At 36.0% G+C, this 57257-nt stretch carries 68 protein-coding genes and 2 riboswitches (2 of these 70 cut by a window edge); of the genes, 10 read left to right on the top strand and 58 right to left on the bottom strand.

Annotation, left to right across the window (positions count from 1 at the left end):
• From ACZLO7_RS07985 to ACZLO7_RS07890, 20 genes are all read right to left on the bottom strand, one after another.
• On the bottom strand, positions 1–597 hold the 5' portion of the coding sequence (locus tag ACZLO7_RS07985; RefSeq protein ID WP_464940290.1) for a TlyA family RNA methyltransferase. It extends 225 nt beyond the left edge of the window; only the first 597 of its 822 coding nucleotides appear in the window; the start codon lies at positions 595–597; its stop codon lies off the left edge, out of view.
• The gene (dxs, locus tag ACZLO7_RS07980; RefSeq protein ID WP_464940289.1) at positions 597–2504 is read right to left on the bottom strand and encodes a 1-deoxy-D-xylulose-5-phosphate synthase; all 1908 of its coding nucleotides are present in this window, start codon (positions 2502–2504) and stop codon (positions 597–599) included. Before dxs ends, ACZLO7_RS07985 begins: the two co-directional genes overlap by 1 nt.
• Before the next feature lie 91 nt (positions 2505–2595).
• Positions 2596–3480, bottom strand: a complete 885-nt coding sequence (locus ACZLO7_RS07975) for a polyprenyl synthetase family protein (protein WP_464940288.1) — start codon at positions 3478–3480, stop codon at positions 2596–2598.
• Positions 3477–3719 carry an exodeoxyribonuclease VII small subunit gene (locus ACZLO7_RS07970; protein WP_464940287.1) on the bottom strand — a complete coding sequence of 81 codons (243 nt, stop codon included), beginning with the start codon at positions 3717–3719 and terminating at the stop codon, positions 3477–3479. The genes ACZLO7_RS07975 and ACZLO7_RS07970 overlap by 4 nt, the downstream gene beginning before the upstream one ends.
• The gene (xseA, locus tag ACZLO7_RS07965; protein ID WP_464940286.1) at positions 3719–5077 is read right to left on the bottom strand and encodes an exodeoxyribonuclease VII large subunit; all 1359 of its coding nucleotides are present in this window, start codon (positions 5075–5077) and stop codon (positions 3719–3721) included. The genes ACZLO7_RS07970 and xseA overlap by 1 nt, the downstream gene beginning before the upstream one ends.
• A gap of 109 nt (positions 5078–5186) precedes the next feature.
• Positions 5187–6047 (bottom strand): bifunctional methylenetetrahydrofolate dehydrogenase/methenyltetrahydrofolate cyclohydrolase FolD, encoded by an 861-nt coding sequence (gene folD / locus ACZLO7_RS07960; RefSeq protein WP_464940285.1) that lies wholly within the window; start codon positions 6045–6047, stop codon positions 5187–5189.
• 35 nt (positions 6048–6082) lie between these two features.
• On the bottom strand, positions 6083–6460 hold the full coding sequence (gene nusB, locus ACZLO7_RS07955; RefSeq protein ID WP_464940284.1) for a transcription antitermination factor NusB: 378 nt from the start codon (positions 6458–6460) through the stop codon (positions 6083–6085).
• Between the two features lie 219 nt (positions 6461–6679).
• Positions 6680–7087, bottom strand: a complete 408-nt coding sequence (locus tag ACZLO7_RS07950) for an Asp23/Gls24 family envelope stress response protein (RefSeq protein ID WP_464940283.1) — start codon at positions 7085–7087, stop codon at positions 6680–6682.
• A gap of 16 nt (positions 7088–7103) precedes the next feature.
• Positions 7104–8459, bottom strand: coding sequence for an acetyl-CoA carboxylase biotin carboxylase subunit (gene accC / locus ACZLO7_RS07945; RefSeq protein WP_464940282.1), 1356 nt, complete (start codon positions 8457–8459; stop codon positions 7104–7106).
• Between the two features lie 15 nt (positions 8460–8474).
• A complete protein-coding gene (accB, locus tag ACZLO7_RS07940) occupies positions 8475–8966 on the bottom strand; it encodes an acetyl-CoA carboxylase biotin carboxyl carrier protein (RefSeq protein WP_464940281.1) in 492 nt (163 codons plus the stop codon).
• Positions 8967–9085: 119 nt separating this feature from the next.
• Positions 9086–9634: a SpoIIIAH-like family protein gene (locus ACZLO7_RS07935; RefSeq protein ID WP_464940280.1), complete on the bottom strand. Its 549-nt coding sequence runs from the start codon at positions 9632–9634 to the stop codon at positions 9086–9088.
• The gene (locus ACZLO7_RS07930; RefSeq protein ID WP_464940279.1) at positions 9631–10068 is read right to left on the bottom strand and encodes a SpoIIIAG-related protein; all 438 of its coding nucleotides are present in this window, start codon (positions 10066–10068) and stop codon (positions 9631–9633) included. Before ACZLO7_RS07930 ends, ACZLO7_RS07935 begins: the two co-directional genes overlap by 4 nt.
• A gap of 91 nt (positions 10069–10159) precedes the next feature.
• Entirely contained in the window at positions 10160–10309 is a 150-nt protein-coding gene (locus ACZLO7_RS07925) for a hypothetical protein (RefSeq protein WP_464940278.1), read from the bottom strand.
• A 10-nt stretch (positions 10310–10319) separates the two neighbouring features.
• Complete coding sequence (locus ACZLO7_RS07920) at positions 10320–11228, bottom strand: stage III sporulation protein AE (RefSeq protein ID WP_464940277.1); 909 nt, start codon at positions 11226–11228, stop codon at positions 10320–10322.
• An 88-nt stretch (positions 11229–11316) separates the two neighbouring features.
• Positions 11317–11691 carry a hypothetical protein gene (locus tag ACZLO7_RS07915; RefSeq protein WP_464940276.1) on the bottom strand — a complete coding sequence of 125 codons (375 nt, stop codon included), beginning with the start codon at positions 11689–11691 and terminating at the stop codon, positions 11317–11319.
• Positions 11692–11695: 4 nt separating this feature from the next.
• Entirely contained in the window at positions 11696–11938 is a 243-nt protein-coding gene (locus ACZLO7_RS07910; RefSeq protein ID WP_464940275.1) for a SpoIIIAC/SpoIIIAD family protein, read from the bottom strand.
• A gap of 100 nt (positions 11939–12038) precedes the next feature.
• A complete protein-coding gene (efp, locus tag ACZLO7_RS07905) occupies positions 12039–12596 on the bottom strand; it encodes an elongation factor P (RefSeq protein WP_464940274.1) in 558 nt (185 codons plus the stop codon).
• A gap of 21 nt (positions 12597–12617) precedes the next feature.
• Complete coding sequence (locus ACZLO7_RS07900) at positions 12618–13679, bottom strand: M24 family metallopeptidase (RefSeq protein WP_464940273.1); 1062 nt, start codon at positions 13677–13679, stop codon at positions 12618–12620.
• 18 nt (positions 13680–13697) lie between these two features.
• The gene (gene aroQ, locus ACZLO7_RS07895) at positions 13698–14126 is read right to left on the bottom strand and encodes a type II 3-dehydroquinate dehydratase (protein ID WP_464940272.1); all 429 of its coding nucleotides are present in this window, start codon (positions 14124–14126) and stop codon (positions 13698–13700) included.
• A gap of 28 nt (positions 14127–14154) precedes the next feature.
• Positions 14155–14604, bottom strand: coding sequence for a hypothetical protein (locus ACZLO7_RS07890; RefSeq protein ID WP_464940271.1), 450 nt, complete (start codon positions 14602–14604; stop codon positions 14155–14157).
• A gap of 181 nt (positions 14605–14785) precedes the next feature.
• Here ACZLO7_RS07890 and ACZLO7_RS07885 point away from each other — a divergent pair, with 181 nt between their 5' ends.
• Both ACZLO7_RS07885 and ACZLO7_RS07880 read left to right on the top strand, forming a co-directional pair.
• A complete protein-coding gene (locus ACZLO7_RS07885) occupies positions 14786–15664 on the top strand; it encodes a DUF1385 domain-containing protein (protein WP_464940337.1) in 879 nt (292 codons plus the stop codon).
• A 112-nt stretch (positions 15665–15776) separates the two neighbouring features.
• Positions 15777–16172: a DUF3139 domain-containing protein gene (locus ACZLO7_RS07880; protein ID WP_464940270.1), complete on the top strand. Its 396-nt coding sequence runs from the start codon at positions 15777–15779 to the stop codon at positions 16170–16172.
• A gap of 28 nt (positions 16173–16200) precedes the next feature.
• On the opposite strand, the gene ACZLO7_RS07875 is transcribed toward ACZLO7_RS07880, so the two are convergent.
• From ACZLO7_RS07875 to ACZLO7_RS07840, 8 genes are all read right to left on the bottom strand, one after another.
• Positions 16201–16551, bottom strand: coding sequence for a hypothetical protein (locus tag ACZLO7_RS07875; protein ID WP_464940268.1), 351 nt, complete (start codon positions 16549–16551; stop codon positions 16201–16203).
• 250 nt (positions 16552–16801) lie between these two features.
• Positions 16802–17518, bottom strand: a complete 717-nt coding sequence (locus ACZLO7_RS07870; protein WP_464940267.1) for a DUF2812 domain-containing protein — start codon at positions 17516–17518, stop codon at positions 16802–16804.
• Positions 17515–17832 (bottom strand): PadR family transcriptional regulator, encoded by a 318-nt coding sequence (locus tag ACZLO7_RS07865; protein ID WP_464940266.1) that lies wholly within the window; start codon positions 17830–17832, stop codon positions 17515–17517. The genes ACZLO7_RS07870 and ACZLO7_RS07865 overlap by 4 nt, the downstream gene beginning before the upstream one ends.
• A 291-nt stretch (positions 17833–18123) precedes the next feature.
• On the bottom strand, positions 18124–18336 hold the full coding sequence (locus tag ACZLO7_RS07860) for a hypothetical protein (RefSeq protein WP_464940265.1): 213 nt from the start codon (positions 18334–18336) through the stop codon (positions 18124–18126).
• A gap of 122 nt (positions 18337–18458) precedes the next feature.
• A complete protein-coding gene (locus ACZLO7_RS07855; protein WP_464940264.1) occupies positions 18459–18896 on the bottom strand; it encodes a cytidine deaminase in 438 nt (145 codons plus the stop codon).
• Positions 18897–18984: 88 nt separating this feature from the next.
• Positions 18985–19605 (bottom strand): hypothetical protein, encoded by a 621-nt coding sequence (locus ACZLO7_RS07850; protein ID WP_464940263.1) that lies wholly within the window; start codon positions 19603–19605, stop codon positions 18985–18987.
• A gap of 230 nt (positions 19606–19835) precedes the next feature.
• Complete coding sequence (locus ACZLO7_RS07845; protein WP_464940262.1) at positions 19836–20114, bottom strand: colicin immunity domain-containing protein; 279 nt, start codon at positions 20112–20114, stop codon at positions 19836–19838.
• Between the two features lie 337 nt (positions 20115–20451).
• Positions 20452–21378 (bottom strand): helix-turn-helix domain-containing protein, encoded by a 927-nt coding sequence (locus ACZLO7_RS07840; RefSeq protein WP_464940261.1) that lies wholly within the window; start codon positions 21376–21378, stop codon positions 20452–20454.
• A gap of 473 nt (positions 21379–21851) precedes the next feature.
• On the opposite strand from ACZLO7_RS07840, the gene ACZLO7_RS07835 reads away from it, so the two are divergent.
• Positions 21852–23087: an IS110 family RNA-guided transposase gene (locus tag ACZLO7_RS07835; protein ID WP_511261372.1), complete on the top strand. Its 1236-nt coding sequence runs from the start codon at positions 21852–21854 to the stop codon at positions 23085–23087.
• 281 nt (positions 23088–23368) lie between these two features.
• Here ACZLO7_RS07835 and ACZLO7_RS07830 read toward each other — a convergent pair whose 3' ends face one another.
• From ACZLO7_RS07830 to lipM, 3 genes are all read right to left on the bottom strand, one after another.
• Positions 23369–23926 (bottom strand): type II toxin-antitoxin system HicB family antitoxin, encoded by a 558-nt coding sequence (locus ACZLO7_RS07830; protein ID WP_464938590.1) that lies wholly within the window; start codon positions 23924–23926, stop codon positions 23369–23371.
• Positions 23927–24191: 265 nt separating this feature from the next.
• Positions 24192–26765 (bottom strand): vitamin B12-dependent ribonucleotide reductase, encoded by a 2574-nt coding sequence (locus ACZLO7_RS07825; protein WP_464938591.1) that lies wholly within the window; start codon positions 26763–26765, stop codon positions 24192–24194.
• 175 nt (positions 26766–26940) lie between these two features.
• Complete coding sequence (lipM, locus tag ACZLO7_RS07820) at positions 26941–27774, bottom strand: octanoyltransferase LipM (RefSeq protein ID WP_464938592.1); 834 nt, start codon at positions 27772–27774, stop codon at positions 26941–26943.
• A gap of 104 nt (positions 27775–27878) precedes the next feature.
• Between lipM and ACZLO7_RS07815 the strand changes: the two genes are divergently transcribed.
• Together ACZLO7_RS07815 and ACZLO7_RS07810 are read left to right on the top strand one after the other, a co-directional pair.
• The gene (locus tag ACZLO7_RS07815) at positions 27879–28259 is read left to right on the top strand and encodes a rhodanese-like domain-containing protein (RefSeq protein WP_427752205.1); all 381 of its coding nucleotides are present in this window, start codon (positions 27879–27881) and stop codon (positions 28257–28259) included.
• Positions 28260–28375: 116 nt separating this feature from the next.
• Positions 28376–29641 (top strand): AAA family ATPase, encoded by a 1266-nt coding sequence (locus tag ACZLO7_RS07810; protein ID WP_464938593.1) that lies wholly within the window; start codon positions 28376–28378, stop codon positions 29639–29641.
• Positions 29642–29737: 96 nt separating this feature from the next.
• Here ACZLO7_RS07810 and ACZLO7_RS07805 read toward each other — a convergent pair whose 3' ends face one another.
• The 11 genes from ACZLO7_RS07805 to comGA all read right to left on the bottom strand — a co-directional run bounded on the left by ACZLO7_RS07805 (position 29738) and on the right by comGA (position 38843).
• Complete coding sequence (locus ACZLO7_RS07805) at positions 29738–30022, bottom strand: hypothetical protein (RefSeq protein WP_427752201.1); 285 nt, start codon at positions 30020–30022, stop codon at positions 29738–29740.
• A 186-nt stretch (positions 30023–30208) separates the two neighbouring features.
• Positions 30209–31681: an aminomethyl-transferring glycine dehydrogenase subunit GcvPB gene (gcvPB, locus tag ACZLO7_RS07800; protein ID WP_464938594.1), complete on the bottom strand. Its 1473-nt coding sequence runs from the start codon at positions 31679–31681 to the stop codon at positions 30209–30211.
• Entirely contained in the window at positions 31674–33020 is a 1347-nt protein-coding gene (gcvPA, locus tag ACZLO7_RS07795; RefSeq protein WP_464938595.1) for an aminomethyl-transferring glycine dehydrogenase subunit GcvPA, read from the bottom strand. Before gcvPA ends, gcvPB begins: the two co-directional genes overlap by 8 nt.
• Before the next feature lie 26 nt (positions 33021–33046).
• Positions 33047–34150: a glycine cleavage system aminomethyltransferase GcvT gene (gcvT, locus tag ACZLO7_RS07790; protein WP_464938596.1), complete on the bottom strand. Its 1104-nt coding sequence runs from the start codon at positions 34148–34150 to the stop codon at positions 33047–33049.
• A gap of 64 nt (positions 34151–34214) precedes the next feature.
• A riboswitch (glycine riboswitch) is annotated at positions 34215–34292 on the bottom strand.
• Positions 34293–34295: 3 nt separating this feature from the next.
• Positions 34296–34389: riboswitch (glycine riboswitch) on the bottom strand.
• 148 nt (positions 34390–34537) lie between these two features.
• A complete protein-coding gene (locus ACZLO7_RS07785) occupies positions 34538–35050 on the bottom strand; it encodes a shikimate kinase (RefSeq protein WP_464938597.1) in 513 nt (170 codons plus the stop codon).
• Positions 35051–35250: 200 nt separating this feature from the next.
• The gene (gene comGF, locus ACZLO7_RS07780; RefSeq protein ID WP_464938598.1) at positions 35251–35709 is read right to left on the bottom strand and encodes a competence type IV pilus minor pilin ComGF; all 459 of its coding nucleotides are present in this window, start codon (positions 35707–35709) and stop codon (positions 35251–35253) included.
• The gene (locus ACZLO7_RS07775; RefSeq protein WP_464938599.1) at positions 35694–35996 is read right to left on the bottom strand and encodes a hypothetical protein; all 303 of its coding nucleotides are present in this window, start codon (positions 35994–35996) and stop codon (positions 35694–35696) included. Before ACZLO7_RS07775 ends, comGF begins: the two co-directional genes overlap by 16 nt.
• A complete protein-coding gene (locus tag ACZLO7_RS07770) occupies positions 35986–36456 on the bottom strand; it encodes a prepilin-type N-terminal cleavage/methylation domain-containing protein (RefSeq protein ID WP_464938600.1) in 471 nt (156 codons plus the stop codon). The genes ACZLO7_RS07775 and ACZLO7_RS07770 overlap by 11 nt, the downstream gene beginning before the upstream one ends.
• Complete coding sequence (gene comGC, locus ACZLO7_RS07765) at positions 36449–36760, bottom strand: competence type IV pilus major pilin ComGC (RefSeq protein WP_464938601.1); 312 nt, start codon at positions 36758–36760, stop codon at positions 36449–36451. Before comGC ends, ACZLO7_RS07770 begins: the two co-directional genes overlap by 8 nt.
• 15 nt (positions 36761–36775) lie before the next feature.
• Positions 36776–37843, bottom strand: a complete 1068-nt coding sequence (gene comGB / locus ACZLO7_RS07760) for a competence type IV pilus assembly protein ComGB (RefSeq protein WP_464938602.1) — start codon at positions 37841–37843, stop codon at positions 36776–36778.
• Positions 37812–38843, bottom strand: a complete 1032-nt coding sequence (gene comGA / locus ACZLO7_RS07755; protein ID WP_464938603.1) for a competence type IV pilus ATPase ComGA — start codon at positions 38841–38843, stop codon at positions 37812–37814. The genes comGB and comGA overlap by 32 nt, the downstream gene beginning before the upstream one ends.
• Positions 38844–39147: 304 nt before the next feature.
• Between comGA and ACZLO7_RS07750 the strand changes: the two genes are divergently transcribed.
• Entirely contained in the window at positions 39148–39843 is a 696-nt protein-coding gene (locus ACZLO7_RS07750; RefSeq protein WP_464938604.1) for a helix-turn-helix transcriptional regulator, read from the top strand.
• 114 nt (positions 39844–39957) lie between these two features.
• Positions 39958–40200 carry a DUF2626 domain-containing protein gene (locus ACZLO7_RS07745; protein WP_464938605.1) on the top strand — a complete coding sequence of 81 codons (243 nt, stop codon included), beginning with the start codon at positions 39958–39960 and terminating at the stop codon, positions 40198–40200.
• A gap of 630 nt (positions 40201–40830) precedes the next feature.
• On the opposite strand, the gene ACZLO7_RS07740 is transcribed toward ACZLO7_RS07745, so the two are convergent.
• Together ACZLO7_RS07740 and ACZLO7_RS07735 are read right to left on the bottom strand one after the other, a co-directional pair.
• On the bottom strand, positions 40831–40962 hold the full coding sequence (locus ACZLO7_RS07740) for a hypothetical protein (RefSeq protein ID WP_464938606.1): 132 nt from the start codon (positions 40960–40962) through the stop codon (positions 40831–40833).
• A 209-nt stretch (positions 40963–41171) separates the two neighbouring features.
• Positions 41172–41813, bottom strand: a complete 642-nt coding sequence (locus ACZLO7_RS07735) for an MBL fold metallo-hydrolase (RefSeq protein ID WP_464938607.1) — start codon at positions 41811–41813, stop codon at positions 41172–41174.
• Positions 41814–41990: 177 nt separating this feature from the next.
• Between ACZLO7_RS07735 and ACZLO7_RS07730 the strand changes: the two genes are divergently transcribed.
• Complete coding sequence (locus ACZLO7_RS07730) at positions 41991–42170, top strand: DUF2759 family protein (protein ID WP_464938608.1); 180 nt, start codon at positions 41991–41993, stop codon at positions 42168–42170.
• A gap of 55 nt (positions 42171–42225) precedes the next feature.
• On the opposite strand, the gene ACZLO7_RS07725 is transcribed toward ACZLO7_RS07730, so the two are convergent.
• The 5 genes from ACZLO7_RS07725 to rpmG all read right to left on the bottom strand — a co-directional run bounded on the left by ACZLO7_RS07725 (position 42226) and on the right by rpmG (position 46602).
• Positions 42226–43323 (bottom strand): YqgU-like beta propeller domain-containing protein, encoded by a 1098-nt coding sequence (locus ACZLO7_RS07725; protein WP_464938609.1) that lies wholly within the window; start codon positions 43321–43323, stop codon positions 42226–42228.
• 128 nt (positions 43324–43451) lie between these two features.
• The gene (locus ACZLO7_RS07720; RefSeq protein ID WP_464938610.1) at positions 43452–45350 is read right to left on the bottom strand and encodes an LTA synthase family protein; all 1899 of its coding nucleotides are present in this window, start codon (positions 45348–45350) and stop codon (positions 43452–43454) included.
• 241 nt (positions 45351–45591) lie between these two features.
• Positions 45592–45795: a YqgQ family protein gene (locus tag ACZLO7_RS07715; protein WP_427752169.1), complete on the bottom strand. Its 204-nt coding sequence runs from the start codon at positions 45793–45795 to the stop codon at positions 45592–45594.
• Positions 45779–46384 carry a 5-formyltetrahydrofolate cyclo-ligase gene (locus ACZLO7_RS07710; protein ID WP_464938611.1) on the bottom strand — a complete coding sequence of 202 codons (606 nt, stop codon included), beginning with the start codon at positions 46382–46384 and terminating at the stop codon, positions 45779–45781. Before ACZLO7_RS07710 ends, ACZLO7_RS07715 begins: the two co-directional genes overlap by 17 nt.
• 68 nt (positions 46385–46452) lie before the next feature.
• Positions 46453–46602: a 50S ribosomal protein L33 gene (rpmG, locus tag ACZLO7_RS07705; RefSeq protein ID WP_038186828.1), complete on the bottom strand. Its 150-nt coding sequence runs from the start codon at positions 46600–46602 to the stop codon at positions 46453–46455.
• Between the two features lie 227 nt (positions 46603–46829).
• On the opposite strand from rpmG, the gene ACZLO7_RS07700 reads away from it, so the two are divergent.
• Positions 46830–47204 (top strand): hypothetical protein, encoded by a 375-nt coding sequence (locus tag ACZLO7_RS07700; protein WP_464938612.1) that lies wholly within the window; start codon positions 46830–46832, stop codon positions 47202–47204.
• Complete coding sequence (locus tag ACZLO7_RS07695; protein ID WP_464938613.1) at positions 47201–47680, top strand: endolytic transglycosylase MltG; 480 nt, start codon at positions 47201–47203, stop codon at positions 47678–47680. Before ACZLO7_RS07700 ends, ACZLO7_RS07695 begins: the two co-directional genes overlap by 4 nt.
• Positions 47681–48088: 408 nt before the next feature.
• Here ACZLO7_RS07695 and phoU read toward each other — a convergent pair whose 3' ends face one another.
• The 9 genes from phoU to ACZLO7_RS07650 all read right to left on the bottom strand — a co-directional run.
• Positions 48089–48748, bottom strand: coding sequence for a phosphate signaling complex protein PhoU (phoU, locus tag ACZLO7_RS07690; RefSeq protein WP_464938614.1), 660 nt, complete (start codon positions 48746–48748; stop codon positions 48089–48091).
• A gap of 15 nt (positions 48749–48763) precedes the next feature.
• Complete coding sequence (gene pstB / locus ACZLO7_RS07685) at positions 48764–49591, bottom strand: phosphate ABC transporter ATP-binding protein PstB (protein WP_464938712.1); 828 nt, start codon at positions 49589–49591, stop codon at positions 48764–48766.
• Between the two features lie 19 nt (positions 49592–49610).
• The gene (gene pstA / locus ACZLO7_RS07680; RefSeq protein WP_464938615.1) at positions 49611–50492 is read right to left on the bottom strand and encodes a phosphate ABC transporter permease PstA; all 882 of its coding nucleotides are present in this window, start codon (positions 50490–50492) and stop codon (positions 49611–49613) included.
• Positions 50492–51439 (bottom strand): phosphate ABC transporter permease subunit PstC, encoded by a 948-nt coding sequence (gene pstC, locus ACZLO7_RS07675; RefSeq protein WP_464938616.1) that lies wholly within the window; start codon positions 51437–51439, stop codon positions 50492–50494. The genes pstA and pstC overlap by 1 nt, the downstream gene beginning before the upstream one ends.
• A gap of 69 nt (positions 51440–51508) precedes the next feature.
• Positions 51509–52483, bottom strand: a complete 975-nt coding sequence (locus ACZLO7_RS07670) for a PstS family phosphate ABC transporter substrate-binding protein (protein WP_464938617.1) — start codon at positions 52481–52483, stop codon at positions 51509–51511.
• Between the two features lie 219 nt (positions 52484–52702).
• The gene (locus ACZLO7_RS07665) at positions 52703–54910 is read right to left on the bottom strand and encodes a peptidoglycan D,D-transpeptidase FtsI family protein (protein WP_464938618.1); all 2208 of its coding nucleotides are present in this window, start codon (positions 54908–54910) and stop codon (positions 52703–52705) included.
• Positions 54911–55168: 258 nt separating this feature from the next.
• Positions 55169–55777, bottom strand: a complete 609-nt coding sequence (locus tag ACZLO7_RS07660; protein ID WP_464938619.1) for a superoxide dismutase — start codon at positions 55775–55777, stop codon at positions 55169–55171.
• 139 nt (positions 55778–55916) lie between these two features.
• The gene (locus ACZLO7_RS07655) at positions 55917–56396 is read right to left on the bottom strand and encodes a DUF456 domain-containing protein (RefSeq protein ID WP_464938620.1); all 480 of its coding nucleotides are present in this window, start codon (positions 56394–56396) and stop codon (positions 55917–55919) included.
• Between the two features lie 11 nt (positions 56397–56407).
• Positions 56408–57257: the 3' portion of a Na/Pi cotransporter family protein gene (locus ACZLO7_RS07650; protein ID WP_464938713.1), read on the bottom strand. The gene runs 758 nt beyond the window's last position; the window shows 850 of its 1608 coding nt (coding positions 759–1608); its start codon lies off the right edge, out of view; it ends in the stop codon at positions 56408–56410.

The raw sequence follows: 57257 nt of genomic DNA, 5'->3' as shown, positions 1-57257 counted from the left end.
ACCTTTTTTTCCAACTTTGTCTTTCCCAGCTTCAAACTGTGGCTTCACTAGTGCAATAACATCTCCACCAGGTACTAACAACGTTTTCAACACAGGTAAGATTAGTTTTAGAGAGATGAAGGATACATCAATTGTTGCAAATTCAGGTAAACCTTCTTCCAAGTCAGGTGCTGTGACATAACGGAAATTTGTACGTTCCATTACAGTTACTCGCTCATCTTGACGGATTTTCCACGCCAGTTGATTGTAGCCTACATCAAGTGCGTAGCAATGCTTCGCACCATTTTGTAGGGCGCAATCAGTAAATCCGCCAGTAGATGAACCGATATCTAACATTAATTTATCTTGTACAGCAACATCAAAAATATCTAATGCTTTTTCTAGTTTTAAGCCTCCACGACTTACATAGCGTAACTGTGCCCCTTTAATAGTGAGCTCAGAATCGACCGGTATTTTCTCACCAGGCTTATCTAGGCGCACTTCATTTGAATACACTTGCCCTGCCATGATGGTACGTTTTGCTTTTTCACGTGTTTCGCATAGTCCTCTTTCAACAAGAAGAATATCGACACGCTCTTTTTGTATTTTTGTTGTCATTATGCTTTTAAACCTGCTTGCTCTTTATTGTCTTCATTAACTAATTGTTGAATGCGTAATACGGTTTCTTCAGCAGTTAAATTAATTTCTTGAAGTAACATATCGACGCTACCATGTTCAATGAACATATCAGGAATACCGATACGATCAATTTGTGTGGTTGAATAATGATTGTCATTCGCAAATTCTAATACTGCACTACCGAAGCCGCCTTGCAATACGCTTTCTTCAATAGTTAAGATTGGTTTTTTACTTTGCATTATGCGATGTAACATTACTTCATCCATTGGTTTGATAAAGCGTGCATTAACAATTTCAACTTGTATACCTTGTTCAGCTAAAACTTCAGCGGCTTCTTGTGCCATTGGAATGGTCGTACCAAACGTCAATATCGTTGCATCTTTACCTTCACGAAGTACTTCCCAACTACCAATTGGTAAAGCTGTAAGCTCAGTGTCCATTGGTACTCCTAAGCCATTACCACGTGGGTAACGAAGAGCGATAGGACCCTCATTATAATCAATAGCTGTTTTTACCATATGCTGACCTTCATTTTCGTCTTTTGGCATCATAATAACCATGTTTGGCATATGACGTAAAAAGGCAATGTCAAAGACGCCTTGATGAGTTTCGCCATCTGCACCTACTAATCCAGCACGATCAATTCCAATAAATACATTCAAATTTTGACGACAAATATCATGTAATACTTGGTCATAAGCTCGTTGTAGGAATGTCGAGTAGATTGCTAAAAATGGCTTCGTTCCATCTGCTGCCATACCAGCTGCCATTGTTGCGGCATGTTGCTCTGCGATACCAACATCAAACATACGATTTGGGAATTCACTAGCAAAGCCTTCTAATTTAGAACCAACCGGCATTGCAGGTGTAATTGCAACGATTCGTTCATCGACCCGAGCCAATTTACGAACTGTTTCTGCAACTAAACTAGACCACCCGGGAGCAGTTGTTTTTGGCTTTACAAGATCGCCAGTTTCCATTTTATAAGGGCCAGTTCCATGCCAAGTTCCAACTGTATCGTTTTCAGCTGGCAAATAACCTTTCCCTTTTTTTGTAATAACGTGGATTATTACAGGGCCTTGCATTCTTTTTGCGTTTTGTAATGTTTCTTCTAAAGTTTCAAAATTATGACCATCAATTGGACCAAGGTAAGTGAAACCTAGTTCTTCGAAAAACACACCCGACACGAGTAAATATTTTAAGCTATCTTTAACCCGTTCTGCTGTCGCAGCTAATTTACCACCAACTGCAGGGATTTTTTTCAATAGCTGTTCTAATTCATCTTTGGCTTTGTTGTAATTATTCGCAGTACGTAAACGTCCTAAAACATTGTGCAGTGCACCTACATTTGGTGCGATTGACATTTCATTATCATTTAAAATGACAATCATATTTGTTTTCTCATGACCAATATGATTTAGAGCCTCTAAAGCCATACCGCCTGTTAAAGCACCGTCACCAATAATAGGGACAACAAAGTTTTTATCACCTTTTATATCTCGAGCTGCTGCCATCCCCATCGCTGCTGAAAGGGATGTTGAACTATGTCCGGTTTCCCAAACATCATGTTCGCTTTCATTGCGTTTTGGGAATCCACATAACCCTTTATATTGACGTAGCGTATCGAATTGATCGGCACGACCTGTCAAAATTTTATGGACATATGCTTGATGTCCTACATCCCAAATAAATTTATCTTGTGGGCTATTGAACGCACGATGTAAAGCAATAGTTAACTCAACTACACCAAGATTCGGTCCAATATGACCACCTGTTATAGATAATTTTCCAATTAAAAACTTTCGAACATCTTCACTTAAATCTTGAAGTTGTTTTGTATTTAAGTCTTTCAAAAAGGATGGACTAGATATTTTGTTTAAATCCATCGCCATCACACACCTTTTCATTAAAATATTCATCGCACAATGTTTCACCTATTATAACAGTGTTAAACAATTGTACAAACTAAAACGGCCATTACTTGTTACGATGAACAATATAATCAGCTAAGTCTTTTAGTAGACTGCTTTCCGAAGGCAGTTTTTCAAGCGCTTTTATCGCAAGGTTGTAATGCTCATGCAACTTTTCTTTGGCGCCTGGTAATGTAAGGAGTGCGGGGTAAGTACTTTTATCACTTGCAACGTCTTTACCAGCTGTTTTCCCTAGCTGTTCTGTTGTACCTTCAATGTCTAAAATATCGTCTTGAATTTGGAATGCAAGACCGATATGATGCGCATATTCCACTAAGATTGCACGTTCTTCTTCTGTGGCATTTGCTATAATGGCACCTGACTCAATACTAAAACGAAGAAGAGCTCCTGTTTTGTTGACATGAACTTTTTCTAGTTCTGACAATGTTAATTGTTTTGTTTCGCCTTCGATATCTAGGATCTGTCCTCCGACCATACCTTCAGCTCCAGCTGCTTCACTTAATTTATCTACTAACAGTAAACGTGATACCGGCGGAATTTGTTGCATACGAGCAAGTATACCAAATGATAGTGTATTAAGAGCATCTCCAGCTAGTGTTGCAAATGCATCTCCATATACTTTATGGTTTGTTAATTTGCCTCTGCGGTAATCATCATTGTCCATGCTCGGTAGATCATCATGAATCAGTGAATACGTATGAATCATTTCAATGACAGCACCTACAGTAAACCCATCATCATTGCGAACATTGAAATGGTCCATAACAGCAAGTACAAAAAGTGGTCTTACTCTTTTACCACCTGCATTTAATGAATAAAGCATGGATTCTTTTAACACTGCTGGCGCTTCAATATTCTTAACCAGTTCTTGCATACGTTTTTCAACTGTTGGTATATTGGTTGCCATAAATTCTTTTAAAAGCTCTGTCATTTACTTTGTCCCTCTTCCCCTGTTGGTTTAAAAGGCTTTTCGTTGCCATTGTCATCCATAATCGAGATCAGTTGCTGCTCTGCATTTTGTAATTGGTCGTGGCAAAACTGGGATAATTTCATCCCTTTTTTATATAAATCTATTGCATCTTCTAAAGCTACTTCACCTTGTTCAAGTTGATGAACGATTTCTTCTAGTTGTTCGATTGACTTAGCAAAAGATTGTTTCTTTTCAGCCATTATTCTTCTCCCCTCGCTTTCATTGTTATGGACGTAATTTCAGCATTCGCCTGACCATCTGGAAAATGAATAGTCAAATTTTGTTTTTCTTCTATTTGCTGTACTGATTTTACTACTTTTCCGTCTTGATAAACGATGCTATATCCACGGTTCATGATTGTTAAAGGATTTAAAGCTTCTAAAGTACGAATGATGGACCTGAATGCATCTTGTTGCTTATTGATTGATTGCACCACACTTTTATCAAGCTGCGTGCTCAATCTTGCTACATGTTGCTGTTTATATCTCACTTCTTGTAGTGGCGTATTCATTTGTACACGATTTGCTAATTGTTGCAAAATTGCCTGCTTATCTTTGATATAGTTCGTCATTTGTGCTTGTAACTGCTCATCTGTACGACTTAACTTCTCTACAAACGGACGAAATAGACGGTCTGGATACGCAATCGGATAAGATTTCTGTAACCGCTCTAATTGACTTCTTTCATGTCGAATTCGCGATTGTGTCAGTTGAAATAGTTGTGACCTCCGTGTCAATAAATGCTTCACTAAATCTTCGCTATTCGGTACAGCCTTTTTTGCAGCGGCTGTAGGCGTCGCTGCCCGCCAGTCTGATACGTGGTCCGCAATCGTAGTATCTGTTTCGTGTCCGACACCACTAATGACAGGTATGTCACTTTCAAAAATGGCTCTAGCAACAATCTCTTCATTAAACGCCCAAAGGTCCTCAATTGAACCTCCACCACGTCCGACAATTAAAACATCGATTTCTTCCATAAGGTTAGCTTGCTTTATTGCTTTTACAATACTAGGTGCTGCTTGTTCTCCTTGCACGAGTGCAGGGAAAATCACAACATCTGCTAGAGCGTAATGTTGCGTAATCGTTGTACAAATATCTCGTATGGCTGCTCCAGTTGGCGCTGTAACAACACCAATTTTGCGTGGGAATGTTGGTATCGCTTTTTTATGACTTTCATCAAACAATCCCTCTTTTAAGAGTTTTGCTTGTAGTTGTTCAAAGGCGATATGTAAACTGCCTATACCGTCTGGTTCCATTGATACTGCATACAACTGATAACGTCCACTACCTTCATAGACATTTACATCTCCACGAATAAAAACCTTCATGCCATTTTCAGGTTCAAATTTCAGACGACTGGCACTTTTCGCAAACATCACAGCTGCAATTTGTGTTTTCTCATCTTTCAATGTGAAATAAATATGGCCAGATCCTGTATGTTTTTTAACATTTGATAGTTCTCCTTTTACAAAAACATCACGTAAGTGAGGATCAGCATCAAATTTCTTTTTAATATACTTTGTTAGTGCTTGGACAGATAAATAAGGTGTACTTGTCAACAGCCTCAGACTCCTTATCCGAACGTTTTATCAAAAATTTGATTTCATAAAAAAAGCTGTCTTTCATCAGAAAAACAGCTTCTGCGTTACTATTTTACCTGTTTTGAGCTCATTTGTCTTGAGTAAACTTCTTTTTCGCCGATTGCAATGTATTAAATAACAACATTGTAATCGTCATCGGGCCAACACCTTTAGGTACGGGTGTGATTGCTGATACTTTATCAATAACTGAATCAAAATCAACATCGCCGCAAAGTTTATTATTTTCGTCGCGGTTAATACCTACATCAATAACAACAGCGCCTTCTTTTACATGCTCAGCACCAATCATTTTCGCACGACCTGTGGCAACTACTAAAATATCAGCTTGTGTAGTCATTGCAGCTAGATTAGGAGTTTTAGAGTGACAATAAGTCACTGTTGCGTCTTTTTGTAGTAATAGTTGTCCCATTGGAACACCTACAATATGGCTTCGTCCAACGATGACAGCGTGTTTACCTGCAACGTCTATATTCGCATATTCTAATAACTTCATCACACCATACGGCGTACAAGGTAAATAAGTTGGTTGACCAAGCATCATTTTCCCTACGCTTTCTGGATGGAAGCCATCTACATCCTTCTCAGGAGAAATAGCTGCGATGATGTTTTGTTCATCAATGTGTTTTGGAAGTGGTAATTGTACTAAAATGCCGTCAATTGCTGAATCAGCATTTAGTCTGTCAATTTCGCTTAATAATGTTTCTTCTGAAATATCTGCTGATAACTCGATAAGTACTGAGTGAATACCCATTTGCTCGCATGATTTCTGTTTGTTTGAAACGTATGTTTTAGAAGCTGGATTGTCCCCTACTAATATAACTGCTAGACCTGGTGTAATACCTTGTTCTTTTAAATCATTCACTTCTTGTTGAATAGATCGTCGAATTGTATCTCCAATTTCTTTACCATTAATTAGCTTACCTGACATTATTAATAACACTCCCAAATTTAATTTAGAATTTATTATTTTGCGTATTTTGATAATACGCCGTTTACAAAGCGGCTAGATTTCTCATCGCCATATGTTTTACTTAACTCAATAGCTTCGTTTAAAACGACATTCTTCGGTGTTTCAGGTGTATATAAAATTTCATAAACCGCTAAGCGTAAAATTGTACGTTCAATTTTCGCTAAGCGAGGTAATGACCAATTTTCTAATTTTCCAACTAAAGATTCGTCGATTTCTTCCATGTGTAAAACAGTACCTTGTACTATTTGTTCGAAGAATGGCGAACTCTCTTCACCTACGATATGTTCAATCGCCTCTGTAACTGTTAACTCTGTATTTTCTAGTTGAAAAAGTACTTGTATCGCTTTTTCACGCGCTTCTCGTCGCTTCATTTATATAGTTCTCCTTTATACTACTACATTGGGGAGATTCTGACATATTGCCTATGCAAAACAGGGCAATATGTTCAAAATAAACCCGAAATGTGAAGTGTTTCATTAAATATGCATGTAGCATTATCTTATCACATTTTTCGATTCAATTCATTGATTCCATTAACTTTTGAATAGTCAGAAAAAGCACCACTCCCTAAGAAGTGGTGCTTTTTGACATTATTCAGTTTTTGCATCGTTCACTTGATCAAATTGAATGCCGGTAATATGTACATTTACCTCTTGTGTTGAAAGAGATGTCATATTAAAGATAGCTTCACGGATCTGGGTCTGAACTTGATGCGCAACTTTCGCAACAGATGCACCATATTGCACGAAGCAATAAACATCTACGATTAAGCCCGTCTCAGTCCATTCGGTTTTAATACCTTTCCCATGAACCTTTTTACCGAATTTTTCTACTACGCCTGTAGCAAAGTTTCCTCTTGTACCAGAAACGCCCTCTACTTCTGTAGTAGCAATTCCTGCAATAACTTCAATAACTTCAGGCGCTACTTCAATCTTACCTAACTCCTCTTTACCAGCGGGAGTACTTTGCGGTAATGATTGTATGACTTTTTCAGCCATAGAATTCGCCCCTTTCTTATGAATTCATGACGTCATTTTCTTCAAGGAATTTCGTATTGAAATCACCTTTTTTGAATACCTCATGATCCATTAATTTTGCGTGGAAAGGAATTGTTGTTTGAATTCCTGGTCCTTCAACAATGAACTCACCTAATGCGCGTTTCATCTTAGCAATTGCTTCTTCACGTGTATCTGCATGTACAATCAATTTTGCAACCATTGAATCGTAGAACGGAGGAATACTATATCCTGGATACATAGCAGAGTCGATACGGACTCCGTAACCACCTGGTGCTATATAGTCTTCTACTTTACCCGGTGAAGGCATAAAGTTTTTAGACGGATTTTCTGCATTGATACGACATTCCATCGCCCAACCATTCACTTTCACATCTTCTTGTTTATACACCAATTTCTCGCCTGAAGCAATCTTAAGTTGTTGTTGAACTAGGTCAATACCTGTAATCATTTCAGTTACTGGATGCTCTACTTGAATACGTGTATTCATTTCCATGAAGTAGAACTTGTCTTGATGATAATCAAAAATGAATTCTACCGTACCAGCACCGCGGTATCCACAAGCTAGTGCAGCTTTAACTGCAGCTTCACCCATCTCGGCACGACGTTCTTCAGAAAGTGCAGGAGACGGAGCTTCTTCAACAAGTTTTTGCATACGACGTTGAACTGTACAATCACGTTCACCTAGGTGAATTGTATTGCCATAGTTGTCCGCTAATATTTGAATTTCACAGTGACGGAAATCCTCAATGAATTTTTCTAAGTATACGCCTGGGTTACCGAATGCTGCAGCCGCTTCTTTTTGAGTGATTTGAACACCTTTAATCAATTCTTCTTCAGTGCGTGCTACACGGATCCCTTTACCACCACCACCGGCAGTTGCTTTAATGATAACTGGGTATCCAATACCTTTGGCAACTTCCGCTGCTTCAGTTGCATCTGCTACGATACCAGCTGAACCAGGAACTGTTGGTACACCCGCTTTAATCATTGAATCTTTTGCTATATCTTTAATACCCATCATCTTGATGGCGTCAGAAGTCGGTCCAATAAAAGTAATGCCTGCATCTTCACAAGCCTCTGCAAAACTAGCATTCTCTGCTAAGAAGCCATACCCTGGGTGAATTCCATCACAGCCAGTTTTTTGAGCAACACTTAAAATACTACTAATTTTCAAGTAACTGTCACTTGAAAGTTTTGGTCCGATGCAATATGCTTCGTCAGCTAATTGAACGTGAAGTGCATCACGATCCGCTTCTGAATACACCGCTACAGACTGAATATCTAATTCTTTACAAGCGCGAATAATACGTACCGCGATTTCTCCACGGTTTGCAATTAATACTTTTTTCATTTGGATAGGCCTCCCTTAGTTCTCTTTTACTAGGAACAGAGGTTGACCGTATTCAACTAAATCGCCGTCTTTAACAAGAATTTCAACGATTTCGCCATTCACTTCTGCTTCGATTTCATTAAATAATTTCATTGCTTCAACGATACATACTACTGCTTCCTCGCCGACTTTATCTCCAACTTTTACAAAAGCTGGTGATTCAGGGTTTGGAGCTTGATAGAAAGTTCCTACCATTGGTGAAGTGATTTTGTATAATGATGCATCAATAGCTACTACTGGCGCTGCTTCAGCAACTACAGTCGGCGCTGCTACTGGTGCTGTTGGAGCCACGACTGGTGTTGGCGTTGCTACTGGAGCTACTTTTACTACTGGCGCTTCAGTTACAACTGCCACACCGCCATTTTTTTTAAGTTTAACTTTTGTATCTGCTACCTCATAAACGAACTCGTCAATTGAAGATGAATCTACTAGTTTAATAATCTCTCGGATTTCCTGAATTTTCAACATACATTACTCCCCTTAATTTCGTGAAATATAATACACTATTTATTCTATCTTGTTTTGGGGTTTTTTTAAATAGATAATTGAAAATAGGAATTACTCAAGATTATATCGCCCTTTTTTCGTTAAAAAGACTCAGATTTAACATCAACTACTACTTCACCAGCTGTAGGTATCTCTTTTTTTACAGTGTAAATAATTTCATCAGCTTTAGATTTTGATAATTCGGCAGACTGTACTGTAACACGAATTCGATCATCTTCAGCTTTTACAAATGCATCTGAATAGCCTAAAGTTTTAATAAGCATTTCTAACATCGCTTCATTAGATTCCTTCTTTGTAATAACATCGATCTCATTATACGCTTCATTCTTTTCTTCAGCCGTATTCTTTTCAGAAGCTGCTTTTAGCGTTAGTGTTTTTTTCAATTGACTACGTTCATTTAGTAACTCCATACGCATTTCTTCAAATAAGTCACTCTGTGCTGTGACAGGTGTTTTATCATTACCTGTTAGTTTAGCAATATCATCAACTGCGGTATTAGTTAACGTTCTATCTGAGAATATTTTCAGTCCATTAAATGGTTGTGCTGGATTCATTAGGTAGTACACTGAAATTACAGCTGCTAAACTCAATAATGTTAAAAACCAAACCGCTCTCTTTTTTACTCTCATTTTATTTCCCCTCTCTTTTCCATAGGCATTACCACAATTCGGTGTGCTGGTATTTCCAGCACTTTTGTCAGCGTAATTACTAATTCATTCTTTACCTCGATGTCACTCGCTCCTTCCGCAACAACTAATACTCCAGTTATTTGACCACTTTCTTGTCCAGCTGTATTAGACCAGCTGAAATAATTCTCTAAGGATGTAGAATCTTTTTTTACATCTTGTGCCGTTTGTCCACCTGCATAAAAATAGAGCTCAACTTTTCCAACTTTGTCAATCCTAGATAAAATGGTCGCTAGCTGTTCCGCTTCATTAGTTGATACATTTTCTCCTTTAGACGATGTTTTCATAGGGTTTTCATTATTATATGAAAGCATGCCCACGATAATGATGACAATTGCCATCAATATTCCTACATAGTAAATTGACGTCTTTTTCATATTCTGCACCGCCCGAGCTAGTCATCCCCCTCTTCACATCTTTCCTGTTATCTACTTCATTGTATGAAGCACAACCCTAATCTATGAGATACTAACGCCAAAAATTAAAAACAAACTGTAAAACCCATATTGCAACGATTATTTTCAATAGAATAACCCACTCTTCCGGTTCTTCTAGTAGCAAACTTACAATTTTACCAACGAATATAATGACGACTAAACCAAGTAAAAATGCTTCCACAACCCCAATCCTATCCTTCTTGTATTTGTAGTTTCAGAAGTATAACTGCTAAAATTGCAGTGAAAAAGAAAGCAAATGCGATAATAAAAGATACTGCACACAAAACAAATAGTGTTTTACCTATATCATCTAAAAAACTTGCAATATCTTTATCCGAAAAAGGCTCCATTAATGCAGACAGGAACCGAAAACTTAGTCCTGTCATTAAAATTTTTAATGTTGGAATGATAGCAGCAGTAAATATACCTATCATTAAGCCTGTACTCGTTACCGTTGCGGTAGTAGATGAATATTTTCTAAAAGTACTTAAACTCTCAGTTATGAAAGAACCTATAAACGGAATATTTTGTTGGATCATCTTCTTTAAAGGTCCGAGTGCAGCTCCGGTAAAAGATACTGAAACTACACTATTCATTACTAAAAACATCGAATAGCACATGACCGTAGCTGAAACGACACTTAATACAAGTACTCGTATAAAATCAGCCATTCTTGCAAAAGATATCTCGGGCATAAAACGCGATAGAAAATCAAAAATCAAGGATGCCGTTAACAAAGGGATTAACCACCGCCCCGTCAAAAATACTGCAAATTGAATGAGTAATAATAGCATAGGATGCCACGCCATTAATGACATAGCACCAGCTGAAATGGCCATTGCAGACATTAATATTGGATAAAGGGCACTAAAGAATGCAATCATATTCTCAGATAATGCCTGCATCATAGTAAAGGATTGATAAACAGGCTTTAATGTAGTAGTAAGTATAGCGATAAAAAAGAACACCCTTGTCCACTCTTTAAATTGCGGCATTATAAAATTTAATATTAAAAAAAGTATTGCGTAAAAAAGCAATGAAACGAGTGCAAATAATGTGTCTTTGAAGGGAGCGACCAAAATCTCCTGTAACCAATCCAATCTTACCCTCCTATCTTTATTGACGTTTATCCAAAATTTCTTCATCTATTAAATTAAGTTTGTCCATAAAATTGACAATCTTCATCTGCTAAGGCTCTATTAAACGTTGCCAAATTGAAAATAATTCAATTATCTCTTTTAACCAAAGAGATAAAATAATCAGTTTTACCGCTGTATGTGATAATAAGGCAAGTGCTTCATAATCCTGGTCCGTTAAATGTTGTGACACGGCCGTTGAAACGAAATATATAAATGCACTGCCTAGAATGAGCGATAAATATGGAATCTCAATTGGAAATGCATGCAATAACCTTTGAAAAAACGGGATGAATAAACGCATTAATAAAAAGCTCATTAATAAGAAAAAAAACACCGTATATAAGACACGATGCAGTACAGGAATTGCCATTTGAATGAACATTAAAAGAATTAGCATAATCACAGCGTAAAATAATATCGTCATAAGCTTAGGTAGCCGTTAACCATTGGAAGAAGGTAAGAATTTCATCAAAGAACAAACGTAAAAAATGAAGTAATTCCGCTGCGATATACATATAGGCTAGAAAATAAAGAAAAAAAGAAAACTCCTTTTTGCCGGTTTGTTCAAAAAAGATATGTAAAAGCGCTATCACAAGTCCAATTCCGGCTATGCGAAGAATGTCCTGAAGTTCCGTAGCTGTCCCTCCTCTTGTATAACTTAATCTATGCAAGGTCAGAGGAAGATATGAGTTCTATTCATACAAACATTCGAAAACAAAAAAAGACCCTAATAGCATAAGCTATAAGGGTCTCTTATAAAAAAAGGCTAAATTAGCCACGAGATACATATGAACCTTCATCAGTGTTAATAACTAATTTGTCACCAACGTTAACGAAGAATGGTACTTGAACAACTAATCCAGTTTGAACTTTTGCTGGTTTAGAACCACCTGAAGCAGTATCACCTTTAATACCTGGTTCAGTTTCAATTACTTCTAGAACAACTGTATTCGGAAGATCTACACCAAGGATTTCTCCTTCGTAAGACATGATTGAAACTTCCATGTTCTCTAGTAAGAATTTTAATTCATCTTTAATTTGGTTTTCAGTTAATTCAATTTGGTCATAAGTTTCAGTGTTCATGAACACATAATTATCACCTGAAGCATATAGATATTGCATTTTATTGTTGTCAATTTGAGCTTTTTCTACTTTTTCACCTGCACGGAAAGTTTTTTCCATTACTGAACCGTTACGTAGGTTACGAAGTTTTGATCGTACAAATGCTGCACCTTTACCAGGTTTTACGTGTTGGAAATCAAGTACACGGAAAAGTCCACCGTCTACTACGATTGTTAGGCCTGTACGAAAATCGTTTACTGAAATCATGAATGTTCCTCCAATATTACTTTATAAAATGATTAATTCTTTTGTGGAATGAGTTAGTTTTTCATTACCTGTCTCTGTGATTAATGTATCGTCCTCAATACGGACACCACCGATTCCTGGTAGATAAATACCAGGTTCACATGTCACAACCATACCTGGTTCTAAAACAGTAGATGAACGGAATGATAATCCAGGACCTTCATGTACTTCTAAACCAATTCCATGACCTGTTGAGTGGCCAAATGCCTCACCATATCCATGTGCTTTAATATAATCACGTGTCACTGCATCAGCTTCAATACCTGTCATACCTGGTTTAAATTGGGCTAATCCAAGTAACTCAGCATTTAATACAATGTTGTAAATTTCCTTCAATTGATCTGAAGGCTCTCCAACTGCAACTGTACGTGTTGTATCAGAGATATAGCCATTATAGAGCGCACCAAAATCTAAAGTGACAAAATCACCATTTTCTATTATTTTATCAGTTGCAACGCCATGTGGCAATGCCGAGCGTACACCTGATGCAACAATTATATCAAAAGAAGATGAAGTCGCTCCTTGTTTTCGCATAAAGAATTCCAGTTCATTTGATACTTCTAACTCTGTTTTGCCTGCTTTAATAAATGTTAGTATATGCTCGAATGCCGCATCCGCTATTTCACAAGCGACCTTTATAATATTAATCTCTTGTTCGGTCTTAATCAAGCGGATTTTTTCTACTAAACCTGATACACCGACTAAATCGGTTTTTAGATGTTTCGAATATACTTCAAAAGTGCTATAACTAACGTCTTCTTTCTCAAATGCTAATGTTTTGATTCCCATCTCTTGTACTTGATTAGCAATTTCTTCAATGATTGTAGCTTGGTGTTGTACAATTCGATAATGTTGCACTTGTTTTGCAGCTTGTTCAGTGTATCGGAAATCTGTAATAAATACTGCATCATTTTGAGAAACAATTGCTACTCCAGAAGTTCCAGTAAAATCTGTCATGTAACGGCGATTATAGTCATTTGTAATAAGTATTGCATCAAGCCCCTGTTCTTGTAATGCTACTCTTAATTTTTTTAGTTTCTCCATAATAATCAAAGCCCCCCGTTATTTTTCTAAAAACATGCGTAATGCAAGTTGATAACCCTTAGTCCCTAATCCCGAAATTTGTCCCACACACTCTGGCGCTAGATATGAATGGTGACGGAATTCTTCACGTTTATGTATATTCGAGATATGCACCTCTATGACAGGTACATTTACAGCGGCAATGGCATCGCGTATTGCCACGCTTGTATGTGTATATGCACCTGGATTAAAGACAATGCCTGCAGTTTCAGTGTCTTCAGCGTCATGAATCCAGTCTATCAACTGTCCTTCATGATTCGATTGCTTTAACTCAATTGTGGCACCAAACTCGCCTGCTAGCTTTTGAAGGTCATTTTCTATTTCTTGAAGAGTTTCCGAGCCATATATACCTGGTTCTCTCTTGCCTAATCGATTTAAATTAGGTCCATTTAAACATAAGTACTTCATATCTCTCCTCCTTCCCAATGTGATGAATTTATTCTACCACATCAGTATTATAAGGCATTTTACTTCGGGAGTCTAAACTTTCTGCTTTTTTATGATACATAGCTGTTTCTACTATAAAACGTAAGTGCATAGCAATTATTGCGAAGATTGGAATCGATACTTTTTTTAACTCTACCGTACCGAACATCCACCACTGTAACCCAAAAATCACAATGATACTCAGCCCAATCGCCGCAATATCCGCTCGAATAGCTATACATAGTTGGCTTAAATAAAAAATTATTATTGCTAAAACAAACAACATGATTGCTAATGTAGTCCATTTAAATAATGGCGTATGTCCACTAAATAAATGCCATCGCTTAGACCAACCAATTGGACTCCAATGAATTATGGAAAATAGTTTTAGAAATCGCAGACAAACCGTGAATGAAATAGCACTTAAAACTGATGTCCAAAACAAGACATGAATTTTCAAAACACAACACTCCTTTTTCACAAGCATTGCCTCATTTTCAAAAGCTATTCTTTTCCTAGAGCTTTTTTATAATTTTTAGTACAATAGAAACAGTTGAATATACAAAAAGAGAGCGGTGGAGCAAGTGAAGGATCAACCTCAGACTCCGATTTACGGGGGGCAAGCACTGATTGAGGGCGTAATGATGGGCGGTAAAGAACATACTGTTTCCGCAATCCGCCGTAATGATGACTCAATTGAATATTTCCATGTTAAAAAAGAGAAAAAGCCAGCACTTCAACGGTTAAAGAAAATTCCATTTATTCGAGGAATAGTTGCTATTATTGAATCTGCTGCTAATGGCTCCAAGCACTTGCAATTTGCCGGTGATCGTTATGATGTAAATCCAGGCGAAGAAGTAGAAGAATCGACTGAAGAAGGTTCGAAGCTACAAATGATATTAGGTGTAGCTGCAATCGGCGTACTATCATTTCTTTTCGGTAAATTTATTTTCACATTAATCCCTGTATTTTTGGCACAACTACTTCATACTTGGTTTCCAGGAAAAGTAGCACAAATTTTGTTAGAGAGCGGTTTTAAATTAGTATTGCTACTTAGCTATATTTATTTTGTATCTCTGACTCCACTTATTAAACGTGTATTCCAATATCACGGCTCTGAACATAAGGTCATAAACTGTTATGAAAACGGTCTACCTTTAACTGTAGAAAATGTACAAGCGCAGTCTCGTTTACACTACCGTTGTGGTAGTAGTTTTATGTTATTTACAGTTATCGTAGGTATGTTCATCTACTTCCTAGTACCAACAGATCCGTTTTGGTTAAGAATTGTAGATCGTATTTTATTAATTCCAGTTGTACTTGGAGTGGCTTTTGAAGTTCTACAGTGGACAAATGCTTGTCGTAATGTACCAGTACTACGCTATTTAGGTTATCCTGGATTATGGCTACAACTACTTACAACAAAAGAACCGAAAGACGATCAAGTAGAAGTCGCTATCGCTTCATTTAATAAATTATTAGAAATCGAGAAAGACCCTAAGAATATAACAGTAAATTAACAAAAAACGCAGAAGAGCTCAGTGAGTTCTTCTGCGTTTCTATTTTTGCCCAAAAACAACATTTACATAAATGTATTTATTTGGTATATTTTAATAAAGGAGGTTCTTTAGATTGAAGAAAAGACTCTTTCTTATTTTTGCTGTGGTTTTATTTATTAGTAGTCTATCCTCTCTATATTTATTAGTTATTATAAAGGGCAATCCTTATACGAAACTTCTAGTACAATATCATATGAATAAACATATGGATAGAAATGAGATCACTAAAGATATGCTAATTCCAGATAACTCTGGTTACTTAGAACCCAAACAAGTAATTCACAAAGATTATTATCAAGGGTTATATCAATTGGAATTCAAAGATGAACCTCAAATTACTTATTATTACGGACTACATAAAGAAGATAAAACAATCATTCAATTTTGCAAAGAGAATCCACTAGTTGTTCGTCCCTTTAAAAAGGCAAAACATAGTGAAGAAATTTGCGCAAATGCCTATAAGAAATAAAATAAAACTGCGCACAATTCGCACAGTTTTATTTGTTTTTATTAGCGCGAAGCATTTTAATACCTTTTGTTCCAAAATAACCAATGACCCAAAACAAAAGAAAGTACACGCCGTATCCCCATGCAGAGCTGTTTAATACCGTGAATAGGATAATGATAAAAGCAAAATAAGAAACTGCCAATGCAATCCAAGGATTAATATTATTTAAAGCACATGATATTCCCTGCACTAGAAAAGTTAAAGGAAAAATAATGACTAAACTAAGAAGAAAATAGGATTTATTTGCCTCATCACTTCCAAAAGCTCCTGTCAAAGTCATCGCGATAACACCTAACATCGCAAACGCTGGGAAAAAAATACCCGCAATTTTATTACCCACATAATCACTCCTAACAAATTATCTTCATTTTATCATGAATATTTGCTTTTTAGAGAAATTATTAACAAAAATGTTTAGTTGTTTATTTTTATTATGTGTTACTTTGTCAAATTAAGTGCAACACTTGCTATGGCTACTGATATATTAAATCCTATAAAAATAAGGTCAACCAGTAAAAACTGGTTAACCTTATAATACGAAGCACCCGTCACAATAACAACGTCTAAAAACTTTATTATTCACTCCTATACTAAGCGCTCTTCCCCCCCATTTTATGATAAAGAGACATGATTACCCAAACAGCAGTTGGAAGTGCGATTGCTCCAATTACCATAGACGCTAAGGTGTAAACTGCACTGCCATCGACAAATAACAAAATAATAACAGCAATTAAGACGAGAAGAAATGGTATAGTTTTCAATAGAATAACTGATCCTTTTTTATCTTTTACCTCCCATTTGTTTTTGTATGTTGCGATTACAGTCCAAGCTGTTGGGATGGCTATTACAGTGAAAATAACAGCTATTACCTGAAGTGTTGATTTTAAGATACCAGAGCTTATCATTGCTCCAATCCATATGAGTACTGTTATTAAAACTAACGGAATTGCTAGACGTTTCATGGAACTATTTAAATTCTCATACTTTTCAACCGATGTGTCACGGTCACTATAAATCGGTTTTGTACTAGGATGTGCTCGAAATAAATGAATATCTCCTTCTGAGGCAATATGCGACCATCCAGAAGATGAAAAAAAATCAAAGTATTCACCTTCTTCATCCTCTTTTAATGAACGATAATCTACACTGTAGATATAATCTGAGCTTTTCCCTTTTTCAAGCGTATACCCCATAAACTTAAAATCACAGACATGCCAACCCCTCAAAGAAAATCGGCGTAATTTTTCCATGTCCTTATCCTCAGAAAAAGCTAACCCACCTGACGTAATATACTTTGTTTGTCTCATTCTTCAACCTCCTTCAATCCACTTTCCGCTAATTGAATCATCAGTTTTCTTAGCTTCACATCTTCTTCTAATACTTCTCTGCCTTTTTCAGTAAGAAGGTATGTTTTACGTCTTGAATCCGACCCATCATGCAAATAAATCCACTCTTGTTTTAATAACTTTTTAATAATCGTGTACATTGAAGCAGGACCTATAGTAATTGCCCCTTTTGTTGTTTCTTCAATTAAGTTCATAATAGCGTAACCATGCCTTGGTTTAGCTAAAGCAGCCATAATATAGAACATTGAATCTGTTAATTGCTCAGTTTTTTTCAACCAATCACCCTCTATATCTTTTTAGATGTATCATAAAATGATATATATATATATCTAAAAACAATATATCATTATGTGATACATATGTCTAGAGTTAATCATGATTGTTACATGATAAAAAAGTTATCGACTGAAACACCTTTATATAGAAATTGATCTATGCGTATAAAAAATTAATTTCTTATTCGTACTTATTCAACTAAAGCTTCTGCTAGTTTATATGCAACACTTTACAAGTTCATTTCCTTTAAAGCCATTTCGAATTGAGATCATGTTGAAGAACCATATAGCTCAATATCTAAAGAAAAACTTGATTGCAAATGACTTAGCTTGATCTGTAGAAATTAACTCTGTTCTATTATATTTCGCAAACCGAATATTCAAGAAAAGCACCCCGTTAGCCATCCATGCAGCACAAAATAGTCCTGCACCACAGAGAATGAAAATGGTTAGTGGAGTCAATACTAATAGTCTACCGAAAACAATAGTCTTATTAATGTCCACTCTCCTCTTTTTTTTAACGATTAGGCAAGGGTCTTCTTAAGTATTGTCATTTTTCTTTTCTTGAAGAAATTAATTTTCATGGTAGTTTAAGTACATCTTTTCACATTCTTTTCCTAATACAATCATTTATGATAATGTTCTAACTCCTCTACTGGATATGCATTTGTCCAATGGTACGGCTGTAATTCATTTAAGGTCACAAAATTTAACGAATTATCTGGAGTAGTAACACCTACCTTAACATCTACACCCCAAAAACGTAATCTTTCTTGACATACACCGCAAGGCGAAAGTACCTTAAAAGGACTATTTTCATCATCTCTTACAACACATAAACAGTGGGTTACACGTACATTCCATTTATGTGCCTCACACATTGCTCCTACTTCAATACATAAATCTACACTCGAATTTGCTGTTTCAATAGAAACACTAGTAAAATATTGTTCATCTTCTGAGTGAATTATTGCTACGCCACCCCAGCCTTTTGGGTATCTTTTAGGAAGAAATTCAATGGCTCTACGATACATTTCCTGTTCTATTATCCTCGACTGTTCCATATAGTCCCTCCTGTTATGCAGTGTAATTTGTTTAGCTCCATTTTTTATTAATTTAGATTGAATAACAGTTAAATTATACCAGTATAATTTAACTGTCGTTATGCAATAAATTTCTTTTATCATTAACCACATTATGGTAATCAATTTCTAAAAAATATGTTGCTTTACTTAGAACGTCATAAAAGAAAGGAACAAACTCCAAATCTTTAAAAACATAAACTTCTATTTGTTCATCATTATTTCTATATGCTTCAAATATACGATGGTTTCCATTGATACAATAAGGTTTGTTGTTGGTTAAATATCGACTCTGAAGTACCATTACAGGATTTTTATGATTGGGTTTTATTCGGTTTGGGTCTTTATTTATGTTACCTTGGTCAACAGCTTCAATTATATTCGATGGAGAAGTCTTTATGGGTTTAATGTTTTTTTCTTTTATAAATGTAGTAGCCCCGTCTATGTCTAAGGTAAACTCAAATACCCCAGTCGTGAACTCTGCATATAACGAGAATGTCTCCTGACCAATTGGATGTATCACTGGGTAAGTTTCATCTACAAGAGTTTGGTTTAAAATATCAGTCCATTTTGAGGCAACTTCAGCCCCATAGCTGTATTCTTTCCGCATTACTTGAATGCGTGAAGTAAAGTGTTTAAAAGGTTTGAATTCCTGAGACTCTTTTTCGTATAATTCTATTTTACTTACCATTTAATATCCCCTTTGCTACTTTTATATCAAAAAATCAAATTCACTTTTTTAGATTTCTAATAATAATCACCGTTTATACACCCCATTATTTTTTAAGACATTTTATTTACTTCTATGTAAAACAATTATTTTCCTTCTTCAATTAAACTGCCTCGTTAGTTGAATAAGGAATAGAGCTGTCTTTGGAGCTCAATAATCTTTTGCTAATGCCCCCGTTAGTTGAATGAAACTTAAAGATTATTCGATAAACTATTTATTTTAATCAACGCTTCACTTACTTCTTTTCTCAGTTGTTGTTCGGATATTTCAAAGGCAGTTTCTTGTCCAGGAAGACAATCATTATAATAACAATCAACTGCTTCAAAAACTCCGTTTAAGATTTCGAAAAACGCATCCATACTTTCTGTCTCGTTTTTAAATGTATTTAGATAGTCACGTTCAAAATTCTCAACACGAATTACCTCATTAACAAAATCCTCAATTAACCTTTTATATTTATAAACAAACATTGCTTCACCTCTTTTATGGTTTTTCATTCAATCCATTCTAACGATTTTCCTTCTTCAACTAACCTAATCTTTAGTTGAACAAGAATAAAGATCCGTCTATGAACTCAATAATCTTCAAGTAAAGCACCCGTAATTGAATAAGAACAGAGACGCTTATTAAACAATCGCGCCCGATTGCGGTATAGTTAAGCAATATTTTCACCAAAACTTTAAGTAATGAACAAGCGTGTTAATTCCTACAAACTTTACAGACATAATTGCAATTATAACTATAATACTTAATACTACCCCAGTAGCCTTTTTACCGGAATTAGCCATGTTATCACCCTTCCTTAAATCATATTTCTTCGTCAAACGATAAATTTACTGGCTCGTCCAGCAGTTCACCATGCACCTCTAAATTAGTTGTTGGAATACTTTCATTCACTTCTTCAAAAGTGAATTGATCTGCCCATACAGTTCCTTGTCCAGACAGAATGATACCAAACGAAATAACAGCACTTTGGGTTGGAACATCTAAAATAATAGAATAATGGTTCCAGTTTGTTGTTCCTTTAATGGGGCGATTACTCATATTATCAAATTGAAGAACATCTTCCATTGTGTCGTCTACTCGCATCCACATCCCAGCGTACGTATCTACCTCTTCCGTACGGATGAAACAAGAGAGTCTAATGCGCTTTCCAACAAACTGATTAGCCTTAAATGTTTGCATCATGGTAGCGAATTCAGTTGAATCTAACACTGTTTTGGATTTTAAATAACCTGATGCTTTCCCCTGATGAACAACTTCATGGTCAATTCCCATTTCGTAATTAAATGGATTTGATCCACTTAAAAACCAACCTTTCACCTTTGTATCCATATTTGTTTCCTCCTTAATTTTAATCACGTCTGACATCATTCTGCGATATTTGCCAGGTGGTAGCTTATAAATCTCTTTAAATGCTCTTGTAAATGATTCTTGTGATTCAAACTGATAATATAAAGCGATATCAAGAATGCGTTCACTTGTGTAAAGCAAGGCGGAAGAAGCATTAGCCAATCTTCTTAACCGAATATATTCAGTTACCGTCATGCCAACCGTGGATTGGAATATTCGATGAAAGTGATACTTCGAAAAATTTGATTGTGCTGCAATATTTTCCAAAGTAAGTGGTTCATGTAGGTTTTCTTCCACATACAAAATAATTTTCTTAATTATAATTTCATGGTTATACAACGAAGGCACCTCCTTTAAATATAGGATATCAAGGTTTTTCATTCGTTTTTTGATATATCTTGCGAAGTAATCGCTGCATCCTAAAAATCATTAAATGCAACAATATGGCCCAATTGTTGAACAAAAGTTAAACAATGCTCTTCAACTTATATGCCCCGTTAGTTTAAGTGTAACAGTTCACACACTGAATCACCCAAATCAACTAAATGTTCTAGGCATAAAAATAGACCATCTTTACGATGATCTTGTCTAACTAAAGCACCCCGTTCGTATTATAAGGTCAGCCAGAGAAATCTGGTTGACTATTTTTTATTCAATTTATAGATTGATAGTAGCCGGGGTAGAACGGAAGCACCCGTGGGACTTGATCCCGACAACTAAACTGTTCGCCCTCTACTTGTTAACACATGATTAGGCTGGTTGGGACATAGTGATCCCGTATAACAAGCGAAGATATGAATAACAAGCTAGATAGAGGTTACCGGTCAATACACTACATGAGGAGGAGATAAACTATGAATCCAGTAGTAGGTCTGGATGTCGCAAAAGGTGAAAGTCAGGTTCAAATGTTCTTGGATAAAAAAATTCCCTATAAAAGCAGTGTGAAAGTGGACCATACGGTGGAAGGATTGGAAGAGTTACACTCTTATTTATTAGATGTAGAGAATCAAACAGGGATGAAACCACCTATTGTTTTAGAAGCGACAGGTCACTATCATGCCCCAGTTGTACAGTTTTTAGAGGCAAGAGAGTACATTGTCATAATCGTAAATCCACTGGTATCTTATCGAGCAAAAAGCTCTAACTTACGAAAAACTAAAACAGATGCCATTGATGCCTATCACTTAGGTGAACTGTATTACAAAGAGGATTTAGAGCCTCAGAAAAAGCGTGGTATTCAGCTTTTAAACCTTCGGCATCTAACAAGGCAACACGAAAATATGACAGGAATTATGGTTCAAACAAAGCTTCAATTTCAAGCTGTATTAGATCAAGTATTTCCAGAGTATAAAGGCGTTTTTGGTGATTTATACGCTGAGATTTCATTAAGGACTTTACAGTCCTTCCCTACATCGGAGTCTGCCTTAAAAGCAGGTGTAGATAAGCTTGCACAATTTATTGATAAGCATTGTAAAGCGCGTTCATTTAATTGGGCGTATGAAAGAGCTGAGTTATTAATCGCCGCTGCGGAACGTAACCCATTTCAGTCAACGCTTTATCAAAGCCTTCTCGTCAGTCTGAATATGTATATTGATTTACTTCAAGCGTACCGACAACAGCTTTCTACGTTAGAGCGTGAGATTAATCAATTGGCGGCACAACTCGAAGAATATGAATTAATCCAATCGCTTCCCGGTATAGGTGAAAAAATCGCGTCCACGATACTTTCAGAAATTGGGGAGATTGACCGGTTTAATCATCCAAAAAAGTTAGTAGCCTTTGCGGGACTAGACCCAAGTGTGTTTGAATCAGGGCGCTTTAAAGGCACGAAAAATCACATTACCAAACGCGGCTCAGCTAGACTTCGCCACATGCTTTACACAGCCGTCCGTTGTTCAATTCGAGATAGCCGTAAAAAGAAAACAACAGATGAAACCCTTGCACGAAATAAACGATTACGAGCCTTCTACGATTTAAAACGCGAAGAAGGTAAACCGTATAAAGTAGCTATTATTGCCTGTGCTAATAAGCTTTTACACTGGATTTATGCGATTTTAAAAACGAAAACACCGTTCCAAGAAACTATTTAGTTACAGTATTTTAAAATAAAACAAAATCCTTCCAAATTAAATTCGGAGGGTTATTTATCTTGTGCTTTTTAGTATAACATGAAGTGTTTTTCGATTAAAAATGTTTTACTTGACATTCTATTAGCTGGTTTAGTTTAAGTACAATTTTTCACAATCTTATAAAACGACTGTACTTTTATGGCAATATGTCCCCTTTAAGAATTTCACCCGATATTATTTGTTTTCTCAATATTTCTTCTCTAATTGTTACGTTTCTGTTTTTGAAGCAATATGATTAATATTTACAATTGCTTGTACATCTCTTTTACTCTGAGTATAAAACTATCGAACGCTTCTTCCGCCTCAACTCGACGTCGTACTGTACCAATTACAGGATATGTAGGACAAAGTTGTAACAACTTCTCCTGTTCCATTTCAATAGGTAAATCACCATCTACCTTTACATCCCAAAATCCTTGCGTATTCTTATATGCAACTGCTTGAAAATCACTTCTCCAATCCCTGTTAAAAGTGATATGCCAATGACGTCCAGGTAAATGCTCCTCAATTTCCCTCGCATAATTGCTATAAGATGTTTTAATAAAAACAAGTTCCATCTCTTCCGTCACAAGATTAGTAGGAATGGGTGCCTGATTTGGTAAATCTTCATTATCATATAGAGCACCAGCTAACAAATAAGCTAAGGCCTTCTTTGCATTTTGAATGGCTTCCTTTTTCGATGGACCCGAGACTAAGTAATTCTCCCACCCGTAATCTGGAAGTAATGTTGGGAAATGAATGCCGAAAATTTCTTCTTCTTTCTTTATAAATGCTGGATAAACTACATTCTCAAATGCCATATCAACTACACCTGTCCTTTATATATTAGTGAAATTTCAAAATTCCAATGTAATCTTGTTCAACTAACCTGCTCCATTAGTTTAAGTACATTTCTTCACAATCTTTACAGTCATTAACATAAATATCCAACAAAAAAATCATCTCACCTCTAAAAATCTATAGAGGTGAGATGATTTTTTAATCAAACTTTATTTAAAACGGTACATCTTTTTTATAAACGGTACGACTTTATTTCAAATCTACAAGTAGCTAGAAGTCAGTATCTTAAAGGCCACATTTAAGCTGTGCACCGCAATTTGTACATGTGTTACAGCCGCCTAATTCTTCGACTGTTCCTTTGCGGCATACTGGGCATGTGTTACCGACTTCCGAACCGATTGTTACATTAGTTGAACGTAAGTCTTGAATTGTATCTATTAAAACAACTGGACGTTTATCAACTACTTGTTCTTCTTGTAGATTGTCCTCGTCCATAACGTTTTCTTCTGCTTTTAGAGTTAATACTTGTGAATCACGGCTACCATCTACATAAACTGTACCGCCTTTAGCGCCACCATTGTATAAGCGTTCGTACACTTTCTGTACTTGCTCTACAGTGTAACCGCGTGGTGCGTTTACTGTTTTAGAGATTGAGCTATCAATCCAGCGTTGGATAATACATTGTACATCTGCATGTGCTTCTGGAGCTAACTCCATAGCAGTAACAAACCATTCAGGAAGATTTGCTTCATCTGCACCTGGGTTAGCAGCTAAATATTCTTGTACAATATCAGCTTTTACTTCAATAAATTTACCAAGACGACCACTGCGGTAGTAAGTAAATGAGAAGTATGGCTCTAATCCAGTAGAAACGCCAACCATTGTTCCTGTTGAGCCTGTAGGAGCTACCGTTAGTAAGTGCGAGTTACGAATACCACCCTCAAGTACTGCCTCACGGATATGCTCAGGCATTTTTTGCATGAAACCTGTTTCTGTAAAGCGTTTGCGAAGAGCTAATGTTTCAGCTTCTGTTTCACCTGTTAAGAATGGGAAACTGCCACGTTCTTTTGCAAGTTCAGTAGAAGCTTCATATGCAGTTGTCGCAATCGTTTTGAAGATTTCATCGACAAGGATATTACCTTCTTCAGAGCCGTATTCTTTTTCACAGTAGATTAGCAAATCGGCCATTCCCATGACACCTAGTCCAACACGGCGTTCACCTAATGCTTGCACTTGGTTATCTTCAAGGAAATAAGGTGTTGCATCGATTACGTTATCTTGCATACGTACTCCGACACGAACTGTTTCCTTCAACGCTTCAAAGTCCACTGTTTTAGTGTCTTTTTGAGCGAATTGCGCTAAGTTTACAGCTGCTAAGTTACATACTGAATATGGTGCAAGTGGTTGTTCGCCACACGGATTAGTTGCTACAACTTTTTGACCGTATGCTTTTGCATTTGTCATGTCGTTTGCATTGTCGATGAAGAAAATACCTGGTTCTGCTGAGTAAGTAGCACAGATATTAATCAAGTTCCAAAGTTCACGTGCTTTTACTTTACGGTATGTGCGAACAGCATGTCCCATTTCAGCCCATTCACGAACATCACCGACTTCATGCCATGTATCGTTATAAACTTTCATTTCTTCTGCATTATATGATTCAACCGCTGGGAATCGTAAATCAAATTCAGCGTCAGCTTCTACAGCTTCCATGAATTCGTTTGTGATTGTAACAGATATATTTGCACCAGTTAGGAATTCAGAGTTATGCACGCTGTATGTTCCACCGTCGCGTAATTTCGTTTCAGCGTCGCGGATAATCGCTTCATTAAAACCACCGACACCTGGGATTGTTTTATAGTTAGTAATACCTTGATACATCGCTTCTTCTTGTTGTGTTAAAGGTTTAAATTTCAGTTTTTCTTGTGCTAAACGTTGGATTGTTTCATCCGTTGTATTTTCGATTAAGAAACGTAAAATACGAGGATTTTGCATTTTTGAAATAATAAATTCAATAATGTCTGGATGCCAATCAGCTAACATAATCATTTGTGCACCACGACGTGATCCACCTTGTTCAACAAGATGAGTTAGCTTTGCAATATCATCTAACCATGATACTGATCCTGATGATTTACCATTAACACCACGTGCTAGCGTATTTCGTGGACGTAATGTAGAACCATTTGTTCCTACACCACCACCGCGACTCATAATTTCCATTACTTGTTTACGGTGATCACTAATGCCTTCACGAGAATCTGCTACAAATGGCATTACGTAACAGTTAAAGTAAGTAACATCTGTTCCAGCGCCTGCTCCGTAAATAACACGTCCCGCTGGAATAAAGTTTAACTTCACTAATTGCTCGTAAAATTTCTCATACCATTCTTGGCGTTTCTCTGCTGTTTTTTCAACGGCTGCTAGGCCAGTTGCATTACGTTTTGCAATTTGCTCGTAATAGACTTCAAGAGGCTTTTCAATAACGTCTAAAGAACGTGTGACGATACCTGTTTGTTGTTCAGCATCATCATCAATAGCACTTCTATAATCTGCTTCAATTAGCACTTCTGCTGTTTTCTTTTCTGAGTTAATTGAAACGATATAACCAAGACCACGTGCTGGGAATTTAGGGTCAGCTTTGACCGTTAAAACAACAAAATCTCCTGCTTTTAGCGTTTTCTTTTCTGTATCTTTAAAAGAATAACGGTCGATCATGACTAAGCGAGACACACCTTTATGTGTTATATGCATGTCCTCTGTGATAGCATGAACTTGTGGAAATTGTTGAATATCATTGTTTAGTTGTTGTACATTAATCGTCTGATTATGATGCTGTGAAGCAAGTACCATTATCATTCGCCTCCCTATTTAAATCGCGCATTAAACACTACATATAGTGTTCTTTCAAGACATTACAATACTATATATTGATAAGAAAAGCAAATAGGGTGATTCTGCGCAAAATGTTGATTTAACAACATTGGAAGCGATTTTTCGATTTCCGCCAAACTAAAATAAGTCAAAAAGACTACTATTTTCTAAAATTCCATTCATCACTTTCATAGCGCGTTTTAGCTAAATTATTAACAAAATCCAATTGTTCATCAGTCAATGTATAAGGTACAAGTTCAATGTCTAATCCATCCTCAAATCCTTTGTGGAAAGCAGATATACACGTTTCAACATCGACAGGTTTTTGAGCTAGCTGATTAATAGCCACCGCTTTTTGTGGTAAATGTTTGCGCATGCGTTCTTTTGAAGCTTCTGATGGGAATTTAAAAAGGGAGATCAATTTTTCATCATCGAGATCGATTAAGATTGCTCCATGTTGTAAAATGACACCTTCTTGTCGCGTCTGCGCACTACCTGCTACCTTTTTACCTTCTACCACTAATTCATACCAACTTGGTGCATCAAAACAAACTGCACTCTTCGGTGTTTTCAAGTCTGCTCGTTTTTCTTCAGAATCAGGGATAGAAAAATAAGCATCTAACCCTAAGTTTCTGAAGCCTAGTAATAAGCCTTCGCTTAATACTCGGTAAGCTTCTGTCACTGTTCTAGGCATGTCTGGGTAGTCTTCATTAACGATAATGCTATATGTTAATTCATGCTCATGTAAGACTGCACGCCCTCCAGTCGGACGACGAACAAATCCTAAATTTAATTTATGTAGTTGTTCAAAATCAATATCTTTTTCAGCACGTTGAAAATAACCAATAGAAAGTGTTGCTGGATTCCATTCGTAAAATCGTATTACTGGTGGAATTAAACCTTTACTATGCCAATGTAGGAGCGCTTCATCTAATGCCATATTGAATGCAGGGCTACACGGACCTGAATTAATAAAATACCATGTTGTTTTCATTTGGTCTCCTCCTTATAATCAACTTATCTATTTTAACAAACTCATTGGACTATCGCTAGATGTTCTTTTATAATATTACTGTAGATAGAAAGGGGTAAGACGATTTGAGTTGGTTATATACATTAGCAATTGTTTTATTTGTGGTAATTGTATACGCTTTAGTGAACGCTCTTCGTTTCAAAAAAGCAGTTACAACTTTAACACAAGAAGAATTTATTGAGGGTTATCGTAAAGCACAATTAATAGATGTGCGTGAGCCTAAAGAATTTGACAGTGGTCATATTCTAGGCGCTCGTAACGTCCCAACCTCACAACTTCGTCAACGTCATAAAGAAATTCGCCCAGACAAACCTGTTTACTTGTATTGCCAAAATGCAGGCCGTAGTGCACGTGCCGCTATGTTATTAAAGAAAAAAGGCTATGATCAAGTATACCAATTACAAGGTGGATATAAAAATTGGACAGGCAAAATCAAAGTGAAATAAGTTGATTACGTTGCAAATAAAAAGAGTCATTTCTATATTATACAGAAATGGCTCTCTTTTTTCTTATTATACATGCTTATAACTGTTAGCTATTAACGTCTATAAAGGAGGATATAATGACAAAATTCTTATATACTTTTCACGAAGATTTACGCCCCGACATCCCTAACTATGCTGATGTATCAGAGGTTTTTGAACGCATCTCAAAAAAATTAAATGAAGTACATCCATGCAATTTTCGTGGTGTGACTGTCGAACTAAATAATTCACAATTTCATCATCATTTACTTGAAATGATGGACAAGGAATTAATCCGCTACGAAAATTTGAGTTATATATATGCTGCATTACCTAGTATTGTCTTAAATTCTGTCGCAGAAGATCAATTAGATAATAAGTTGCAATCAATCAAGACCTTTAGTAATTCTTTAATCTACTTCCCTGATTATGAAGTAGCTATTACCCATATTCCTATATTCCGCTCCGATTCAGAATGGCCTGAGTTTTTCTATTTCACAACGAGTGCTGAGAAAATGATGGAATTTATCGAAGCTATTCAAGAACAGTTACGTCAAATGTTAATGGAAACCGTCACCTACTTAGTTGATGTTCAGACTGGTATAAAACGGCGGAGCTACGGCGAAGGAAAGCAAATCACAAGAGATGATGTATTCTTAGAACCTTCGCTTAAACGAGAGATTTTCCGTTCGATTGATGAATTTTTTAAGGGAGATGGCGATTTCTTCAAACATTATGGTCTTCCTTATAAAAGAGGAATCCTATTATATGGCTCACCAGGAAACGGTAAGACTACGCTTGTAAAGTCCATCACAGGCTCTGTAACAGCCCCTGTAGTGTATTGGCAAATTACAGAGCATACATCAAGTGAATCGATAGAAGAGGTCTTCCGTATGGTAACAAGTCTAGCTCCTGCAATACTAGTTATTGAAGATATTGACTCGATGCCAGAATATACACGCTCATTATTTTTAAATACTCTAGATGGCGCACAATCGCGTGAGGGTATCTTCTTAATTGGTACAACCAACTATCCTGACCGCATCGATCCCGCTTTAATCAATCGTGCAGGTCGATTTGATAGAGCTTACGAAATTATGAATCCAACAGCTGCAATACGTGCTACATATTTACGCAAATTAGATATTCAGCATATTTTCACAGAAGACGAGCTAATGGATGCTGCTAAACTATCAAAAGGTCTTTCTATTTCACAACTCAATGAACTATATATGTCGGTCGCTCTAAATTGGCATTATGACAAAAAACTCGATTACGAGAAATGTATTAAAGATTTACAAAAACAACGTAAAAATGCCTTAAGTAATGATTGGGAAAGAAATGAAGTAAATATAGGATTCTAAGAAAACACCCCCCTAGAGAAAGGTTCAATCAATCTCTAGGAGGGTGTTTTTTACGAATAGGGTCTAATAACAGGTTTGATTACTAAACTTACTGTATTAATCAATAACCGTTTTTTGCTTATTAATTTCTTGCAAAATTTGTCGATTCGTTAAACCATGTTTATGTAACAAATCATAGATAATTTTCTTTTCGTACTCCATCAACGCTTTTGTATGCGCATCTGGAGTGAAATAGATTAATGTACTTTGTTCTTTTTGTTGCTTTATGTACAATTCAGAAATTAATTCGTCAACCGTATATTCCTTATAATCCTCTTCTAAGGATTTTAGCAAGTCATTTTGATCATTAGTTGTATCATTAATACTTTTAAAGTAAGCCATGAAAACTCCCCTTTTTTCACACATTGATTCATACTGCATCTATGTTAGCATAGCAATTTTAAAGTCATCTGTCTATGTCCAAGCGATTTTTTCCATAACTAACATGATCTTTTCATTAAGCTATTTATATACAAATCATGAGAAAACCCCTAGCAAAGTGCTAGAGGTTTTCAATATATGAATATATTATACTTCTACTGTTTCTCTTTCGTATCGTAACACTGGATTACGAGCTGCTCTTGTTTCATCAAGACGGCCAATAACAGTTGTATGTGGTGCATTTTGTACTACTTCTGGTGTTTCTTCCACTTCTTTCGCAATTTGAATCATTGCGTCACAGAAAGCGTCTAGAGTTTCTTTTGATTCTGTTTCAGTTGGTTCAATCATTAAACCTTCTTCCACATTTAATGGGAAGTAAGTTGTTGGTGGATGATAGCCAAAATCTAACAGTCGTTTTGCCATATCAAGTGTACGAGCCCCAAGTTTTTTCTGACGGCTACCACTTAATACGAATTCATGCTTACAATGACGGTTGTAAGGTAGATCAAAGTATGGCTCTAATCTTCTCATCATATAGTTCGCATTAATTACTGCATTTTCAGTAACTGCTTTAAGACCATCTGGACCCATTGAACGGATATAAGTATATGCACGAACATTGATACCAAAGTTACCGTAGAATGGCTTTACGCGACCAATTGATTGTGGACGATCGTAATCGAAGTGATATCCTTCTTCTGTTTTCACTAAAACTGGTTTTGGAAGGTATGGAATCAAGTCAGCTTTTACACCAACTGGACCTGAACCAGGACCACCACCACCGTGAGGACCAGTGAAAGTTTTGTGTAAGTTTAAGTGAACACAGTCAAACCCCATGTCGCCAGGACGTGCTTTTGACATAACTGCATTTAAGTTTGCACCATCATAATATACTTTACCGCCAACCGAGTGGACGATTTCAGCGATATCTAGAATATGCTCTTCAAAAAGACCTAATGTATTCGGGTTAGTCAACATAAGTGCTGCTGTATCGTCCCCAACCAGACGACGTAAGTCTTCTAAATCTACAAGACCGTTTTCATCAGATTTCACAGTTACTGTATCAAAGCCTGCAACTGTTGCTGATGCTGGGTTTGTACCGTGAGCTGAGTCTGGAACAAGTACTTTCGTACGTTGGAAGTCACCGTTTGCTTCATGGAAAGCACGAATCATCATTAATGCTGTCCATTCCCCATGAGCACCAGCCGCTGGTTGAAGCGTTACTTCATCCATACCAGTGATCTCAATTAAATGCTCTTGTAAATCGTACATTAACTCGAGTGCACCTTGTACAGTAGACTCATCTTGTAATGGGTGAATATTAGCAAAGCCTGCAAAACGTGCAACTGATTCATTAATTTTCGGATTATATTTCATTGTACATGAACCAAGTGGATAGAATCCTGAATCCACACCGTGGTTACGGCGAGAAAGCGCTGTATAATGACGCATAATATCAAGTTCTGATACTTCAGGAAGTTCCGCTTCTTCTGTACGAATAAATTGGCTTGGTAAAATGGCAGCTAAATCTACTGCTGGTACATCAAGTTCTGATAAGCTGTAGCCTACGCGACCTTCTGTAGTTAGTTCAAAAATTAGTGGTTGATTGTCGTTATGCATGGAGAGCCCCCATTTCTTGCACAAGTGCATCGATTTCTTCTTTTGTACGTTGTTCAGTAACAGCGATTAGTGCATGATTTTCAAGTGCTGCATCTACTTTACCTAAATCAAAGCCACCAATAATGCCTTTTTCAAAAAGTCCCTTATTTATAGTAGAAACAGATGTATTACACTTCACAACGATTTCGTTGAAATGTGCTCCTTTATACGCTACAGTGAAACCTGCTTTTTCAAAAGCTTCTTTTGCGTAGTGTGTTTTTAAAATATTTTGTGTAGCTATTTCTTGTACACCTTTTTTGCCAAGAGCTGTCATTGCAACTGAAGCTGCAAGTGCATTTAATGCTTGGTTTGAACAGATATTTGAAGTTGCTTTTTCACGACGGATATGTTGCTCACGTGCTTGTAATGTTAATACATAACCGCGACGACCTTCATCATCGATAGTTTCGCCAATTAAACGGCCCGGAACTTTACGCATTAGTTTTTTTGTAACAGCGAAGTAACCACAGTGTGGTCCGCCAAAACTTTCTGGAATACCGAATGGTTGAGCATCCCCAACTGTAATATCCGCACCCATCTTACCTGGAGGTGTTAGAATACCAAGCGCTAATGGATTAGAAGATACGATACATAAGCCTTTTGCTTCATGGATTACATCTGCAATTGCTTGTACGTTCTCTACTTGACCATAGAAGTTAGGATATTGAACCATCACAGCAGCTGTATCTGCATCGATTAATTCTCTTAAAGCATCTAGATCAGTGACACCATCTTTTAAAGGAACATTCACGACTTCAATTGATTGGCCAAGTGCATATGTTTTAACTACATCATGTGAGATTGGATGTACTGCACCAGAAACTAATAGCTTTTTGCGACGAGTATGTGCCGCTGCAAGCATACCGGCTTCAGCAAGAGCTGTTCCACCATCATACATAGAAGAGTTTGCTAAATCCATGCCAGTTAGCTCTGCAATCATAGTTTGGAATTCGAAAATAGCTTGTAATTCACCTTGTGAAATTTCTGGTTGGTAAGGTGTATAAGCTGTATAGAATTCTGAACGTGAAATAACGTGGTCAACAATAACTGGTTTATAGTGATCATAAACTCCAGCACCTAAGAACGATGCATATTCATCACTATTTGCATTTTGTTTAGAAAGTTGAGCTAATTCTTTTAACAATGCTGATTCAGATTTTGCAGGTTTAATGTTGTAGTTTCCTTTAAAACGAACTTTTTCTGGGATGTCTGAGAATAATTCATCAACAGTAGAAACGCCAATTACATTTAGCATATCTTTTTGATCCTGCTCAGTCATAGGTAAGTACCGATGCTTCATTCGAAAAAAACCTCTCTTCATGAAAATTATTTTTGGCGTTTATAAAATGGTGTTGCCGTAGTAACCACTTTTAAGCGACGGTTACGAATTTCAATCTCAAGCTCTTGCCCAAGCTCCGCATACTCACTATCGATTAATGCTAAACCGATATTACGTTTCGTTAATGGTGATTGTGTACCAGTTGTTACTTCACCGATTTGAGTATCACCTTTAAACACTGGGTAGCCGTGACGTGGAATACCTTTATCAATCATTTCGATACCGATACTCTTACGTGGTACCCCATTTTCCTTTTGAGCTTGTAATGCAGTTTTACCAACAAAATCTTCTTCTTTATTTAATTTCACAACGAAATTAATACCTGCTTCAAGTGGTGAAATATCTTTTGATAATTCTTGACCGTAAAGAGGTAAGCAAGATTCAAAGCGTAATGTGTCACGTGAACCTAAACCACATGGTACAACACCATCAGCTTCGCCTGCTGTTAAAATTTCTCCCCATAAAGCAATAATTGCTTTAGGTGCTGCATAAATTTCAAAGCCGTCTTCACCTGTGTAACCTGTACGTGAAATAATTGTTTCATAGCCCGCAATCGTTACATTTTGTTCTAAACGGAATGGTCTGATGTCTTGTAATGGTGTTTCAGTTAATGTTTGTAATACTTTTTCTGCAAGTGGACCTTGTAATGCTAATTGACCATAATCATTTGACGCATTCGTTAGTTTCACATCACCTGAAACTAGGGTCTTCATCCACTCAAAGTCTTTTTCAATATTAGACGCATTAACGATTAATAAATAACGCTCTTCTGTTAATTTATAAACGAGTAAGTCATCTACAACGCCACCATTTTCATAGCACATCGCAGTATACTGCGTTTGATTAATGGCAATTTTCGATACATCATTAGTAACAAGCTTTTGCAAGTATGCTAAACTTTCTGAACCTTCAACGAAGATTTCTCCCATATGAGATACATCAAATAGTCCAGCTTTTGTGCGCACCGCCTCATGCTCGGCTTTAATAGAAGAAAATTGAACAGGCAATTCCCAACCACCAAAATCAATTGTTTTCCCACCATACTTCGAATACTCTTCGAATAACGGCGTTCTTTTTAATTCATTAGCCACTAATCTTCCTCCTCATTTGTTTAGGACATAAAAAAATGGACAGAGAAATCCTGTAATTAGGATTCTCTGTCCATGCACCTGAAAGTTTTACCATTACGGCTGTCCTCTTTGGTGGCTGTACTCAATACAGCTCTCTCCAGAGTTGCGTCCCGTACGAGTCTTTTTGCCTGAGAGATTCATAACCTTTGTTATTTGCTCCTTCGGCGACGTCTCAAGACGTTCTCTCCCCGTACAATCATCCGCCCAAGATGGAATCTTGGTAATATTCCCATGTCATTGTTCTATAACAATACGTCTCGTCTATATCCTAACATTGAATAGGGGTATCATGCAATAACTTTTATAAAATAGTTTATAAACGAACATTAATTAGGGTTACTTTATATTTCATTCGCCTTTTAGTCGTTTTATTTGAAAAGCTGTATATTCAACAATTTGTTTTAGTGAACGATTTTCTGTCCGAATTGTGATATGGGTTGCTTCTCTATAAAATTTTCGGCGTTTATAAAATAACTCTTCTAATTCCTGTTTTGTAGAACGTTGGACGATTGGACGGTTTTTATCTTTATGGATTCTCTTCCAAATATCTGAAAATGTCGCATCTAAAAAGAGGACAAGTCCCGTCTGACGCATTATTCTACGATTTTGAGGATTCATCGCTACACCACCACCAGTAGAAATGATGCAAAATTCATCTCGGAAATTCCGTAAAAAATCCGTCTCCAGTTGACGAAAGTGCTCTTCTCCGTACTTTTCAAATATTTCAGGAATCGTCATTTTCTCTCTTCTTACAATTTCTTGGTCCATATCATAGTAGGGCATTTTCAGATAGTAGCTTAAACGTCTACCAATTGCGCTTTTACCACAACCCATAAACCCTACTAAATATACTTTTCTCATTTTTTCACCTTCTCATCAACGACGACTGTTACTCTGTGCTATTTTCAATTTCTTGTATTTTATTTATAGTAGCACGAACATACGCTGATTCCAATGAATTATACGTTCGAAAATGAGATTCATAAGACATTACAGTTCCCAAAAGGTAGCTCGTACAAAAAAACAACAGAATCATCGCTACCGGAAGGAGCATACCTTTCTCACTCTTTAACATACGTAATAGCAAAGTCTTTCTCCTTCCTCAAGCCATTTGTAAACAAAACTTTAGTTGTTAAAGTTGTACGATTTGCATCAATAAAAAACTGAATTTCATATACATTCATTAGCATTGGCTCATTTCCTTGCCCTTCCTTTTGCATGCGCACGACAGCACTAGATCTATTAATAGCAATACTTCGATTATTTTTCCCTAAGTATAAGTTAGCATTTGAACCTATACCAATGGTTTTTATATCTAATAAATACGATTGAAAGTCATACGTAAACAGTTCCCACTCAATTTCTTGCCGTTGATGGAAAGTTCTATATGACTCCTCATACCACGGATAGAAGAGCATGAATAACTGCGAAAACAACAAAAGGACCATCAGTTGCAGAAGGGCATCCACTAATGTATAACCAGAGCAATTTTTCGGTAGACGTTTTATGGTCGAAAACATTTTTGCTGTTGTCCTTTTAAGTTATCATAAATTACACATATTTCATTATCTGTGAAATACCATTGATAGTTAACATTTTCTATAGTTCGATTACCTTGAAGTTGCTCACCCTGATCGACACGCAAAGTAGCTTTGTATGCCGTTTCAGCCGCATGCATCGCCATTTTCTTATCATTCAAAGTAGCCTTCATCATTTGCAATGCCGGTAAAAGAGTTCCGAATAACGTCAAAATTATAACTAAAGTAAGTAATGTTTCTGGTAATGCGTTCCCTTTATCATTCCACAATTTTCATCCTTCCTTTAACAATATTAATAATAAGTGATTTAATTCCGGTTGGTGTTACAAAAACCAATGTGCCAAAACTCGAGAATGTACCTTTGGGATCAATTTTAATCTGACGTAAAGGACTACTGTAACTATAAGTAACTCCCTCTGGTAGTTCACGTGTAAAATAAATGCGTCTTTTATTAAGATGCGAATATTCTCCATCTTCAGAACTAACCAGCGTATATGCCCTGTATTTCTTTCCATCTTCAATAAACTCCAGATATGAAAAAACCCCACTACCAATCGACTCGCTTTGCACCTGTTCAATATCAAGCATTAATTGATATAAAAACTGATTAACCATTCGTTCATCCAACTTTGCTTTACCCAGAGCAATGCTTAAAGAACAAATTATCATCATTATCGTTAACACTAGTAACAATTCGATGAAAGTAAACCCAGCTTCTTTGTTAGTCATTTATTGTAGTGACTTCTCCATCCGAAATTCGAATCTTTTTTCCTGTACATGCATTTGTATCTCGTTTTAAATACTTTGCGTCCTCCAACATTTCAATTGAAGTTGGGTACTTTTTTTCGTCAATACGATACGCTTCAACTTGTCCCTGCACCATACTGACATATGCTTTACATCCTTTATCATCTACTGTACTAAAATGCTTTGTCACATTTGGTATTGCAATCAAAATCAACACTGTAATGATGAACAAAACAATGAGCATTTCAATTAGAGTAAATCCCTTCTGTTGTTTTAATAAATGCATGTTAGTTCTCCTTTCTTAAACCATCTCCATCATTTCGTACATTGGTAATAAAATTGCTAAATAAGCTCCAAGTATACAAACAGCGATAATACAGAAAAGTAATGGTTGAATAATAGCGAGCAATCTAGTCATATTCGCTTCGGTTTTATCCGTTAAAAAATCACTATAGATTTGAAGTTCTCTACCAAGATTCCCACCTTCTTCTCCATGTAAGATATGTGTGTTAAAACCTTTTTGAAAAATCTCCATATGGTTTACTGCTGTAGAAAGTGAATCACCAAAAGTAACACGTTCACGTATTTCACCTGCTATTCTCGACATAAATGGTTGTAAATCTTGTTGCTGTAATATGACTAAACTTGCTTGCATAGAAAGACCACTTTCTAAAAGCCCTCCCAATTCATAAGCAAATTGGCGTGTCAATTGTAGACGAAACCATCGACAAAGAATTGGGATTTTCAAATACACAATCATTTGATGACCAATCTCTTTTTTGCTTATTTTCCTCCATGCTATAAATGCAAGAAAGACACTTACACATACTGAGATAATCAAGGCATCTGGAATATGCAAGAAAAAAGAGGATAATGTTAATTTAGATACACTTGCATCGCCTTCTCTAGAGAGCATCATCGAAGTCATATTTGGCAAAAAATAGGTTCGAAACCCTAAAAAGAGTAGAACTAAAAAGACAAACAAAATAGCAGGATAGACCAATAGCTTTTGTAGTCTTTTTTGAGTTTCTTCTTTCGTTATCATTTGACTTGCTATAGAATCAAGGGCTCTTACAACTCTTCCCTGTTGCTCAGCTACATGAATGGTCATTAAATAGCTTTTCTGAAAGCCAAGCAATTGCAGAATTTCGCTCATATTAGACCCATTTCGAAATTTTTCTTCTACCAAAGATTCAACTTCTGAAAGTTCTTCAACATGATGCGGCAATAACATCGATAAGGAATCTCGAAATATATACTCTTCCCCTAGCAATACACTCAACTTTTTCAAAAAGCTTGCCTTATCTTTCATCTTCGGTAAAGTTTTACTCTTTCTACTAAACCAGTAAAGGTTGAGCCGTAATTGCACCTAAACCCACCCCTTTTTTCATCTGTCCTTCTAAAGAGAGTTCTATTGGTAATCTGAATTTTTTATCGTTCTTAACGTGTATTATAGCTTCTGCTAAATTATCTTCAGATAATATTTCATAAATAGCTGATAATTTTTCTTCATTTTGAGATTTTACTTTCTTTACTAAACGCTGTGCTACTACTCCAATTAAGGTTTGCCTCAACTCTTCTAAGGACACACCTAAATCTAGTAAACGGAATAAACAGCCGACTGTATCCATTGAATGAATAGTTGTTAACACAAGATGCCCTGTTAATGCAGCTTCAATAGCAATTTTAGCTGTTTCTTGATCGCGAATCTCTCCAATCATAATAATATCTGGCGAATGTCTTAAAATAGCTTTCAATCCGGTTGCATATGTAACACCGGCTCTTTCATTTACTTGAATTTGCAATAAATTAGATTGACTGTTTTCCACTGGATCTTCTAAGGATATGACGTGCTTTTTTAGTTCATTAGAGCAATAATGTAGAAGTGAGTATAATGATGTAGACTTACCACATCCAGTTGGCCCAGTGAGGAATAAGATACCTTGTCTCTTTTTCACTAATTGCAACAAATGTTTTGCTGATTCAGTGAATAAACATAGGTCAGATATTGGAATAGCATGATCTTGTAGCATTATACGAATGACCAAGCTTTCCTTTGAAAAATTGGAAGGTAAAGTGGAGACGCGAAAAGCAATTGGCTGTTCATTTAAAACTTGCTGAAACGAACCACTTTGGGGTCTACGCTTATCACTAATATCTAAAGAGGAGAGAAATTTAAAGTAGGAAATCATACGATCACCCAATTCTAGGGGAAGTTGTCCAGCAGACACGAGCTGGCCATATTTTCGAAAGTATAGTAAATAATCGTTTTCACTAGGCATTAGATGTAAGTCAGATGCGCCAAAATGTATTGCCTTCAACAATAGATGCTCACTTTTTCGCTCCACAACTGTCTCAGTAAATGACATATTGCCCCCTTTCTACCACGACGAATAACGACCGCTCCTTATCCGTTAGCGAAATTATACACCGCAAAAATAAGAAAATATATACAATTACGTAAATTAATATTGTGCACTGTTGAAAGCGTTCAAAATTCAACTTTAAAGCTTTTCTACTAGCTAAAAATGAAATAAAAGTGAAATAAGACTAATAATCTTTCACTAATTTACATTATTCCACTTATTTTTTTATTTTTATCAATTTTTATACTGGTGGATATTTCATATTGTTTTATAATAAAGATAACTATACAGGAGGTGGAACCTTTTCATGTTACATCCATTAAAAATAACAAGTACACTAGCAGATGAAACAAGATTTTCAATTTATCAATATATGTTACAAGAAAAAGATTCTTTCTCAGTACAAAACATCGCCGACCACTTTCAAATTCACCCAAACGTAGCACGTCTTCATTTAACGAAATTAAACGAAATAGATGTCATTACGTCTGAATACGAAAAAACTGGAAGAGGCGGGCGTCCGGGAAGAAAATATAAAGCAGTTTCTAATGGTGTCGCTCTAACTTTCCCCCAACGAAATTATGAAGAATTGTTAGGTTGGGTTCTAGAAATAATTATAGAACTAGGTGAAGATGCTAATACTATTGGTAAAAGGATTTGCTACAAAAAAGGTGGCGAACAAATTCAAACAATTTTATCTAAACACCAAAGGGACAAATCGCTTCTGTCATTTGATGAACGAGTAGAAATTATTACAGAAGCAGCCTCATTAATTGGTTATGTTCCAGTAATTCTTGATAAGCCAAATGGAAAAACAATCAATTTTGCAGTATATAATTGTCCTTTCCATAGCCAAATCGAGAAACACGCAACACTAGTTTGTGACTTGCATGAATCATTCTTAAAAGGCCAATTTGAATACTTATTTGATGTACAAGAATTCGGTCAAATTGATAGCATGGTCGAAAGCTGTAAATACTGTACATATCGAATTGATATTTAAATTTTTACACTGCTTTGTCACAAAGTTAACCTAAGTTGCGGTTTACATGTTGGTTTCAAATCATTTATAATGGATAAGAGATTATTGTGTCGTCGCAAAAGGAGGGAATCATACATGGATAATATGTATAAAGTAATGGGCTTCTGGACAGGGATTTTCGCAGTTATGTTTTATTTAGGTGGTATGACAGAAGCTTCACTATTATTCTTAGCTAACACAGGGTTTTTCCTTCTATTAGGATATTTAAACCTAACAGAACGTATGTATATGTACATCTTCGGTGCTTACTTAACAGTTTTCTTCGCAGGCTTCTCGTACTATACTACATTCATTTATGTTGCAGGCGCTGGACATTAATAGTAAATAGAAAAGACAGTCTTAAGGCTGTCTTTTTTATTTTGTGCACTTTCCACTATTGACACCTTGTTAATGATTGTTATAATTATAGTTGTAGCTTAACTTTAACCCTCTCCATTATATATGGTGAGAAACATCCCCTAGATGAAGAAGATTAATATCTTCTATTTAAGAGGCCTCCATAGCCTCTTTTTTTTATGCACTTAAATGCTGAAGCGGGCCCATCAATAGGTGAAAAATCTAAGTTTGTTGCACTAACCCGGTTGTCTGTTGCGCTAATTTGGTTGTTTGTTGCACTAACCCGGTTGTTTGTTGCGCTAATTTGGTTGTTTGTTGCACTAACTCAATCATTTGTTATTTAGCAGAATATTCACGTCTTTATATTCGATATTTTACTGGTTTAAGCAGTACCCTATATTGTGAAAACAATTTTTAGCAATTAATGATGCATGACTTTTCTCCATTAATTAATAAACTCATCTATCTCCCTTATAAGCATCCATTTGCTGACACAATAATTCGTAAAATACCCCAGGTGCCTTCAAACTTTTCTTCTTTCCTTTTAACTGTAAAACAAATTATTCCACAACACCTGATGCATGATTTTTATTAAAAAGAACCTACTGATCATTAGCTTCCTTTTAGAATAATGCATGAAACTTTCTTCGCCATTCTTTCTACATTACTCGTATTTGGAGCCTTACCCTCTTCTTTCCAAAAAGCAATAAATCGATCATGCAATTCTGAAAAATCCACAATCATAATACTCAACCTTCCTTTTAATATAATAAACACACATTGAACTTTGTTTTATTTATTATCAAACAGATGGATTTTCATTTATTTTTAACAGTAATCACAAATGCTTTTCATTTATTGATATTAATTACTGTACTAAAAAACGCAAAAAAACCGACTAGTAAGGTTTTTACTTACAAATCGGTTTCTTCTTTATTTCAGTACTTAGGCTTTTACAAAAAACCATTCAAAAATGGATTTTGCTCCATCTCAGTTCCAACAGTAGTCGCGTCACCGTGGCCTGGATACACGATTAAATCCTCATCTAACGATAACAATTTATCATGAATAGACTTTAATAACAATTTTTCATTACCACCTAATAAATCTGTGCGACCTACACTCCCTTGGAATAATGTATCGCCAACAATTGCAAATCCTTCATTTTCGAATATAAATGATATACTGCCTGGAGAATGACCTGGAGTGTGCACAATTTCAAATTTAAAAGGTCCTATAGTCAATTCTTGCGGTTGATCAATCACATGATCTGCAGGATGCGCTGTGATATTTGGCAATTCAGCATAACGGCCAGAACCATTTTTCATTGGATCAAGTAACCAATCAGTTTCCGCCTTATGTACATAAACAGGTACTTTAAAAGCATCTCTTACAGCATCCACAGCACCAATATGATCAAAATGAGCATGTGTTAACAAAATAGCCAACGGACGTAAATTCAACGCTCTTAATTGCTGTACAAGTCGCTCGCCTTCACTACCTGGATCAATCACAAGACACTCTTTCTGTTTATTTGAAATAATAAAGCAATTCGTCTGCACTGGTCCTAATGTATATGTTCGAATATTTAACATTCATTTCACCTCCACTATATTATACAGATTTCGCTACGAAATGATATACATACACTAACATAGTTCGTTCAAATATCCGTCACTTTTTAACCTCGACAAACGTACCAATTAGCTTTACAATAGAAGAGGAATATTGTTTGCGGCATTCATTTTCGGATGTCGAAAGGAGTGTCTATATTGAACTTATTAATGGTTATTTTTGGCCTAGTCGCAATTCTAGGTCTAGTTGGCACTGTACAAGCTATCAAAGAAAAAAGCATTCTAGGAATTGCTTTTAACTTTGCTGCATTTGCAGTGTTCGGATGGTTCGTATTTATGACTGTCTTAGATCAAGGTTTCCCACCATCTCTTCACTAATACAAAGTGGGACAACAAAAGCTGTGGTTTTTATACCACAGCTTTTTTTTGTCTTCTATTCAAGGGTTAACCATTTTTTCTTCTTATAAGGTTCAAATGACATAACTTGTTCTAAATCGTTGCCATATAAACAAAGGGAGCCTTTTGGAGAGCAACTTATCATTGCATACTCATCAAGCGTTATTAGCTCTTCTACTTTCTCTCCAGAAACTTTCATTAACTTAAATTTTCCTGAATAATTATCCAGCAAACCACCTTCAGTTGGTACAATAGATATCATTGATTGATCTTTTAACCAAACTAGATCTGGTACAAACCATTGTGAATAATTACTTAATGCAGGTGCTTTCCAAGTAATTTCCTTATTTTTGTTTTTTAGTAAATAAGAAAACTGTTCTGTTTCAAAATCAATTTGAACTGTTAATCTAGCATCCTTGTCCGTATCTAAATAGACTACTTTTTTCAAATCAGTCGGTTGTTCCTGGCCAGTCTTCCAATTCAATTCCACTATTTTACCACCATTAAGCTGACGAGCTGTCCAACGGTTATACAGTAAAATATCATCGGATTGCCAAACTAAAAACGGATTAGTTGGATCAATCTCATGCAACTTTTCCTGTTCACCATCAAAGACATAACATTGGTACGAGAAATCTCCTTGAAATGCTGTAAAGGCGACTAATTGAGGGTTGTTAGGATTCCACATAATTGACAACTCAGAGGATAGAATATCGACACTGTGAAGGATGTCCCCTTTTAACGAAATCATCTTAACTGTTGCAGATGAGGAATTTGCAGAAGATTGAACAATAATTCGCTTTTTAGAAGGGTGGATCATCACTTGAATAATTTGGTCCTTTTCTGAATAAATCGTCTCTTTTTCACCTGTAATTAAATTATAAGTTACTAGATGGAAATTGTCTGATTCGTAAGCAACATATAAAATCGTTGTTTCAGATAGAAACCCAACAATACTATGTAAGTCTTCTGTTTTCATAGAATAATCAAGAACTTCTGTTGCAACTCTTTTTTGCTCAACCGCTTCAGGGTTATTTAAATCCGTATCTGAATTTGGTTGTGAATCTTCTTTTTTATTACACCCAACTAGGAAAATGGCACAAGCGAGGACTAGATATATAATAATTTTTTTCATATTGTGCCTCCTCTTCACCTACATCTATTATACGATTATAAACTAAAAAGGTTTCGTCATATGTAGAAAAATATGGATTTAATGAAAAAACCTACATGAATAGATTCATGTAGGTTTTCAAATAGAATTTATTTAGTTACTTCTGATTTTGATTTAAGAGCTCCAGTTTTTTCATCATAAAAGCGAAGTAAATCACCATTAATAATACGGTCGGAGTATTCTAATTTCTTATTTGCTCTTTCGATAAACGGTTCACATTTTGCTTGATCCGTTTTCTCTCCAGTTTCTTTATCGTAACAAACTTCACCAGCATAAACCAATTTATCAGTTACAAAACGACCATCACGGAATGTGACGAAATCTTCATGGTCTTTCGAGAATAAATCTGCACCTAATTGTAAGTCATTAGATGTATCAACACCTAATAAGTGTAATATTGTTGGTCGAATATCCATTTGACCCGATACTTCATGCATTACTTTACCAACCCCTGAGTTAGGAATATGCACGAAGAATGGTACTTGTTGTAATTGTGCTGTTTCAAGTGGTGTGATTTCTTTATCTAAATATTTTTCCATCGCTTTGTTATGGTTTTCTGAAATACCATAGTGATCACCATACATTACGATAATTGAATTATCATATAAACCTTTTTCCTTTAAATCATTAAACAGCTTTTTAATTGCTTCGTCTGTGTAACGTACTGTTTGGAAATAACGGTCAACTGTACCATCTCCAGATGTATAAGGTTCAATCAATTGATCCTCTTCATCAGAAGTGAATGGGAAATGGTTAGTTAAAGTTAACATACGTGTGTAAAAAGGTTGTGGCATTGTTTTCATAATATCTACTGACTGTTCCATAAACGGAATATCTTTTAATCCCCAGTTAACGGAATTATCGTCATTTACATCAAATGAATCAATGTCATAGAACTTTTTAATATCAAATGCATGATACATCATATCACGGTTCCAGAAGCTCTTGTTATTTGAGTGAAGTACTGAAGTATGATAGCCTTCACCGTTTAAACGTTCAGCCATTGAGTTGAATGTGTTCCCACTGTTTGTAAAGAAGACAGCACCTCGGCCTGTTCCGAATAATGAGTTTTCAACAATAAATTCAGCATCCGATGTTTTTCCAAGACCAGTTTGGTGATAGAAATTATCGAAGTAGAATGTATCTTTATCTTTTGTTAAAGAGTTTAAGAATGGTGTAATTTCTTGACCATTCATTTTATTATTAATAACAAAATTTTGAGTTGATTCAACTGAAATAATAATGACGTTTCGTTTTTTTGCAATACCAAACATTTTATCGTCTGCTTTAGCTGGATTTGATTTTACGTAGTTTGTTACTTCTGTTAACGAACTACCATCAGCTAATGCACGTTGGGCATGTGATTTTGATTGGATGTAAATATCATATAGATGGTAATTGTAAGTACCAATATTCTTTACTAAAATTTCACGGTCAAAGCTACGTGTTAATAACTGCGGACGTTCTGTTTCAGCTAAACCTAGGTTTAAGAATAACATTGCACATGATAAGACAAAATACGTACGACGTATTTTTGGTTTAACTTCGAAAAATTCTTTAGCAACAGGTAAAAACTTAACTGCTAATATTAACAAAACAACATCAGTAAAGTAGAAAACATCGGTAAAGTACATTGAAGATAATGCAGAGTTTCCTAAATCACCAAAATTATTAGTTTGGAACAGCATTGGTAATGTTATAAAATCATCAAAGAATCGATACACAGCAACGTTAGCATATAAAATAATTGCTAGTATACTACTTGTAATTATTATATAACGATTACGTGCTTTTGCAGTTTTGAAGAATAAAGATAACCCAAATATAAATAGCAAGAAGCTAAGTGGGTTGATAAACAAAATTAGTTGTTGCATTGTATTTTCAATTTTCATATCAAAACTTGTTTGATAGGTTATATACGTTTTAATCCAAGTGGCCAGAATCGCTAAAGCCAAAATTGAATGTTTAGGTGCTTTTTTAAAATTCATTCCTAACATCCTCCTACTTTCGTTCTTTACAATTTAGTTTCATATATGAAAGAAACAAAATATATCATAATCCTTTTTTTACAACAACGCAACAAAAATGTTACATCTAATATTGCATCCAATATTATATAGCCAATTTCTCGCTTTTATTACCGACTCTTTATTAGACGGATGAGTCATGTAAAAGTTTCATTAACTTTAGATAAAGTAGTAGAAAATAAATTCTACCACTTTATTACAGTTATTGTCTATTCCTTTTCTCTTTCGAAATTTCTTGGCGCAAAATGACCAAAGCCATTTGGTAATCCTTTATGTCTATTAAATGTGAAGAGTAGAGTTCTCGAATCTCATCCTCCATTAGTTCTAAATCCGCAATTCGATCTTTTGTATAAATAAATGTACCAAAGCGTTTCAAAAATTGCATCACATCATATACTGTTTTCATCAACTGATTGTGACTCCTTTCGATTTTCAAGACAATTAATAATGCTTGTCTCAGTAATTATTTTATGTACCGGTAAATCAAATTGATCTGTCGGTACTTTATGTATGAGCTGCAATGCAAATGCTAAAGTGATTCGTTCACCGTTGTAATCGGTTAAATATCGATCATAGTAACCGCCACCAAAGCCTACACGATAACCAAATGGATCAAATACAACACCCGGAACAATCAAACAATCGATTACTTCCTTTGACACCCCATTTGTTAAAGCAGGAATTGGCTCTTTCAGTTGCATATAAACCGTCTCTAATTGGTCGAATGATGTAATTTCATAGAATATCATAGCACGTGTTTTAGGTTCACATTTAGGAACCGCTACTCGTTTACCTTGTGACCAGAGTTTTTCAATTAACGGCATTGTATTCACTTCAGGAAAGGCAGATATGGTTAACCCAATTATATTTGCATTTTTAATAGAAGATTCTTTTAATAATTGCTCGTGAATTTGCAAAGAGTTTGTATTATATTGTGCTCCAGACATTTGAGCAAGCTGTGCTTTCATATCTTGACGTAGTGCTTTTTTATCCAAGGGGTTCACTCCTTTTTAGTCCATAGAAAGGAAAAAGCCAAAACCACTCGTGGTTTTGGCAACAGTTATTACTTCGTTTCACGGTGAAGAGTGTTCTTCTTATCACGAGAGCAATATTTTTTCAATTCAAGACGTTCTGGATTGTTACGCTTGTTTTTCTTAGAAATGTAGTTACGTTCGCCACATTCAGTGCAAGCTAATGTAATATTAACGCGCATCTTTACCCCTCCCACTCTATATCAAGAATAAAATGTCTTTAGTGAGCATGATTTATACGACTAACTTATTATATCATAACTTCGAAAAAAATCTACTGTCATTTCTTTTGGAAATTTCGTCTAATCCATAGCTAAACGTGGGATACTGTTTGATGAGCGGGAGTATTATGGACTACTTTATGATAAAATAGAATCACAACTATTTAAACCTATTGAGGTGAAGGATTTTGGAATTATCATCTATATTAATGATTATTGGGATTATCGTAATAATCGCTTCGTTTTTCATCAAAGATCGTTCGACACAAATCGAGGGAGATGTTGAAGAACTTTCACTTAATTTTTATCAAGAAACACATCAATTAAAGCGTCGCTTAAAAGTAATTGAGGAAGAATTATTATTAGAGCCCAAATTGATAGGAAAACCTAAAAAAACAGCGTCTCCGGTAGTTACACCCACTAAAGGTATTCACCAAATTATTATCAGTCAAGTGCAGACGCTACATAAGCAGGGCTATACTATCCCAGAAATTAGTCAGCGCTCTTCTTTATCAATAGAGCAGGTTCAAGAAGTCCTTCAAAGTGGAGGCAGTCGCGTATGAGAAAATCATCCATCCGAGCATTTGGAATCGCTTTTTTTGTAGCGGGTGCTAGCTTTGCTTTCGCGGATTTCATAACACGAGATGCTGACACGGAAGCTGCGAATATTAATGTCCCTAAAGGTACTATCCTTATCAAAAAAGAAGAACTAAAGTCAATAAATAAAGAAGCTGCTGAAGCAAAAGAACAACTTGCTAAAATCCAAACAGATTACAGTGCATTAAAAAATAATACCGTAGCTGTAAATGCTTCAGCTAAGAAATCAATTAAGTCTTATACACTCGTTATTAAAAAAGGCATGGGTACTTCAGAAGTGAGTTCAGCTCTAGAGAAAGCTGGTATGATCAAAGACGCTGGTGACTTTGAGCTTTACGTCATCAATAACAACAAGGCTTCTAGTCTTCAAATTGGCTCTTACGATATAAACATCAAAATGACTACTGCTGAAATCGTCAAGAAAATTACCCGTAGGAAATAACAGCATGTATAGTAATTACTAAAATCATCTAAATAAAAGAATGCCCATTAAGTGTAAAACTAACTTAATGGGCATTCTTTCATTTAAAGGCTCATTTCATTATGTTCGGAAATTAAAAGAGAAATAGGAAAATATGAATAACATTGAAATTGCACTTTCTTATAAATATTAAAGGACATTATCCATACTATTCAAATGCAATTGAAGTGGAGAAGTATAGTATGGATAGGCTGATAAAAAGGCTCTCTTTATTTTTCATTATGTTAGTTCTTCTAGTTCCGCTAACGACCAAAAGTTAAAAAGGTCGAATTTTATCCAATTGAGCTTTCATAATAGAAGTACTTTTAGAATAAACATATCAAAAAGCAAGCAGACAAGTTAGTCAGCTTGCTTTTTGATATGAACTGGCTATTGATTCAACTCATAATGTTTACCCTTCACTAGGTAAAATAACAGCTCTGCTAAATTAGTGGCATGGTCTGCCGAACGCTCTAAATAACGACAAACAAATGATAGCTGCGCAACTTGGCCAATATCTTTCATATTTTCTGTCGGCGTATTAAGGATTTCAACAATTGCCTCTCCATATAAAGCATCGATTTGATCATCTAAGAGCGCAATTTCCTTTGCTTTATTCATATCTTCTTCGATAAATGCTTGTACCATATTTTTTAACATAGAAATTGCTTGATCACGCATTTGAGCAATCTTCTCAGTAGGATAAACCACTTTCGTATCGCCAAGACGAATTGTTTCTTTGGCAATATTAACAGCGTAATCCCCAATCCTCTCCATATCAGAAGCGGCTTTAATCATGACGATTAAGCGACGTAAATCAGTCGCGACAGGTTGTTGTTTGGCGATTAATAAAATGACTTCATCATTTAAATGTTCCTCTAACCTATTAATAAAACGATCTTGATCTATTAATAGTAATGCTGCATCTATATCTTGGTCAAAAAGAGCCTCAACTGATTTCTCCAGGGCATGAATGGACATGTGGCATAAATCTAACATGAGACCTTGCACTCGCTTTAAATCATTTTCAAATTTCTCACGAACCGTCATCTATACTATTCCTCCTTAACCGAATCGACCGGAAATATAATCTTCAGTTCTTTTATCCGTTGGTGTAGAGAAGATATGGTTCGTAGCCGCATATTCAATAACTTCTCCATTTAAGAAGAATGCCGTTTTATCAGAAATACGCGCTGCTTGTTGCATATTATGTGTCACAATAATAATCGAATAGTTTTCTTTTAATTCCTGCACTAGCTCTTCTACTTTTAAAGTAGAAATCGGATCTAGTGCTGACGTTGGCTCATCCATTAAAATGACATCTGGTTCAATTGCAAGACATCTTGCGATACAAATACGTTGTTGTTGCCCACCTGATAACCCATATGCATTTTGATTCAGACGATCTTTAACTTCGTCCCATATCGCTGCACCACGTAAACTTTTTTCCACAATCTCATCAAGGATTTTCTTATTTTTTATACCATGTATTCGAGGACCATAAGCAATATTATCGTAAATAGATTTTGGAAATGGATTCGGTTTTTGGAATACCATACCAACTTTAGTGCGTAACTCTTCAACTTGGTATTTGTTATCTAGAATATTACGCTCACGATATATAATCTCACCTTCTGTACGAACAGATGGAATAAGCTCTACCATACGATTTAACGTTTTTATATACGTTGATTTACCACAACCAGATGGCCCAATAATGGCAGTTACTTCATTTTCTTTCATTTCTAAATTTATATCTTTTAAGGCATGGTGATCGCCGTACCATAAATTCAAGTTTTTAGAATGATACACTGTTCGTTTGTCATCGTTTGATATTACTTTAAAGTTTTGTCCTTTTGTTTCATATACTTCATTTACTGGAAGTTTAACCATCATTGAAGCCCCCTAGTTTTTAATAACGACGCTGAAATTTATTTCGAATAAAGACGGCAATGGAATTTAAGATGACCAAGAATGTCATCAAGACTAGAATACCGGCCGCTGCTACATATTGAAATTCCTCTTGCGGGCGTTTTGCCCAGTCAAAGATTTGCATTGGTAAAGCTGTGAATTCGCTCAAAATGCCATTAGGTAAGAAATGTACAATCACTGGAATACCCAACACAACAAGAGGTGCAGTTTCACCTATAGCTCGTGACAGCGCCAAAATACTTCCTGTTAAAATTCCCGGCACCGCAGATGGTAAGACTACTTTTAAAATGGTTTGCCATTTTGTCGCACCCATACCATATGATGCTTCCCGTAATTCCTTTGGTACAGCTCGAATCGCTTCTTGTGAAGCTACGATAATGACCGGTAAGATAAGCAAACTCATCGTAAGTCCTGCTGCTAATACACTTTTTCCTAAAGCGAGCGAGCGAACAAAAATCGTTAAGCCGAGTAACCCAAATACAATAGAAGGAACTCCTGCTAAATTTGAGATATTCATGCGGATGAAAGCATTTATTTTATTTTGCTTCGCGTATTCTTCTAAATAAATAGCCGTCCCTACCCCAAGAAATAAGGAAACTGGTGCGACAACTAACATTAGAAAGATGGAACCAACAAGTGCAGCTTTTATCCCTGCTTTTTCTGGGAACCTAGAAGCAAAGTTTGAAATAAAATCTGCCGTTAAATAACCCCAACCTTGATCAAACATACGGTAAACTAAAACACCAAGCGTTGCTAAGGCAAAAAGTGTTGCTAGGAGGAAGACTGTTTTCAAAAGCTTGTTTACAACTAGTCGTCCATTCATGCGTTTCACAACTTGCGTATGATCAACATATTTCACCATCAGTATTCCTCCCTAAAGCGTTTTGAAATGAAATGTGCGAGTAGATTCATTAGCAACGTGAAGATGAATAATGTAAAGCCTACTGAGTAAATTGAGTAGTAAATAGTTGTTCCATACCCTGCATCACCTGTCGAAACTTGAACAATATATGCAGTCATCGTTTGGATTGAATCCGTCACGCTAAAGTCAAATGTAGGTGTTGCACCTCCAGCAAGAGACACGATCATTGTTTCACCAATTGCACGAGACACCGCAAGTACTACTGAGGCTAATATCCCTGATAACGCTGATGGTAAAACAATTTTTAATGCTACTTCTAGTTTTGTTGAACCAAGTGCTAGAGCACCTTCTCGCATCGCATTCGGTACAGATGTCATTGCATCTTCAGAAAGCGAAGCGATCATCGGTAAAATCATGATACCTACGACAATTCCCGGACTTAGTGCATTGAAGATTTTCAGTCCTGGAATCAGTTCTTGTAACATAGGTGTAACAAATGTCAGAGCAAAGAATCCATAAACAATTGTCGGAACTCCTGCTAATACTTCTAGTACTGGTTTAATCATGCGTCGTGTACGATCACTTGCATATTCACTAAGGTAGATTGCTGCTGCAATACCTAGCGGAACAGCTACTAACACTGCAATAACTGTTACCTTTAACGTCCCTATGATAAGTGGCAAAATACCGTACATTGGCTCCTTGCCAGAGAATGGTAGCCATTCCGTTCCAAATAGGAAATCAAGGATAGGTACTTCCTTAAAGAATTCAAACGTTTCAAAAATGAGCGTAAAGACTATTCCAAACGTTGTTAAAACTGAGATTAGAGCAGTGATGAATAATAAGTTTGGCATTACTTTCTCTATCACTTTTTTTGATCCTTTACCGCGTGATTGTGCGATTAAATCTTGAACAGACAGTTTCTCCGTCGATTCTTTTAAAGCCAAGTTGAAGTCCCCCTTCAGTAAAAGGGGAGCAGGTAGCGTTTTGCTACTCGCTCCCCTAGCTTTCAATGATTATTTCAAGCCTTCTAATGCATCTAAGTCTTTTTTGTAATCTTCGTCTGGTGTTCTAACATAGCCTACAGCTTCTGCCATATCACCAGCATTTTCAAGAGCGTATTTCATAAAGTTATAGAATGTTGCATTTTCTTTTACTGCGCTATTCTTCACATAAGTGAATAGTGGTCTAGATAGCGGTGAGTATTCACCAGATTTGATTGTTTCATTTGTTGGCTCAATTCCGCCTACTTTTACGACTTTAAGATTATCTTTATTCGCTAAGTAATAAGCGTAACCGAAGTATCCGATAGCGTTTTTATCGCCCGTAACACCTTTTACTAGTACGTTATCATCCTCTGATAGAGTTGCTTTTTTCGCTAAATCTTTTCCGTCTAAAATAACTTCATCGAAGTAGTCATATGTTCCTGAGTCAGTACCTGGTGAGTAGTAGACGATTTTCTCTTTAGGCCAAGATGGATTGATATCAGACCATTTCTTTTCTTTACCATCTTCAGTCCAAATTTGTTTTAATTGATCAACCGTTAAATCTTCTATCCAATCATTCTCTTTATTTACTACGATAGATAAACCATCATAGCCAATTTTCATTTCTGTATAGTCAATGCCTGCTTCTTTTAACTTAGCAGCCTCTTCTTCTTTAATTTCACGAGATGCATTTGAAAAATCAGTTTCACCTGCTATGAATTTTTCAAATCCTCCACCAGTTCCAGAGACACCTACTGAAACTTGTACTTTAGGTTGAACAGCTGTATACTCCTCTACGATTGCTTCCATGATTGGTGCTACAGTTGAAGAACCGTCTCCTGCGATTTTTCCTTCTAGTTGCTCACTTGCACCAGCATTTGTTTCTTGGCTAGTAGCACCACTGTTTGACGTTTTGCTTCCTTCTTCTTTGTCACTGCTACATGCTCCTAACAAAAGTGCCGAGCCTACGATTGATGTCATCATGAAGTACTTCCAGTTTTTCATCTGTTTGTTCCCCCTAAGGTTTTTGTGTTTGTTTACTACACTGTTAACTATAAAGTAGACATGTTGAGGACATATAAATGGAATGTAAGGTTATATAAAGGTATTGTAAATGCTTTGTAAATCGCTGTCGTTTCTTGTAATAATATAAACAAAAAACGCCTCCCATTGTCATTTATACAATGGGAGGCGTTAGACTATATTATATAGAAGGAAGTCAAATTATTGTGCATCCATTTTTTGCGAATCTTCTTCATCGATTTGCTCTTTTGTAATAGGCTTTTGAATTTTTCCGCCTACTTTTTGCTTCGCTTTTTTCGAATTTTTCTTTTGGATTTCAAAATACTTATCTACAGCTTGGCGAGCAATTTTGTTATTGATAGCTTCATATTGATTTTGATTCGTGGAAATCCATGGTATTACTACTGCATATGCAATCTCCGGATTTTCATAAGGCGCAAAGCCGATATGTGTAACAGACAAAGTTTCTGTACCATAAGCACTTTTCTTCGGTCCGTAATAAACTGCTTGAGCCGTACCTGTCTTACCTGCTGCAGTAAATTTCGCATCACGGAAGGAGCTAGCCCCTGAACCTTGGCTACCAAAGTATACACGTCTCATACCTTCTTTTACATGATCAATCTCTACTTTAGAATTGTTAATTGTATTTAATACAGTTGGTGCTAATTCTTTTACAACTGGTCCTAATGTTTTACCATCAACTGATGGTTCACGAATTTCTTTCGCTAAATGAGGTTGTATACGTGTTCCACCATTTGCAATAGTAGATACATATTGTGCTAATTGCATTGGTGTAAAAGTATCATACTGACCTATTACTAAGTCGAGTAATTTACCTGATAGTGTTTCAGTCCCTTTAACACCTTCAACTTCACCCGGTAAATCAATACCCGTTTTTACACCTAAACCAAATTGAGCATAAGAGTTACGAATTGCAGTAAAGTCTTTTTGTTGAACAGCTAAACCTGCTCCTGGCACATAGTTAACTCCCGCAATACGAAAAGCCGTTCTAAACATATAAACATTGGATGATCGTTCAATTGCAGTCAAATCATTTAAAGCAATTGAACCACCTCGATTGAAAATAGATGATTTTATTGTGCCCGCGATATTAATCGGTGTATCGATCAACGTCTCTCCCATTTTGATAGCATTTAGAGAATATCCCGTTAAAAGTGTTGCAGGTTTTACAACTGATCCTGCCTCATAAGCAGATGTAAATGTACCAATGGCGTAGTCATTAACAGTCATCTTCCCATTATCATCTGTCTCAAGTTTCTTACCAACCATGGATAAGATTTCACCCGTGTTTGGATTCATCATGACAAGAAATGCACGATCTAATAATGAAGATGCTCCATGCGCTTTTGCAAATAATAATTGTTCTTCTACAATCTTATCAAGACTTTCTTGTAACTCACTATCAATGGTAAGCATTAATTCTTGTCCTGGTGATCCTTCTGATGCAGTTACTGTATCTACGACTTGCCCTTTACCGTTTGTAGCGTTTTTAACAACGGCCTTTTGACCTTGTAATAGTTCTTCATACTGTTGTTCAATATAACTTTTACCAACTCGATCATTTCGAGAATAACCACGTGCCAAATAATAATCGACCAGATTCTTTGGAATACCTTCTCTAGGGGTTGTCGTTGACCCTAAAATACTTAGTGAAGATTTTTTCACACGAGCCCAGTCTGTTGTAGTATTTACACCCGGTAGTTTTGATAAATTCTCTGATACAATAGCAAATTCTTTATTCGTTACATTATCACTTTTAATAATTTGTGGTGATAAATAATAGCCTGAAGCCATTAATCGATAAATCGCTAACACTTGTAAATCTTTCTTTGTTAATTCTCTTAATTCATCGTTAGTAATTCGCTCACGCACTAGTTGATCTAACTTCGCTTGTTTTTCTTTTTGTTCGAGTTCTGAATCGCTATTAATTTCTTTCTTTTCTTTTTCGCTTACTTTTGCATAAGCCTTTTCTTTGTTAAGTGTTATCCAAAAGTCTCTTTTATCTCGATCTGTGATAGGTTTCGTATCCATTTTAATGAGTTTTGCGAGTTTATTTGCAATTTTCAACATGTCTTTTATTGTTGTAGATTGTAGTTTCGTAAAAGTAATCGCATTCTTTGGTTCATTATCAACTAAAACTCGACCCTGTCTATCATATATACGGCCACGAGGAACGCTAGAATTTATCGTTACTTCATCAGTTCGCGCTAATTCTCTCACATAATCTTCACCTTTAACGATTTGCATATACCCTAAACGCAAGATTAAAAGAGAAAACAAAAGGAAAATTGAAAAGAAAAGTATATTCATTCGAAACGAAAGATTTGCACGCTGTTTAGCTTTAACACTAGATGCACGTTTCTTTTTAGATGTATTTTTTTGGCGCATGCAATGTCCCCCCTTCCGCTTAATTCACAATTAGTAGTATATCATTTTCAACACAAAAACACACCGTCGTCATGTCGAAAATAGTCTAATTGCTTTTAATTTTGCATGAGATTAATGGAGTGCTCTATTATTTTTTTGAAAAGATAATAAAAGTACAAATTACAAACTTTCTAGATTACCCTATGTATTCTTTTACCATAAAAAAAGCACGTACCTTTTTGACGTCAAAGGTACGTGCTTTGTTGCATTTATATTAGATTATTTTGCAGCTGCGAAACGTTCTGCAACTTTATCCCAGTTTACTACATTCCAGAAAGCACCAATGTAGTCAGGACGACGATTTTGGTAGTTTAAGTAGTAAGCATGTTCCCAAACATCAAGACCTAATAATGGAGTTTTTCCTTCCATGATTGGTGAATCTTGGTTTGGAGTTGAAGAGATTTCTAATTCGCCAGTAGCAACTGATAACCAAGCCCAGCCAGAACCGAAGCGAGTTTTAGCAGCATTATCGAATTGTTCTTTGAAAGCATCAAAGCTACCGAATTTAGCGTCAATTGCAGCTGCTAATTCGCCAGTTGGTGCTCCACCTGCATTTGCAGCTAAAGATTCCCAGAATAATGAGTGGTTAGAGTGACCGCCACCATGGTTACGTACAGCTGTACGAATTGCTTCAGGAACAGCATCTAAATTAGCAATAATTTCTTCAACTGATTTCCCTTCGAATTCTGATTTGCCTTCTAAAGCAGCGTTTATGCCTTGAACATAAGTATTGTGATGTTTAGTGTGGTGAATTTCCATTGTTGTTGCGTCGATATGTGGTTCTAGTGCATCATATGCATAAGGTAATTTTGGTAATTCAAAAGCCATGATTAAATTTCCTCCTCAGGATTAATAAGTATTAATTACATTCTTAGATTATCAAAATACAGGCTTGCGTTCAAACATTATTCACTAAAACGCTCGATTTCAGCCTTTTGACTGAAAGTCTATTAATTTATCATACAATTTATATCACGATAACAAATATTATAATCATGATTATTTGGATGATTCCCTTCGTAATAATAGAAGTTAAGAATCCAACGAGTGAACCAATCCCCGTTAGTATCGCCTGTTTCAAACTGCTTCTATTAACGATTAATTCGGCTAAAATAGCTCCTAAAAAAGGGCCGATTAGTATTCCTGCAATAGGAATGACAAATGGACCGATTAATAAACCAATCGTGCTCCCCCACATGCCAGCATTTGAGCCACCAAATTTTTTTACTCCAAAAGCATTTGCTAATGTATCTGCTCCAAATAATAATGCAACAAACAGAATTTGAATTACCCAGAACCACCAAGGTAAATCTCCAAAGCTATAAAATACTCCATATAAGATAAACCCTAATAATATAAAGAGTACTGATGGAATAATTGGATATACAAGTCCTGCAAAAGCAATAATGAAACTTATAATAATGAGTATCCAAGCGATTATATCCATAGAACCCCTCCTTAATGTTTTTGTAAAATAGCTTCTGCTATATTGACAGCGTGATCTCCTATACGTTCCAAGTTACCTACAATATCTGTAAAGACTATACCTGAGTGTGCCGAACATTGCCCAAGATTTAATCGATGAATATGTTTTTTTCTAAAAGTTCGCTCCATTTGATCAATGAGCTCTTCTTTTTTTATCACTTCAATTGCCAATCCATGGTCAGTTGTATCCAAAGCCAGAGTTGCCTTTCGAACCGTTTCAATTGTTAATGAGAACATTTCTATTAAATCGTTTGTAGCAGGTTCACTCAACTGTACCCCGTTCACAGTTTTATAGTCAATTAATTCTACGATATTCTCAAAATGATCTCCAATACGTTCAATATCACGGACATTTTCTAGTAAAATATGGTGTCTAGTGGAATCTGTATCTGACAGTGGTTGTACAGAAACTTTCACTAGATAATCAGTGATTTTCTGATCTAGACTATTGATTGCTTCTTCATATCGTAAAACGGTTGAAGCATGTTTTTTATCATTTGTTTTCAAATATTCAAAGGTCTCTTCTAACCCTCTAATACTATATTCACCCATACGTAAAATTTCTTCTTTTGCTTGTCCTATAGCTATGGCGGGTGATGCCTCAATAAAATGCGGATCTAAACTTCTTGGTTTATATTCAATAGTAGAATCTTCACCAGGTATGAGTTTCGTTACAACATATGCCCAAAAACCTAATAACGGCAATTGTATCATTGTATTCACTACATTAAATGTGCCATGTGCAAATGCAATCTGCATTTTTGGTTCTAATCCTGCAACGCCTGCTAGCCATTCAATATATAGAGTAAATTGAGGTAATATC

The sequence above is a fragment of the Viridibacillus sp. d25.2 genome, assembly GCF_055456015.2.
This window is presented reverse-complemented; position numbering and strand designations above follow the sequence as displayed.

What these genes read in the sequence shown, in the direction of transcription:
- ACZLO7_RS07740 (WP_464938606.1), bottom strand. Translation starts at nt 40,962, where the DNA reads ATGATTGTGGATTTTTCAGAATTGCATGATCGATTTATTGCTTTTTGG.
- ACZLO7_RS07805 (WP_427752201.1), bottom strand. Translation starts at nt 30,022, where the DNA reads ATGGCTTACTTTAAAAGTATTAATGATACAACTAATGATCAAAATGAC.
- ACZLO7_RS07830 (WP_464938590.1), bottom strand. Translation starts at nt 23,926, where the DNA reads ATGGCATTTGAGAATGTAGTTTATCCAGCATTTATAAAGAAAGAAGAA.
- ACZLO7_RS07855 (WP_464940264.1), bottom strand. Translation starts at nt 18,896, where the DNA reads ATGGAACAGTCGAGGATAATAGAACAGGAAATGTATCGTAGAGCCATT.
- ACZLO7_RS07870 (WP_464940267.1), bottom strand. Translation starts at nt 17,518, where the DNA reads ATGAGACAAACAAAGTATATTACGTCAGGTGGGTTAGCTTTTTCTGAG.
- accC (WP_464940282.1), bottom strand. Translation starts at nt 8,459, where the DNA reads ATGAAAAAAGTATTAATTGCAAACCGTGGAGAAATCGCGGTACGTATT.
- ACZLO7_RS07770 (WP_464938600.1), bottom strand. Translation starts at nt 36,456, where the DNA reads ATGACTAACAAAGAAGCTGGGTTTACTTTCATCGAATTGTTACTAGTG.
- ACZLO7_RS07725 (WP_464938609.1), bottom strand. Translation starts at nt 43,323, where the DNA reads ATGAAAAAAATTATTATATATCTAGTCCTCGCTTGTGCCATTTTCCTA.
- ACZLO7_RS07735 (WP_464938607.1), bottom strand. Translation starts at nt 41,813, where the DNA reads ATGTTAAATATTCGAACATATACATTAGGACCAGTGCAGACGAATTGC.
- accB (WP_464940281.1), bottom strand. Translation starts at nt 8,966, where the DNA reads ATGTTGAAAATTCAGGAAATCCGAGAGATTATTAAACTAGTAGATTCA.
- ACZLO7_RS07750 (WP_464938604.1), top strand. Translation starts at nt 39,148, where the DNA reads ATGTTACATCCATTAAAAATAACAAGTACACTAGCAGATGAAACAAGA.
- gcvPB (WP_464938594.1), bottom strand. Translation starts at nt 31,681, where the DNA reads ATGCATAACGACAATCAACCACTAATTTTTGAACTAACTACAGAAGGT.
- ACZLO7_RS07665 (WP_464938618.1), bottom strand. Translation starts at nt 54,910, where the DNA reads ATGCGCCAAAAAAATACATCTAAAAAGAAACGTGCATCTAGTGTTAAA.
- comGA (WP_464938603.1), bottom strand. Translation starts at nt 38,843, where the DNA reads ATGTCATTTACTGAGACAGTTGTGGAGCGAAAAAGTGAGCATCTATTG.
- ACZLO7_RS07840 (WP_464940261.1), bottom strand. Translation starts at nt 21,378, where the DNA reads ATGAAAAACCTTGATATCCTATATTTAAAGGAGGTGCCTTCGTTGTAT.
- ACZLO7_RS07930 (WP_464940279.1), bottom strand. Translation starts at nt 10,068, where the DNA reads ATGAAAAAGACGTCAATTTACTATGTAGGAATATTGATGGCAATTGTC.
- rpmG (WP_038186828.1), bottom strand. Translation starts at nt 46,602, where the DNA reads ATGCGCGTTAATATTACATTAGCTTGCACTGAATGTGGCGAACGTAAC.
- lipM (WP_464938592.1), bottom strand. Translation starts at nt 27,774, where the DNA reads ATGAAAACAACATGGTATTTTATTAATTCAGGTCCGTGTAGCCCTGCA.
- ACZLO7_RS07660 (WP_464938619.1), bottom strand. Translation starts at nt 55,777, where the DNA reads ATGGCTTTTGAATTACCAAAATTACCTTATGCATATGATGCACTAGAA.
- comGC (WP_464938601.1), bottom strand. Translation starts at nt 36,760, where the DNA reads ATGCATTTATTAAAACAACAGAAGGGATTTACTCTAATTGAAATGCTC.
- ACZLO7_RS07850 (WP_464940263.1), bottom strand. Translation starts at nt 19,605, where the DNA reads ATGGTAAGTAAAATAGAATTATACGAAAAAGAGTCTCAGGAATTCAAA.
- dxs (WP_464940289.1), bottom strand. Translation starts at nt 2,504, where the DNA reads ATGGATTTAAACAAAATATCTAGTCCATCCTTTTTGAAAGACTTAAAT.
- ACZLO7_RS07975 (WP_464940288.1), bottom strand. Translation starts at nt 3,480, where the DNA reads ATGACAGAGCTTTTAAAAGAATTTATGGCAACCAATATACCAACAGTT.
- ACZLO7_RS07970 (WP_464940287.1), bottom strand. Translation starts at nt 3,719, where the DNA reads ATGGCTGAAAAGAAACAATCTTTTGCTAAGTCAATCGAACAACTAGAA.
- folD (WP_464940285.1), bottom strand. Translation starts at nt 6,047, where the DNA reads ATGTCAGGTAAGCTAATTAATGGTAAAGAAATTGGAGATACAATTCGA.
- nusB (WP_464940284.1), bottom strand. Translation starts at nt 6,460, where the DNA reads ATGAAGCGACGAGAAGCGCGTGAAAAAGCGATACAAGTACTTTTTCAA.
- pstA (WP_464938615.1), bottom strand. Translation starts at nt 50,492, where the DNA reads ATGGTGAAATATGTTGATCATACGCAAGTTGTGAAACGCATGAATGGA.
- ACZLO7_RS07845 (WP_464940262.1), bottom strand. Translation starts at nt 20,114, where the DNA reads ATGTTTGTTTATAAATATAAAAGGTTAATTGAGGATTTTGTTAATGAG.
- ACZLO7_RS07745 (WP_464938605.1), top strand. Translation starts at nt 39,958, where the DNA reads ATGGATAATATGTATAAAGTAATGGGCTTCTGGACAGGGATTTTCGCA.
- gcvPA (WP_464938595.1), bottom strand. Translation starts at nt 33,020, where the DNA reads ATGAAGCATCGGTACTTACCTATGACTGAGCAGGATCAAAAAGATATG.
- ACZLO7_RS07915 (WP_464940276.1), bottom strand. Translation starts at nt 11,691, where the DNA reads ATGACGATATTATTTTACGCTGTGATTATGCTAATTCTTTTAATGTTC.
- ACZLO7_RS07825 (WP_464938591.1), bottom strand. Translation starts at nt 26,765, where the DNA reads ATGATAATGGTACTTGCTTCACAGCATCATAATCAGACGATTAATGTA.
- ACZLO7_RS07670 (WP_464938617.1), bottom strand. Translation starts at nt 52,483, where the DNA reads ATGAAAAACTGGAAGTACTTCATGATGACATCAATCGTAGGCTCGGCA.
- ACZLO7_RS07935 (WP_464940280.1), bottom strand. Translation starts at nt 9,634, where the DNA reads ATGAGAGTAAAAAAGAGAGCGGTTTGGTTTTTAACATTATTGAGTTTA.
- aroQ (WP_464940272.1), bottom strand. Translation starts at nt 14,126, where the DNA reads ATGAAGTACTTATGTTTAAATGGACCTAATTTAAATCGATTAGGCAAG.
- ACZLO7_RS07885 (WP_464940337.1), top strand. Translation starts at nt 14,786, where the DNA reads ATGATGGGCGGTAAAGAACATACTGTTTCCGCAATCCGCCGTAATGAT.
- ACZLO7_RS07655 (WP_464938620.1), bottom strand. Translation starts at nt 56,396, where the DNA reads ATGGATATAATCGCTTGGATACTCATTATTATAAGTTTCATTATTGCT.
- ACZLO7_RS07715 (WP_427752169.1), bottom strand. Translation starts at nt 45,795, where the DNA reads ATGAAAACAGTATATGATGTGATGCAATTTTTGAAACGCTTTGGTACA.
- ACZLO7_RS07785 (WP_464938597.1), bottom strand. Translation starts at nt 35,050, where the DNA reads ATGAGAAAAGTATATTTAGTAGGGTTTATGGGTTGTGGTAAAAGCGCA.
- phoU (WP_464938614.1), bottom strand. Translation starts at nt 48,748, where the DNA reads ATGACGGTTCGTGAGAAATTTGAAAATGATTTAAAGCGAGTGCAAGGT.
- ACZLO7_RS07900 (WP_464940273.1), bottom strand. Translation starts at nt 13,679, where the DNA reads ATGGAGAAACTAAAAAAATTAAGAGTAGCATTACAAGAACAGGGGCTT.
- pstB (WP_464938712.1), bottom strand. Translation starts at nt 49,591, where the DNA reads ATGGTTAAACTTCCAGTAAATGAAGTATATGAAACAAAAGGACAAAAC.
- comGF (WP_464938598.1), bottom strand. Translation starts at nt 35,709, where the DNA reads ATGTTTTCGACCATAAAACGTCTACCGAAAAATTGCTCTGGTTATACA.
- ACZLO7_RS07950 (WP_464940283.1), bottom strand. Translation starts at nt 7,087, where the DNA reads ATGGCTGAAAAAGTCATACAATCATTACCGCAAAGTACTCCCGCTGGT.
- ACZLO7_RS07810 (WP_464938593.1), top strand. Translation starts at nt 28,376, where the DNA reads ATGACAAAATTCTTATATACTTTTCACGAAGATTTACGCCCCGACATC.
- efp (WP_464940274.1), bottom strand. Translation starts at nt 12,596, where the DNA reads ATGATTTCAGTAAACGATTTTCGTACAGGCCTAACAATCGTAGTAGAC.
- ACZLO7_RS07720 (WP_464938610.1), bottom strand. Translation starts at nt 45,350, where the DNA reads ATGAATTTTAAAAAAGCACCTAAACATTCAATTTTGGCTTTAGCGATT.
- ACZLO7_RS07835 (WP_511261372.1), top strand. Translation starts at nt 21,852, where the DNA reads ATGAATCCAGTAGTAGGTCTGGATGTCGCAAAAGGTGAAAGTCAGGTT.
- ACZLO7_RS07695 (WP_464938613.1), top strand. Translation starts at nt 47,201, where the DNA reads ATGAGAAAATCATCCATCCGAGCATTTGGAATCGCTTTTTTTGTAGCG.